Annotated in this window: 50 protein-coding genes (2 of these 50 running past the window's edge); 17 read left to right on the top strand and 33 right to left on the bottom strand. The window is 67.3% G+C overall.

Translation table 11 applies throughout. From position 1 onward, the window contains the following. On the bottom strand, positions 1-806 hold the start of the coding sequence (gene feoB, locus ACZK1G_RS10205) for a ferrous iron transporter B (RefSeq protein WP_201016791.1). 1,060 nt of this gene lie to the left of the window's left edge; the window shows 806 of its 1,866 coding nt (coding positions 1-806); it begins with the start codon at positions 804-806; its stop codon lies beyond the left edge, outside the window. Then, the gene (locus ACZK1G_RS10200; protein ID WP_005409473.1) at positions 803-1,057 is read right to left on the bottom strand and encodes a FeoA family protein; all 255 of its coding nucleotides are present in this window, start codon (positions 1,055-1,057) and stop codon (positions 803-805) included. Before ACZK1G_RS10200 ends, feoB begins: the two co-directional genes overlap by 4 nt. A gap of 119 nt (positions 1,058-1,176) precedes the next feature. Between ACZK1G_RS10200 and ACZK1G_RS10195 the strand changes: the two genes are divergently transcribed. The 6 genes from ACZK1G_RS10195 (at position 1,177) to ACZK1G_RS10170 (ending at position 5,275) form a co-directional block, all read left to right on the top strand. After that, positions 1,177-1,965 (top strand): enoyl-CoA hydratase/isomerase family protein, encoded by a 789-nt coding sequence (locus tag ACZK1G_RS10195; RefSeq protein ID WP_101765379.1) that lies wholly within the window; start codon positions 1,177-1,179, stop codon positions 1,963-1,965. Positions 1,966-1,967: 2 nt separating this feature from the next. Then, positions 1,968-2,369, top strand: a complete 402-nt coding sequence (locus tag ACZK1G_RS10190; protein ID WP_101765378.1) for a VOC family protein — start codon at positions 1,968-1,970, stop codon at positions 2,367-2,369. Beyond that, a complete protein-coding gene (locus ACZK1G_RS10185; protein WP_049444837.1) occupies positions 2,366-3,262 on the top strand; it encodes a hydroxymethylglutaryl-CoA lyase in 897 nt (298 codons plus the stop codon). Before ACZK1G_RS10190 ends, ACZK1G_RS10185 begins: the two co-directional genes overlap by 4 nt. A 100-nt stretch (positions 3,263-3,362) precedes the next feature. After that, positions 3,363-4,133 (top strand): SDR family oxidoreductase, encoded by a 771-nt coding sequence (locus tag ACZK1G_RS10180; protein ID WP_014037045.1) that lies wholly within the window; start codon positions 3,363-3,365, stop codon positions 4,131-4,133. Between the two features lie 49 nt (positions 4,134-4,182). Next, positions 4,183-4,749 carry an elongation factor P-like protein YeiP gene (yeiP, locus tag ACZK1G_RS10175; protein WP_005409468.1) on the top strand — a complete coding sequence of 189 codons (567 nt, stop codon included), beginning with the start codon at positions 4,183-4,185 and terminating at the stop codon, positions 4,747-4,749. Further along, positions 4,739-5,275, top strand: a complete 537-nt coding sequence (locus ACZK1G_RS10170) for a hypothetical protein (RefSeq protein ID WP_101765377.1) — start codon at positions 4,739-4,741, stop codon at positions 5,273-5,275. The genes yeiP and ACZK1G_RS10170 overlap by 11 nt, the downstream gene beginning before the upstream one ends. Positions 5,276-5,322: 47 nt before the next feature. Here ACZK1G_RS10170 and ACZK1G_RS10165 read toward each other — a convergent pair whose 3' ends face one another. The 4 genes from ACZK1G_RS10165 to ACZK1G_RS10150 all read right to left on the bottom strand — a co-directional run bounded on the left by ACZK1G_RS10165 (position 5,323) and on the right by ACZK1G_RS10150 (position 10,809). Beyond that, a complete protein-coding gene (locus tag ACZK1G_RS10165) occupies positions 5,323-6,018 on the bottom strand; it encodes a COG3650 family protein (protein WP_049444833.1) in 696 nt (231 codons plus the stop codon). Positions 6,019-6,101: 83 nt separating this feature from the next. Then, positions 6,102-6,494, bottom strand: coding sequence for a nuclear transport factor 2 family protein (locus ACZK1G_RS10160; protein ID WP_049444831.1), 393 nt, complete (start codon positions 6,492-6,494; stop codon positions 6,102-6,104). Then, positions 6,475-9,624 carry a multidrug efflux RND transporter permease subunit gene (locus ACZK1G_RS10155; RefSeq protein WP_101765376.1) on the bottom strand — a complete coding sequence of 1,050 codons (3,150 nt, stop codon included), beginning with the start codon at positions 9,622-9,624 and terminating at the stop codon, positions 6,475-6,477. The genes ACZK1G_RS10160 and ACZK1G_RS10155 overlap by 20 nt, the downstream gene beginning before the upstream one ends. A gap of 36 nt (positions 9,625-9,660) precedes the next feature. Further along, positions 9,661-10,809: an efflux RND transporter periplasmic adaptor subunit gene (locus tag ACZK1G_RS10150; protein WP_049444827.1), complete on the bottom strand. Its 1,149-nt coding sequence runs from the start codon at positions 10,807-10,809 to the stop codon at positions 9,661-9,663. 129 nt (positions 10,810-10,938) lie between these two features. Between ACZK1G_RS10150 and ACZK1G_RS10145 the strand changes: the two genes are divergently transcribed. Together ACZK1G_RS10145 and ACZK1G_RS10140 are read left to right on the top strand one after the other, a co-directional pair. Then, on the top strand, positions 10,939-11,655 hold the full coding sequence (locus ACZK1G_RS10145) for a response regulator (RefSeq protein WP_197622240.1): 717 nt from the start codon (positions 10,939-10,941) through the stop codon (positions 11,653-11,655). Next, positions 11,655-12,731 carry an ATP-binding protein gene (locus tag ACZK1G_RS10140; RefSeq protein ID WP_049444824.1) on the top strand — a complete coding sequence of 359 codons (1,077 nt, stop codon included), beginning with the start codon at positions 11,655-11,657 and terminating at the stop codon, positions 12,729-12,731. Before ACZK1G_RS10145 ends, ACZK1G_RS10140 begins: the two co-directional genes overlap by 1 nt. On the opposite strand, the gene ACZK1G_RS10135 is transcribed toward ACZK1G_RS10140, so the two are convergent. The 3 genes from ACZK1G_RS10135 to ACZK1G_RS10125 form a co-directional block, all read right to left on the bottom strand. Continuing rightward, on the bottom strand, positions 12,709-14,505 hold the full coding sequence (locus tag ACZK1G_RS10135; RefSeq protein ID WP_101765374.1) for a DUF7844 domain-containing protein: 1,797 nt from the start codon (positions 14,503-14,505) through the stop codon (positions 12,709-12,711). The genes ACZK1G_RS10140 and ACZK1G_RS10135 overlap by 23 nt on opposite strands. Before the next feature lie 40 nt (positions 14,506-14,545). Beyond that, on the bottom strand, positions 14,546-14,845 hold the full coding sequence (locus ACZK1G_RS10130) for a DUF2388 domain-containing protein (RefSeq protein WP_014037036.1): 300 nt from the start codon (positions 14,843-14,845) through the stop codon (positions 14,546-14,548). 62 nt (positions 14,846-14,907) lie between these two features. Next, positions 14,908-16,296, bottom strand: coding sequence for an FAD-binding oxidoreductase (locus ACZK1G_RS10125; RefSeq protein WP_049444820.1), 1,389 nt, complete (start codon positions 16,294-16,296; stop codon positions 14,908-14,910). Between the two features lie 169 nt (positions 16,297-16,465). Here ACZK1G_RS10125 and serA point away from each other — a divergent pair, with 169 nt between their 5' ends. Beyond that, a complete protein-coding gene (gene serA, locus ACZK1G_RS10120; protein ID WP_049444818.1) occupies positions 16,466-17,707 on the top strand; it encodes a phosphoglycerate dehydrogenase in 1,242 nt (413 codons plus the stop codon). A 146-nt stretch (positions 17,708-17,853) separates the two neighbouring features. On the opposite strand, the gene ACZK1G_RS10115 is transcribed toward serA, so the two are convergent. Together ACZK1G_RS10115 and ACZK1G_RS10110 are read right to left on the bottom strand one after the other, a co-directional pair. Beyond that, entirely contained in the window at positions 17,854-18,246 is a 393-nt protein-coding gene (locus ACZK1G_RS10115) for a hypothetical protein (protein ID WP_049444816.1), read from the bottom strand. Continuing rightward, complete coding sequence (locus tag ACZK1G_RS10110; RefSeq protein WP_080347507.1) at positions 18,246-18,860, bottom strand: NUDIX hydrolase; 615 nt, start codon at positions 18,858-18,860, stop codon at positions 18,246-18,248. Before ACZK1G_RS10110 ends, ACZK1G_RS10115 begins: the two co-directional genes overlap by 1 nt. Before the next feature lie 133 nt (positions 18,861-18,993). On the opposite strand from ACZK1G_RS10110, the gene ACZK1G_RS10105 reads away from it, so the two are divergent. After that, on the top strand, positions 18,994-20,469 hold the full coding sequence (locus tag ACZK1G_RS10105; protein ID WP_014037031.1) for an amino acid permease: 1,476 nt from the start codon (positions 18,994-18,996) through the stop codon (positions 20,467-20,469). 82 nt (positions 20,470-20,551) lie between these two features. Further along, entirely contained in the window at positions 20,552-21,979 is a 1,428-nt protein-coding gene (locus tag ACZK1G_RS10100; RefSeq protein ID WP_049444929.1) for an amino acid permease, read from the top strand. Between the two features lie 67 nt (positions 21,980-22,046). Here the strand turns inward: ACZK1G_RS10100 and ACZK1G_RS10095 are convergent, their stop codons facing one another. Beyond that, positions 22,047-22,421: a hypothetical protein gene (locus ACZK1G_RS10095; RefSeq protein WP_049444927.1), complete on the bottom strand. Its 375-nt coding sequence runs from the start codon at positions 22,419-22,421 to the stop codon at positions 22,047-22,049. A 251-nt stretch (positions 22,422-22,672) separates the two neighbouring features. Here ACZK1G_RS10095 and ACZK1G_RS10090 point away from each other — a divergent pair, with 251 nt between their 5' ends. From ACZK1G_RS10090 to mtnC, 3 genes are all read left to right on the top strand, one after another. Further along, complete coding sequence (locus tag ACZK1G_RS10090) at positions 22,673-23,314, top strand: methylthioribulose 1-phosphate dehydratase (protein ID WP_049445498.1); 642 nt, start codon at positions 22,673-22,675, stop codon at positions 23,312-23,314. A 92-nt stretch (positions 23,315-23,406) separates the two neighbouring features. Further along, the gene (locus tag ACZK1G_RS10085) at positions 23,407-23,964 is read left to right on the top strand and encodes a 1,2-dihydroxy-3-keto-5-methylthiopentene dioxygenase (RefSeq protein WP_005409451.1); all 558 of its coding nucleotides are present in this window, start codon (positions 23,407-23,409) and stop codon (positions 23,962-23,964) included. A gap of 3 nt (positions 23,965-23,967) precedes the next feature. Continuing rightward, the gene (gene mtnC, locus ACZK1G_RS10080; protein ID WP_101765372.1) at positions 23,968-24,663 is read left to right on the top strand and encodes an acireductone synthase; all 696 of its coding nucleotides are present in this window, start codon (positions 23,968-23,970) and stop codon (positions 24,661-24,663) included. Between the two features lie 86 nt (positions 24,664-24,749). On the opposite strand, the gene ACZK1G_RS10075 is transcribed toward mtnC, so the two are convergent. The 6 genes from ACZK1G_RS10075 to ACZK1G_RS10050 all read right to left on the bottom strand — a co-directional run bounded on the left by ACZK1G_RS10075 (position 24,750) and on the right by ACZK1G_RS10050 (position 34,671). Continuing rightward, entirely contained in the window at positions 24,750-27,368 is a 2,619-nt protein-coding gene (locus ACZK1G_RS10075; protein ID WP_049444924.1) for a beta-mannosidase, read from the bottom strand. A 91-nt stretch (positions 27,369-27,459) separates the two neighbouring features. Beyond that, a complete protein-coding gene (locus tag ACZK1G_RS10070) occupies positions 27,460-28,686 on the bottom strand; it encodes an AGE family epimerase/isomerase (protein ID WP_049444923.1) in 1,227 nt (408 codons plus the stop codon). Continuing rightward, positions 28,683-29,678, bottom strand: coding sequence for a carbohydrate kinase family protein (locus tag ACZK1G_RS10065; protein ID WP_197659465.1), 996 nt, complete (start codon positions 29,676-29,678; stop codon positions 28,683-28,685). The genes ACZK1G_RS10070 and ACZK1G_RS10065 overlap by 4 nt, the downstream gene beginning before the upstream one ends. Positions 29,679-29,685: 7 nt before the next feature. Next, a complete protein-coding gene (fucP, locus tag ACZK1G_RS10060) occupies positions 29,686-30,999 on the bottom strand; it encodes an L-fucose:H+ symporter permease (RefSeq protein WP_049444919.1) in 1,314 nt (437 codons plus the stop codon). Between the two features lie 60 nt (positions 31,000-31,059). Continuing rightward, a complete protein-coding gene (locus tag ACZK1G_RS10055) occupies positions 31,060-32,109 on the bottom strand; it encodes a LacI family DNA-binding transcriptional regulator (RefSeq protein WP_014037023.1) in 1,050 nt (349 codons plus the stop codon). Positions 32,110-32,205: 96 nt separating this feature from the next. Then, positions 32,206-34,671: a GH92 family glycosyl hydrolase gene (locus tag ACZK1G_RS10050; RefSeq protein ID WP_049444915.1), complete on the bottom strand. Its 2,466-nt coding sequence runs from the start codon at positions 34,669-34,671 to the stop codon at positions 32,206-32,208. A gap of 1,057 nt (positions 34,672-35,728) precedes the next feature. Between ACZK1G_RS10050 and ACZK1G_RS10045 the strand changes: the two genes are divergently transcribed. Both ACZK1G_RS10045 and ACZK1G_RS10040 read left to right on the top strand, forming a co-directional pair. Beyond that, entirely contained in the window at positions 35,729-38,803 is a 3,075-nt protein-coding gene (locus ACZK1G_RS10045) for a TonB-dependent receptor (RefSeq protein ID WP_049444913.1), read from the top strand. A gap of 238 nt (positions 38,804-39,041) precedes the next feature. Then, entirely contained in the window at positions 39,042-39,236 is a 195-nt protein-coding gene (locus ACZK1G_RS10040; protein WP_049444910.1) for a heavy-metal-associated domain-containing protein, read from the top strand. Between the two features lie 78 nt (positions 39,237-39,314). Here the strand turns inward: ACZK1G_RS10040 and cueR are convergent, their stop codons facing one another. The 3 genes from cueR to ACZK1G_RS10025 form a co-directional block, all read right to left on the bottom strand. Further along, the gene (gene cueR / locus ACZK1G_RS10035) at positions 39,315-39,770 is read right to left on the bottom strand and encodes a Cu(I)-responsive transcriptional regulator (protein ID WP_049444908.1); all 456 of its coding nucleotides are present in this window, start codon (positions 39,768-39,770) and stop codon (positions 39,315-39,317) included. 11 nt (positions 39,771-39,781) lie between these two features. Then, entirely contained in the window at positions 39,782-42,283 is a 2,502-nt protein-coding gene (locus ACZK1G_RS10030) for a heavy metal translocating P-type ATPase (RefSeq protein WP_101765370.1), read from the bottom strand. A gap of 174 nt (positions 42,284-42,457) precedes the next feature. Beyond that, positions 42,458-45,415 (bottom strand): TonB-dependent receptor plug domain-containing protein, encoded by a 2,958-nt coding sequence (locus tag ACZK1G_RS10025; RefSeq protein WP_049444905.1) that lies wholly within the window; start codon positions 45,413-45,415, stop codon positions 42,458-42,460. A gap of 613 nt (positions 45,416-46,028) precedes the next feature. Between ACZK1G_RS10025 and ACZK1G_RS10020 the strand changes: the two genes are divergently transcribed. Beyond that, complete coding sequence (locus ACZK1G_RS10020) at positions 46,029-46,238, top strand: hypothetical protein (RefSeq protein WP_197621925.1); 210 nt, start codon at positions 46,029-46,031, stop codon at positions 46,236-46,238. A 127-nt stretch (positions 46,239-46,365) separates the two neighbouring features. Here the strand turns inward: ACZK1G_RS10020 and ACZK1G_RS10015 are convergent, their stop codons facing one another. From ACZK1G_RS10015 to hisD, 12 genes are all read right to left on the bottom strand, one after another. Then, positions 46,366-47,103 carry a copper homeostasis protein CutC gene (locus ACZK1G_RS10015; RefSeq protein ID WP_049444901.1) on the bottom strand — a complete coding sequence of 246 codons (738 nt, stop codon included), beginning with the start codon at positions 47,101-47,103 and terminating at the stop codon, positions 46,366-46,368. Then, a complete protein-coding gene (locus ACZK1G_RS10010) occupies positions 47,100-48,098 on the bottom strand; it encodes a glycosylasparaginase (RefSeq protein ID WP_049444899.1) in 999 nt (332 codons plus the stop codon). Before ACZK1G_RS10010 ends, ACZK1G_RS10015 begins: the two co-directional genes overlap by 4 nt. Before the next feature lie 51 nt (positions 48,099-48,149). After that, a complete protein-coding gene (locus ACZK1G_RS10005; protein WP_049444897.1) occupies positions 48,150-49,172 on the bottom strand; it encodes a glucokinase in 1,023 nt (340 codons plus the stop codon). 84 nt (positions 49,173-49,256) lie between these two features. Further along, on the bottom strand, positions 49,257-49,541 hold the full coding sequence (locus tag ACZK1G_RS10000; protein ID WP_005409434.1) for a hypothetical protein: 285 nt from the start codon (positions 49,539-49,541) through the stop codon (positions 49,257-49,259). Between the two features lie 35 nt (positions 49,542-49,576). Beyond that, positions 49,577-51,166, bottom strand: coding sequence for a calcineurin-like phosphoesterase C-terminal domain-containing protein (locus tag ACZK1G_RS09995; protein ID WP_049444895.1), 1,590 nt, complete (start codon positions 51,164-51,166; stop codon positions 49,577-49,579). A 98-nt stretch (positions 51,167-51,264) separates the two neighbouring features. Then, positions 51,265-51,885 carry a bifunctional phosphoribosyl-AMP cyclohydrolase/phosphoribosyl-ATP diphosphatase HisIE gene (gene hisIE, locus ACZK1G_RS09990; protein ID WP_014037012.1) on the bottom strand — a complete coding sequence of 207 codons (621 nt, stop codon included), beginning with the start codon at positions 51,883-51,885 and terminating at the stop codon, positions 51,265-51,267. Next, positions 51,875-52,651 carry an imidazole glycerol phosphate synthase subunit HisF gene (gene hisF, locus ACZK1G_RS09985; RefSeq protein WP_101765369.1) on the bottom strand — a complete coding sequence of 259 codons (777 nt, stop codon included), beginning with the start codon at positions 52,649-52,651 and terminating at the stop codon, positions 51,875-51,877. The genes hisIE and hisF overlap by 11 nt, the downstream gene beginning before the upstream one ends. Continuing rightward, entirely contained in the window at positions 52,645-53,379 is a 735-nt protein-coding gene (gene hisA / locus ACZK1G_RS09980; protein WP_049444892.1) for a 1-(5-phosphoribosyl)-5-[(5-phosphoribosylamino)methylideneamino]imidazole-4-carboxamide isomerase, read from the bottom strand. The genes hisF and hisA overlap by 7 nt, the downstream gene beginning before the upstream one ends. Next, complete coding sequence (hisH, locus tag ACZK1G_RS09975) at positions 53,376-53,978, bottom strand: imidazole glycerol phosphate synthase subunit HisH (protein ID WP_024956882.1); 603 nt, start codon at positions 53,976-53,978, stop codon at positions 53,376-53,378. Before hisH ends, hisA begins: the two co-directional genes overlap by 4 nt. Continuing rightward, positions 53,975-55,048: a bifunctional histidinol-phosphatase/imidazoleglycerol-phosphate dehydratase HisB gene (hisB, locus tag ACZK1G_RS09970; RefSeq protein WP_049444890.1), complete on the bottom strand. Its 1,074-nt coding sequence runs from the start codon at positions 55,046-55,048 to the stop codon at positions 53,975-53,977. The genes hisH and hisB overlap by 4 nt, the downstream gene beginning before the upstream one ends. Next, positions 55,045-56,139: a histidinol-phosphate transaminase gene (gene hisC, locus ACZK1G_RS09965; protein ID WP_049444888.1), complete on the bottom strand. Its 1,095-nt coding sequence runs from the start codon at positions 56,137-56,139 to the stop codon at positions 55,045-55,047. Before hisC ends, hisB begins: the two co-directional genes overlap by 4 nt. Next, on the bottom strand, positions 56,136-57,207 hold the 3' portion of the coding sequence (gene hisD / locus ACZK1G_RS09960) for a histidinol dehydrogenase (protein ID WP_049444886.1). It continues 224 nt past the right edge of the window; only the last 1,072 of its 1,296 coding nucleotides appear in the window; the start codon falls outside the window, past its right edge; the stop codon is at positions 56,136-56,138. The genes hisC and hisD overlap by 4 nt, the downstream gene beginning before the upstream one ends.

Genomic DNA, 57,207 nt, shown 5'->3' with positions numbered 1-57,207 from the left:
TCCGGCAGCGCGCTGCCGACGAAAGTACCGAGCCAGGCGAAACCGGCCTCGATGCCGTCCATCACCGGCGTCGCCCAGGCGTACACCGCCTGGAAGATCAGGAACATCACCACGGCGAGGCTGACCAGGCCGAACACCGGGTGCAGCAGCCAGCGGTCCAGCGCGTCGTCGATCTTCGCGGTCCGCGCCGGCATGCGCACGGCGACCGACAGGATCTCGCGCACCTTGGCATGGTAGTCGATGCCACCCTCCGGGCCCGGCACCGGCGCATCCAGGTGCGGCACCATGGCATCCAAGCGCTCGACCAGCGCCTTGGCACCCTGCTTGCGCACCGCCACGGTCTCCACCACCGGCACGCCCAGCTCGCGCTCCAGCGCCGCCACGTCCACCTGGATGCCGCGGCGCTGGGCCGCATCGACCATGTTCAGGGCCACCACCATCGGCTTGCCCAGTTCGCGCAGTTCCAGCGCGAAACGCAGGTGCAGGCGCAGGTTGGTGGCATCGATCACGCACAGCAGCACGTCCGGCGCGGCTTCGCCCGGGTAGAAGCCCCGGCACAGGTCGCGGGTGATCGCCTCGTCCAGGCTGGCCGGCTGCAGGCTGTAGGCGCCCGGCAGGTCAAGCACGGCGAATTCACGGCCGGACGGCGCGCGCAGGCGGCCTTCCTTGCGCTCGACGGTGACGCCGGTGTAGTTGGCGACCTTCTGGCGGCTGCCGGTCAGCTGGTTGAACAGCGCGGTCTTGCCACTGTTGGGGTTACCGACCAGCGCGATGCGCAGGGGGGCGGTGGCGGTGGTAGCGGTCATGCACGTCGTTCCTGGCTGGCGGCGTCGACCACGACGCGCTTGGCTTCACTGATCCGCAGCGCGAACCGGGTGAACCCGACCTGCACCAGCAGCGGTTCGCCCCCCACCGGGCCCTTGGCCACCAGGCGCACCTCCTCGCCCTTCACGAAACCCAGCTCGCGCAGGCGACGGGCAATGGCATCGTTGGCATGCAGGTCCTGCACGGACTCGACCACGGCCGAGGTGTGCAGCGGCAGTTCGGACAGCGTCATCTAGCGTGTTCTCTGCTGGATGTAAATGGTTCTCGATTCTAACATTCCCGCGTCGCGTCATGGCCCATGACCAATGGCCCGCTATGATCCATACAGGTATGGAGTGACCCTGGAATCCCATGAACGATGCTTTGCAGATCGAGCGCAGCGGCGCCACCCTCACTCTCTGGCTGAACCGGCCGGAGCTGCACAACGCCTTTGACGCCAGCCTGATCGCCCGGCTGACCGCCGCACTGGAAGCCGCCGGCCGCGACGATTCGGTCCGGGCCGTGGTGGTCGCCGGCCACGGCGCCTCCTTCTCGGCCGGTGCCGACATGCAGTGGATGCGCGGCATGGCCGCCGCCAGCGAGGCCGACAACCGCGAGGACTCGCTGGCCCTGGCGCGGCTGATGCGCACCCTGGACGAGCTGCCCAAGCCGACCCTGGCCCGGGTCCACGGCGCGGCCTTCGGTGGCGGCGTCGGCCTGGTCGCCTGCTGCGACATCGCCATCGCCAGCACCTCGGCCCGCTTCGGCCTGACCGAAAGCCGCCTGGGCCTGCTGCCGGCGGTGATCTCGCCCTACGTGATCGAAGCCATCGGCCCGCGCCAGGCGCGCCGCTGGTTCGCCACCGGCGAGCACTTCGACGCCGAAACGGCGCTGCGCATCGGCCTGGTCCACCAGCTGGTCGAGCCCGAGCGTCTGGACGAAGCGCTGGAGCGCCAGCTGGCCCTGCTCGACAAGGCCGGCCCGATCGCCTCGTCCACCGCCAAGCAGCTGGTCCGGCAGGTCCGCGACAGCCATGACCGCGACGCGCTGGATCGGGATAATGCCGCCCTGATCGCGCGCCTGCGGGTGTCCGCCGAGGGCCAGGAAGGCCTGGGCGCCTTCCTCGACAAGCGCGCGCCCCACTGGGTCACGGAAGCCTGAACATGCTCGATCATCTTGGTTTGACCAGCGCCGACCTGGCGCGCAGCAAGACCTTCTTCCTGCAGGCACTGGCGCCGCTGCAGATCGGCGTGATGATGGAAGTGACCGCCGAACAGACCGGCGCGCACGACCACATCGGCTTCGGCAGCGACGGCAAGCCGTTCTTCTGGCTCGGCAATGGCGGCACCGCCAGCCACGGCGTGCACGTGGCCTTCGCCTGCACCAGCCGCGACCAGGTGGACGCCTTCCATGCCGCCGCCCTCGCCGCCGGCGGCCGCGACAACGGCGCGCCGGGCCTGCGCCCGTGGTACCACCCCGACTACTACGGCGCCTTCGTGCTCGACCCGGACGGCAACAACATCGAGGCGGTCTGCCATCGCCCCGTCAGCGAGGTGGCCGCATGAGCGACTACGTCCGCATCGTCGAGGTCGGCCCGCGTGACGGCCTGCAGAACGAAAAGCAGTCGGTGGCCACCGCCGACAAGATCGAACTGATCAACCGCCTGTCGGCCACCGGCCTGCGCAGCATCGAGGCGACCAGCTTCGTCAGCCCGAAGTGGATCCCGCAGTTGGCCGACGCCGCCGAGGTCTACGCCGGCATCCAGCGCCGGCCCGGCATCCACTACCCGGTGCTGGTACCGAACGAACAGGGCTACGACCGCGCCCGTGCGGTGGGCGTGGAGGAAGTGGCGGTGTTCACCGCCGCCTCCGAGGCATTCAACCGTACCAACACCAATGCCGGCATCGACGAATCGCTGGCCCGGTTCGAGCCGATCCTGCGCCGCGCCGCCGCCGATGGCGTGCGCGTGCGCGGCTACGTCTCCACCGTGCTCGGCTGCCCCTACCAGGGCGAGGTGCCACTGGCCGACGTGGTGCGGGTGGCGCGTGCCCTGCACCAGATGGGCTGTTACGAAATCTCGCTGGGCGACACCATCGGCGTCGGCACCCCGCGCAAGGCACGGGCGATGCTGCAGGCGGTTGCCGCCGAGATTCCGATGGCGGCACTGGCCGTGCACTTCCACGACACCTACGGCCAGGCCATCGCCAACATCGCCACCTGCCTGGAAGAAGGCGTGCGCGTGGTCGACAGCGCGGTGTCCGGCGCCGGTGGCTGCCCGTATGCCAAGGGCGCCAGCGGCAACGTCGCCAGCGAGGATGTGGTCTACCTGCTGCAGGGCCTGGGCCTGGACAGCGGCGTGGACCTGCCGGCACTGGCCGAGACCGGCCGCTGGCTGGCCGGCCTGCTCGGCCGCGCCACCGCCAGCCGCACCGGGCAGGCGCTGGCCGCCGCCGGCTGACCGTTGCGCTGCGCCGCCCCGTAAAGGCGGCGCAGTGCACAACAGCGGCGGTCGCGGCTTCCGTTAGAATCGGCGGTTCTCGAACCTGCAGGACCGTTCAATGCAGCTGTCTTCCGTACGTGCCGTGATCACTGGCGGCGTTTCCGGCCTCGGCCTGGCCGTGGCCCAGCACCTCGTCGCCCAGGGCGGCAAGGTGGCCCTGTTCGACCTCAACGACGACAAGGGCGCCTCCGCCGTTGCCGGGCTGGGTACCGACAAGGCCCGCTATTTCAACGTCAACGTCAGCGATGAAGCGGCCGTCTCGGCAGCCATCGACCAGGCCCACGATTTCCTCGGCGGCCTGAACGTGGCGATGAACTGCGCCGGCATCCTCGGCGCCGGCCGCGTGCTGGGCAAGGAAGGCCCGATGCCGCTGGCCGGCTTCCAGGGCACGGTGATGGTCAACCTGGTCGGCAGCTTCAACGTGGCCAAGGCCGCGGCCAACCGCATGCAGCACAACGAAGCCGGCACCGACGGCGAGCGCGGCGTGATCATCAACACCGCCAGCATCGCCGCCTATGAAGGCCAGATCGGCCAGGCCGCCTATGCAGCCAGCAAGGGCGGCGTGGTGTCGATGACGCTGCCGATGGCGCGCGAACTGTCGCGCTTCGGCATCCGCGTCAACACCATCGCCCCGGGCGTGTTCTGGACGCCGATGGTGGATGGCATGCCCGAGGCGGTGCAGCAGTCGCTGGCCGCGTCGATCCCGTTCCCGTCGCGCCTGGGCAAGCCGGAAGACTTCGCCAGCCTGGTCGGCTTCATCCTCGGCAACACCTACCTCAACGGCGAGACCATCCGCCTGGACGGCGCTACCCGCCTCGCTCCGAAGTGATTCCCCCCGGGCGCCGGGACGGCGCCCTCCCCCAACGACCTAGATCACCATGAAAGCCAACGACATCAAGAAGGGCAACGTCGTCGAGTACAACAACGGCGTGTACCAGATCCGCGACATCGAGCGCAGCTCGCCGCAGGGTCGCGGCGGCAACGTCCGCTTCCGCTTCATCATGTACAGCGTGCCGGGCGGCAACAAGCTCGATGCCAGCTTCGATGCCGACGACAACCTGGTCGAGGTCGAACTGCTGCGCCGCCAGTCCACCTATTCGTACAAGGATGGCGATGCGTTCGTGTTCCTCGATGACGAGGACTACACCCCGTACACCCTGGACGCGGACGTGATCGGCGACGACGCCGGCTACATCACCGACGGCCTGACCGGCATCTACGTGCAGGTGATCGACGAGCAGCCGGTGGCGATCCAGCTGCCGGCCTCGGTGGTGCTGGAAGTGATCGAAACCCCGCCGGAACTGAAGGGCGGCACCGCCACCAAGCGCCCGAAGCCGGCCAAGCTCAACACCGGCATCGAGATCATGGTGCCGGAGTACATCGTCAACGGCGAACGCGTGCTGGTGAACACCGCCACCGGCGAATTCGCTGGCCGTGCCGACTAAGCGCCTTGCGCTGATCGGCTGCCTGTCCCTGCTTGCGGCGTGCTCGCCGCAGGCAGCGGACAACGCTGCCGACGCCACGCCGAAGGCCACTCCGGCCGTGACGGCCGCACCTGCGGTGGAGGCACCGGCCGCCGTCGAGGCCACCGCCAAAGCGGAGCCCGCTACCGACCTGACCTCAGGCGATGAAGAGCTGGACAAGGCACGTGCGGCTGCCGGTTGCCCGGTCCCAGGCGATGTGTACGACGCCGATGACGTGCGCATCTACTGCGCGATGCCGGCCGACGTGCAGGCCTTCCTCGCGCGCGAGAACACCTGCCAGCATTTCGCCGGCGAAGAGCCGTACGACGACGAGCGTCGCCGCGAACTGGAAGAGGCCAGCGTGAAGTACTGCGAGGGCCGCGAGAAGATCTTCACCGATCTGGTCGCGCGTCATCGCGGTGACTGCGCTGTCCGCGCAGCGCTGATCGGAATCAACACACGCTATGACCTGGACTTCGATCTCGACCTGAAGCCCTGCGGGGGCTGACCCCTCGATGATGTAGAGCCGAGCGTGGGCTCGGCTCTACAGATGGCTTACGGCTGCTTCGCGCCGAAATTGCCACAACCGTGGTACTGGCGGGTGCCGATGGTCAGGTTCACCTTGGCATCGAATGCCTCGCCACTCATGTCGTCCTGGCAGGTGGTGCGCTGGAAGCTGAGCTTGACGTCGGTGCCATCAGACGCCTTGCCGCTCCAGCCGTCAGCGCCTTCGGTGGGTTTGGCCACATCGAAGCGACGCTCGCCATAATCGACTTCCACCTGCAGGCCCGGCGCATCGCCATCAACGACTGCAAGCCAGCCGGGTTCATTGCCGGTGGCACGGAACGCGGCATTGCCGGCGCTGCCATCGCCTTCGGTGGCTTCGACCGCATGGCACTCGCGATCGGCTTCGCCCTTCAGGCTCAACAGGCCGTCATCGCTGCCCTTGGTCCAGAAGCTGTTGCCCTTGCCATCGCCGTACTTGGCACCCGACGCCGCACGCTCGGAGGTCATGGCGAAGGTGCGTTCGCCAATCACCACCGTGGCCGCATCCTCGCCGTTGAAGGTCGCGCGCACGCTCAGATCACCACACTGGTAAGTGGTCTCGCTGCCGGTACCGGCGCCGGCGGCCGGTTCGGGCGCGGCCGGCGGCGCGGCATCATTGCCGCTCGCGGCGGGCGGCTGTGCCGGCTGGCACGCGGCCAGCACCAACCCGAGGGAGGCTGCCAACAGACTGGGAACTACACGCATGGCTCGACTCCTTGTCGACACTACAGAGATCTTCGACCCTACCACCTGCCGGTGAGCGGGGCCTGAAAGCGGCCTGACCGCGCTCATGCGGCCAGCACCGCCATCGACAACAGCTGCGCACCGCTGCCGCCGGAACTGCAGGTCCAGACCCGCAGAAGGCGCAGCTTCAGCTCATGCTCCCGGCCCTGCTGCCGCACGGACAATCGCACGTCGCTGGACAGCAACGCCAGACGGCCACACAGCAGCGTTTCCACCGCGTACGACTGCAGGCTGCGCACCTGCAGGCTGCCGGCCAGCCAGTCACCCAGCCACGGCAGCTCGAGCATGCGCCCGCCCTGCCCGTCCATCATGAACAAGGCTGGCGATACCAGTGCAGTCAGCGCATCGTGATCATTCTCCAGCAGCGCCGCGCACAGGCGCTGCTCCAGCGCCAGCAACTGCCGCTCATGCAGGTCTTCAACGATATCCCGTTCCATCCACGGATCCTTCCGGCATCGGCCGGCGCCTGCGCAGGCGTTGCGCGATCCACTGCCGCGCGCCCTGCACCACTACATAGAAGACCGGCACGAAGAACACCGCCAGCACGGTCGCACTGACCATGCCGCCGAACACGCCGGTTCCGATCCCCTGCTGGGTTTCCTTCGACGCGCCCTGCGCCAGCATCAGCGGCACCACGCCCAGCGCGAACGCCAGCGAGGTCATCACGATCGGCCGCAGGCGCAGGCGCGCCGCCTCCAGCGCTGCTTCAACCAGGCCGCGCCCCTGCTGCTGCAGCTGCCGCGCGAACTCGACGATGAGGATCGCGTTCTTCGCCGACAGCCCGATCACGGTGATCATGCCGACCTTGAAGAACACGTCGTTGGGCATGCCGCGCAACAACACGGCGGCGACCGCGCCGAGCAGGCCCAACGGCACCACCAGCATCACCGCCAGCGGAATCGACCAGCTCTCGTACAGCGCCGCCAGCACCAGGAACACCACCAGCATCGACAACAGCAGCAGCCACGGCGCCTGCGCGCCCGACTCACGCTCCTGCAGCGACTGGCTGGTCCACTGCAGGGCGAAGCCGGACGGCAGTTTTTCGGCCAGCCGCTCCATCTCCGCCATGGCCTGGCCGGTCGACACCCCGGAGGCCGGGGCGCCGGACAGGTTCAGCGCCGGGAAGCCGAGGTAGCGCTGCAGCTGCAGCGGCGCCTCGGTCCAGTGCGGGGTCACCAGTTCGGACAGCGCCACCATGCCGCCCTCGCTGTTGCGCACGTACAGCTTCAGCACGTCCTCCAGTTCCATGCGGTGCGGCGCGTCGGCCTGCAGGATCACCTGCTGCAACCGGCCCTTGTTGGGGAAGTCATTGACGTACTGCGAGCCCATCGCAGCCGACAGCGTGCTGCTGATGTGTTCGAAGCCCACGCCCATCGCCTCGGCCTTGGCGCGGTCGATGTCCAGCCGCACGCTGGTGCCTGCAGGCAGGCCATCGGCATGCACCTCGGACAGCAGCGGGCTGGCCTCGGCCAGCTTCAGCAGCTGCTGCAGGGCCGCGCGCAGCTCGGCCTGGCTCTGCCCGGTACGCGCCTGCAGGGCGAGCGAGAACCCGGACGAACGGCCCAGGCTGTCGATCGCCGGCGGCATCACGCTCATCACCTCGCCCTCGGCAATCGTGGACATCGCCTTCTGCGCGGCCTCCACCTCGCCGGCCGCGGTGGCGCCTGCGCGCTCGCCCCAGTCCTTCAGCATGGTGTAGGTCAGCGCCGCGCTCGGGCCGGAGCCAGAGAAGCTGTAGCCAAGGATCGACTGATTGGAGCCGATGCCTGGGCGCGAGGCCACATGCCGTTCGTAGGCTTCGACCACGGCCAGCGTGCGCTCGGCGGTGGCTTCGGCCGGCAGCTGGATCGAGGTCATGAAATAGCCCTGGTCCTCTTCGGGCAGGAATGCGCCCGGCAGCCAGTGCAGGCCCAGCAGCAGCGCCACCACCAGTGCGGCGAACACGCCCATCACCCGCCCGCTTCGCCGCAGCACCGAGGCCACGCCACGCTGGTAGCGCCCGGTCATCTTCTCGAAGCCACGATTGAAGGCACCGAACAGCCCACCACGACCATGGTGGCCATGGGTGTTCGGGCGCAGCAGGGTCGCGCACAGCGCTGGCGTCAGGCTCAACGCCAGCAGCGCCGACAACAGGATCGACACCGCCATCGCCACGGTGAACTGGCGGTAGATCGCGCCCACCGAGCCGCTGGCCAAGGCCATCGGAATGAACACGGCGGTCAGCACCAGGGTGATGCCGATCACCGCACCGGTCAGCTCGCGCATCGCCTTGATGGTGGCCTCGCGCGGCGGCAGGCCTTCCTCGGCCATGATCCGTTCCACGCCCTCGACCACCACGATCGCGTCGTCGACGATGATGCCGATCGCCAGCACCATGCCGAACATGGTCAGCACGTTGATCGAGAAGCCCAGCGCCAGCATCACCGCGAAGGTGCCGAGCAGCGCGATCGGTGCGACCAGCGCCGGAATCAGCGTGTAGCGCCAGTTCTGCAGGAACAGGTACATCACCGCGAACACCAGCAGCATGGCCTCCAGCAGCGTCTGCACCACCTTCTGGATCGAGATCTTGACGAACGGCGCGGTGTCGAACGGAATGCTCGATTCCACGCCGCGTGGCAGCAGCGGCGCCAGTTCGGCCATGCGCTCACGCACCGCCGACGCGGTACGCACCGCGTTCGCGCCGGGACGCAGCTGCACGCCGGCGGCGGTGGCCGGATGGCCGTCCTCGCGGGTGCCCCAGGCATAGCTCTGCGCGCCCAGTTCAACGCGGGCGACATCGCCCAGCACCACCCGTGAACCGTCGGCCCCGGCACGCAGCACGATGGCGGCGAACTGTTCCGGCGTGGACAACTGGCCCTCGGCGCTGAGCGGCACGGTGATGCGCTGGCCTGGAACACCCGGCGAATCACCAATGCGTCCCGGCGAGATCTCCAGGTTCTGCTGCTCGATGGCGGCGGCCACATCGCCCATGGTCAGGCCGTAGCCGGTCAACCGGGTCGGGTCCAGCCACACGCGCATCGCCTGCTCGGCACCGAACAACTGCACGCGGCCGACGCCATCGATGCGGCGCAGCTCTTCGATGATGTTGCGCGCCATGAAATCGCCCAGCGCCGCCTCGCTGACGCTGGCATCCGGCGAACGCAGGCCGACCAGCATCAGGAAGCCGGAATCGGCGGCCTCCACGAACAGGCCGTTCTGGCGCACGCTGCGCGGCAGGCGCGGCTCGATCGCCTTGATCCGGTTCTGCACGTCCACCTGCGCCAGCTCGGGGTTGGTACCGGGCTTGAACGTGGCGGTGATCGAGGCTTCACCGGAGGTGTCCACCGACGATTCGAAGTACAGCAGGTGCTTGACGCTGGACAGCTCGCGCTCGATCAGGCCGACCACCGCATCGTTCAGCGTCTGCGGGCTGGCACCCGGGTAGCTGGCATAGATGCTGACGCTCGGCGGCGCAACCGCCGGATAGCGCTCCACGGCGAGCTGCGGAATCGCCAACACGCCGGCCAGGATGATGAAGATCGCCAGCACCCAGGCGAACACCGGGCGATCGATGAAGAAACGTGCCATGTTGGATTTCCCTGGAGGGACCGGCCCGGGAAAGGCTCAGCCCTTGCTGCCGGCCTGCATCGCACCGGCGCTGGCGACCGGCCTCTGCCAGTCGCGCGCATCGACCACCACGCCTTCCTGCAGGCGCTCCTGGCCCTCGACCACCACCTTCTCGCCCGCCTTCAGGCCGGTACGCACCAGCCACTGGCGATCAACGCTGCCGTCCACCTCCAGCGTGCGGATCACCGCCTTGCCGTCGGCGCCGATCACCCAGGCGTAGGCCTGGCCGCCAGCACTGCGCAGCACGGCCTGCTGCGGCACGGTCAGTGCACTGGCCGGGGCACCGCGTGGCACCTTCGCGCGCACGTACATGCCGGGCAACAGCTGGCGCTGCGGGTTGTCGACCAGGATGCGCAGGATCACATCGCCGGTGCGTGCATCGACATTGATGCCGGAGAACAGCAGCTGGCCGCGCTCGGGGAGCGGCTTGCCGGCGGCACCGATGATCGTCACCGGCAGCTCGCCACCACCGGCGGCACTGCGCTGCAGCGACTCCAGCTGCGCCGCCGGCTGGCGCACGTCCACGTAGACCTGGTCGATCTGCTGCACCACCGCCATCGGCTCGGCATCGGCCACGCCCACCAGCGCACCTTCGGTGACCAATGCCTGATCGATACGGCCGGCAATCGGTGCGCTGACCGTCGCATAGCGCAGGTCGAGCTGGCGACGGGACAGGATCGCGCGCGCTTCATTCACCGCCGCGCGCGCCTGCTCGTACTCGGCACTGGCGTCGTCGCGATGCTGCTGGCTGACCGCCTGCGCGGCAGCCAGGGCGTGCAGGCGCTGCGACTGCACGCGACTGCGGCCCAGCGCCGCTTCACTGCGCTGCAGCGCGGCCAACGCCGAATCGACATCGGCGCGGAATGCTGCCGGATCGATCTGGAAAAGAGGCTGGCCGGCGGCCACTTCGGCGCCCTGTTCGAACAGGCGGCGCTGCACGATGCCCCCCACCTGCGCTCGGATCTGCGCGGTGCGCACGGCGGCCACGCGGCCAGGCAGTTCGTCGTCACGCTGCACCACCTGTGGGCCGACGGCGACTACGCTGACGCGGGGTGCGGCTTCCGGCGTGGCTTCGGGGGTGGAGCAGGCCGTCATGGCCAAGGCGAGGGCCGCGATCAACGCGACCGGAGTCCTGAAGGTTCTCATTGCTGTGCACAATGCCGCGCAGGCGGCTGAAAGGTTCTGAAGAACCCAGTGTGCGTGGCGATGATGGGGTTTCGATGGAGGAACTGTGGAGATACGATGGAGGCAAGCACCTTAAGGCCCCGCCCCTACATGCATGCCTCCCCTGCCCTCGCCGCCCTCGTCCTGATCGTCGAGGATGAGGCCGAGATCGCCGATATTCTCACCGCCTATCTGGAACGCGAAGGACTGCGCACGCTGCGCGCCGCCGACGGCCACAGCGCCCTGGACCTGCACCGCAGCGCCCGCCCCGACCTGGTCCTGCTCGACGTGCAGCTGCCGCGCCTGGATGGCTGGAGCGTGCTGACCCAGCTGCGCCAGCGCGGCGAAACGCCGGTGATCATGCTGACCGCGCTGGACCAGGACCTGGACAAGCTGACCGCACTGCGCATGGGCGCCGACGACTACGTGGTCAAACCGTTCAATCCGGCCGAAGTGGCGGCGCGCGTGCGCGCGGTGCTGCGGCGTACGCTGCGCGCCTCGCGCGTGGATGCACCCAGCGCGCTGCGCGTCGGCCCGCTGCTGATCGACTCGGCCACCCACGCCGTGCACGTGGAGGGTGAAGGCTACAGCCACGAAGTCCTGCTCACCCTCACCGAATTCAAGCTGCTGCACTGCATGGCGCTGGCGCCGACGCGCATCTTCAGCCGCAGCGAACTGATGCACGAATGCCTGCCGGAAAGCGAAGCACTGGAGCGCACCGTCGACAGCCATGTCAGCAAGCTGCGCCGCAAGCTGGATGAGGTGGGCATGGTCAACGTCCCAGCCAGCGTGCGTGGCGTCGGCTACCGGTTGATGGCCGACCGCTGATGCCCCCCCTGCGCCGCTCCGGGCTGAGCCGCCACATCATTGTTTCGATGTCGCTGATGGTGATCGGCGTCATCGTGATGATGATCCTGTCATCGTGGCTGCTGTACGCGGTGCTGGTCGAGTTCTTCCCCGGCAGTGCCGAGGAGCCGGAAAGCTGGCTGCCGACCGGGCCGGAACTGGCATGGATGGTGGGCGTGATCCTGACCGGGCTGGCGCTGGCCATCGCCGCCTCGTTCCGCCTCGCCCACCGCATCCTGTCGCCGTTGAATTCGCTGGTGGACAGCGTGCGTGCGCTCGCGGGCGGCGACCTGGGTGCACGCGCCAGCGTCGAGGAAAATTCGCCGGGCGAAGTGGCGACCCTGGTCGAGGACTTCAATGCGATGGCGCGCCGCCTGCAGCACATGGAGAGCGAGCGCGCGATGTGGCACGCCGCCATCGCCCATGAGCTGCGCACGCCGGTGACGATCCTGCGCGGCCGCCTGCAGGGGCTGGCCGAGGGCGTGTTCCAGCCCGACGAATCCCAGTTCCGCAGCCTGCTGGCCCAGGTCGAAGGGCTGTCACGGCTGATCGAGGATCTGCGCGTGCTGAGCCTGTCCGACAATGCGCGGCTGGACGTGCGCCGCGCGCGCACCGACGTGGTGGCCGAGGTGCATTCGGTGATGACCCTGGTCGACCCGCAGTTCCGTGCCGCCGGCTTCGTGCTGGAGCTGGAAACCAGCCGCGAGGAACACAACGCGCACTGCGACCCGACCCGCCTGCGCCAGGCGCTGCTGGCGCTGCTGGAAAACGCGCGTCGCTACGCCAGCCCGGGCAAGGTACGGATCGCCGTGCACGACACGCCCGGCCACGTGCTGGTCTCGATCGAAGACGAGGGCCCGGGCATCGACCCGGAACTGCACACGGATATCTTCACCCCGTTCATGCGTGCCGATGGCTCGCGTTCGCGCCAGGGCGGCGGCAGCGGGCTCGGCCTGGCGGTGGTCAAGGCCATTGCCGATGCACACGGTGGCCGCGTCTACTGCATCCCGGGCAGCGCCGGCGGCAGCCGCTTCGTCATCGAACTGCCGCGCCAGTAGCCGTACCGGCTGCCTGCATGCGCAGGTGTGCACCGAGTGCGGCCAGATTGGCGTCGATCGCATCCATTTCCTCGCGCTGACGGATCGGCAGCTGCTGGCGCAGCTGCACGCGCAGTGCCTGCCACGCCGGGACCGCCTGCGCGCTGGCAGTGGCCACGGCCTCGGACAGCAGCGCCCGCTCGTCACCCAGCGGCAATCCATAGCCGCCGTCCTGCAGCAGCGTCCCCGGGCGCAGCCACTGCCCGCTCTGCTCCAGCAAGCCCCGCAGGCTGCGCGCTTCAGCGCTGTCCGGTGCGGCCAGCAGCTGCCGCTTGAGCACATCGCGTGCGCGCAGCTCGGCGCGCCGCTGCGCGGCCTGTTCAAGCAGCAACAGGCCGGCACTGGCACGCAGGTCACCCTGCAGCAGCCACGGTGCCCGCCGCTGCGCAGGCAGCTTCAACCAGCCGCGCACATCACGCGCGGGCAAGGCCAGCTGGGCCGCGGCCACTGCGAACAACTGCTGGTAGTGGTCGCGCGCCGAGGCGAAGTAGTAGCCCTGCGCCTGCGCTGCATTGCGGTCCGTCAGCACCCCCTCGTCGAGCACGCCCAGCCGCACCAGTCGCCGCTTCAAACCACGCGGGCTCAACTGGGCCAGCCCGGCCTCGCCCAGCCCCGGCACACCGGCCTGCAGCAGCTTGGCGGTTTCCACCGCGCAGTTGTTGCTGACGAAGTAATAGCGCCCGTCATAGCTCCAGTGCACCTGCGCGGTGCGCTCGAGCAGGCTGGCGATTTCGCTGCGGTCCAGCTGTAGCGGCAGCGACTGCAGCCCGCGCAGCTCGACCTTGGTGTACTCGTCCACCACCTGCTGCAGGGGCAGTACGAACAGCCGCGACGGATAGCCACCGGTCAGCCCGCGCCAGTTGGAAATCTGCACGTCACCCACGAAGGCACGGAACGACAGCACGCGGTGGTACTCCAGGTCCAGGCGGCAGTCAGGCCCAGGTGCGCGGCCCGGCTTGCAGATCACCAGCCGCAGCATGCTGTGTCCCCAGCGACTCATCGGCTGCGCACTGCCTTCGGCGAACAGGTAGTCCACCGCGTAGACGCGCGCCGGGTCGAGCTGCAGCAGCGATGCAGCGCCCTCCTCCGATTCGGCCTGCAGCAAGGGCAGCGTCGTGGAGCACTGCGGCTGTGGCAGCGACGGCGGTGTTCCGAAATGCGCCTGGTACCACTGCGCCAACGCCGGACGCCGGCAGGCGAACTCGCCGTCGAGCACGAAATGCTCGGCGTTCACGGCCAGGTACTCGGCCGGGTTCGCCAGCTCATAGACATCCGGGCTGCGGTCATGGAAATCGTTGCCGCCACGGCCGAGGCGCCAGGGCTTGCGCTGCCAGCCCGCGAGATCACGCCAACGCATGCTCTGCGACCAGTCCGCACCGCCACGGTCTGCAACGTGGGTCAGCTCGTGCACCAGCGCGCTGCGGCGCGCACGGCGGGCGCCGGGCATGCCGTCATCCAGCAGGTCGCGGCGCAACGTGATGCGACCGCCGAACGTGCGGCCGTGCACCTTGGCGGGAAGGTCATCACTCCAGCGCACCTGCACCTGAGCCGGCAAAGCGCGCAGCAGGCCCTCCGGCAGCAGTGACTGCACGTCGGCGAGGGTCTGGCTGGCGAGCTGCTGCTGTGCAGGATCGAGACCAGACGGGTCGAGCTGCAGGCGATCAGCTGCATGCGCGACGTGGGCGATCAGCAGTAGAGCCACGCCGTGCGTGGCTGCGTTCCTTGCAGTTGTCATGGCGTTGCCGGCCAGCGGCCGGCACTACCCGAAGACGGGATCAACGCGCCAGCAGCGCGCGGGCCAGTTCCAGGTCGCTCTGCTGCTGTGCGGCAGTGCTCTGCTCACGCAGGTGGACAAGCGCCGCCTGCAGGCGAGCGCCACGGATCTGGCCGTCGCTGGCGACGAACGCGGCGGCATCGTCGCGCGCAGCCAGTACCACCTTGTCATCGCCCGAGCTGCTGCCCGAGGAACCGGAGGAAGCGCCCGTGGCCGAACCGGCCGACGTGCCGGCGAAGCTGGAAGCGAAGCCGGCCAGCGGCAGGGACAGCAGGGCGAGCAGCAGAAGCGGACGGGTCATCGGTTCGAAGCCGGTTGTTAGGAAGCGTGGAGCGTAACGGGTGCGTGAAGGATTTGCCCGGCTCAAACGTCGAACAGCTTGCCGGGGTTCAGCCGCGCTTGGGGATCGAACGCGCGTTTGACCGCCTTCATCAGGGCGATCTCGGCCGGGCCGCGGGTGCTGTCCAGGTAGCCCTTCTTGACCAGACCGATGCCGTGCTCGGCCGAGATGCTGCCGTCGAAGCGGGCCAGCACCTGTGCCAGCAGCTTGGTTACGTGCTCGCATTGCGCCACGAAATCAGCGTCACTGGTGTCGTCCGGCTTGAGCACGTTGATGTGCAGATTGCCGTCGCCGATGTGGCCGAACCAGACCACGTCGAAATGCGGATAGGCCTGCCCGATCAGCGCCTGGGTCTCGGCCAGGAACGCCGGCATCGACGAGATCCGCACCGAAACATCGTTCTTGTAGGGCTTGTAACGGGCAAGCGACTCAGTGATGCCTTCGCGCAGGCGCCACAGCTGCGCGGCCTGCGCGTCGCTGGCACTGATCACGCCATCGCTGACCCAGCCATTGCCCATGCAGTCCTCGAACGCGGCCATCGCCGCCGCTTCCTGGGCCTCGTCGCCCGCGGCGAACTCGGTGACCACGTAGTACGGATGCACCTCGTCGAACGGTGCCTGTGCGCCATGTGCCAGCACGTGCTCCAGCGCCCGGTCGGTGAAGAATTCGAAGGCCTGCAGCTGCAGGCGCGCGCGGAACGCGGCGAATACCTGCATCAGCACTTCAAAGCTCGGCACTGCCAGCAGCATCACGTTGCTGGCCGGCGGCGGGTCGGTCAATTTCACCGTGGCTTCGACGATCACGCCCAGCGTGCCCTCCGAGCCGATCAGCAGCTGGCGGAAGTCATAGCCGCTGGAGTTCTTGATCAGCCCCTTGTTGAGTTCCAGCAACTCGCCGTCAGCGGTGACCACCTTCAGCCCCGCGATCCACTCACGGGTGTTGCCGTAGCGGATCACGCGGATGCCACCGGCATTGGTAGCGATGTTGCCGCCGATCGAGCAGGACCCGCGCGCGGCGAAATCCACCGGGTAGATCAGGCCGTGATCCAGCGCGGCGTTGTGCACGGCCTCCAGTGGCATGCCGGCCTGCACCACCAGGGTGCGATCGACGGCGTCGTAGGCCAGCGCCTTGTTCATCCGTTCCAGGCTGAGCACCAGCTCGCCCTTGGCGGCCACCGCGCCACCCGAGAGGCCGGTGCGGCCGCCGGACGGCACCACGGCCACGCCCTCGCCTGCGCTCCAGCGCATCACCGCCTGCACCTCCTCGACCGTGGCCGGCAGTGCGATCGCCAGCGGCGCCGGCGTCCAGCGCCGGGTCCAGTCGCGCCCGTAATGCTCCAGGTCGGCCGGGTCGGTCTTCAGCTTCAGGCCGGGACAGGCCTGCTGCAGCGAGGCAATGCGGGAATCGGTCATGACGGTCCAGCGCGGTGCGTGAAGAACGGGCAAGCGTGCCAGCGGCACGCGCCAGCGTCCAGCCCTGCAGCCGTGCAGATGGCTACGGATGCAACCAATTGCGCACTGCACCATGGGCGGCACGATCTGGCATAGTGGTCAGCCCCTGTCCCACTGGCCGTGTTGCCCCATGTCGCCGAAGAAGACCTCGTTCCCGAAGCAGGATATCCGCGTGCTGTTGCTGGAGGGGGTCAGCCAGACCGCCGTGGAGGTGTTCAGCGCCGCCGGCTACAGCCAGATCGAAGCGCACACCAAGGCGCTGCCCGAGGACGAACTGAAGGCACGCATCGCCGAGGCGCACATCGTCGGCATCCGTTCGCGCACCCAGCTCAGCGCCGAGGTGCTGGCCGAGGCCAAGCGCCTGATCGCGGTGGGCTGCTTCTGCATCGGCACCAACCAGGTCGACCTGGATGCAGCCGAACTGGCTGGCATCCCGGTGTTCAACGCGCCCTACTCCAACACGCGCAGCGTGGCCGAGCTGGTGATCGCCGAGGCGATCATGCTGACCCGCGGCATCCCGCAGAAGAACGCCGAATGCCATCGCGGCGGCTGGTCGAAGTCGGCCAGCGGCAGCCATGAAGTGCGTGGTAAGACGCTGGGCATCATCGGTTACGGCCACATCGGCACCCAGGTCGGCGTACTGGCCGAATCGCTGGGCATGCAGGTGATCTTCCACGACGTGGAAACCAAGCTGGCACTGGGCAATGCCCGTGCAGCGGCCAGCCTGGACGACCTGCTGGCACGCGCCGACATCGTCACCCTGCACGTGCCGGAGACCCCGTCCACGCAGTGGATGATCGGCAGCACCGAGCTGGCGAAGATGCGCAAGGGCGCGCACCTGATCAACGCCGCGCGCGGCACCGTGGTGGACATCGCCGCGCTGGATGCCGCGCTGGCCAGCGAACACCTGGGTGGCGCCGCGCTGGACGTGTTCCCGGTCGAGCCGAAGGGCAACGGCGATATCTTCGAATCGCCACTGACCCGCCATGACAACGTGATCCTGACCCCGCACGTTGGCGGCAGCACGCTGGAAGCGCAGGACAACATCGGCGTGGAAGTGGCGGCCAAGCTGGTGCGCTACAGCGACAACGGCAGCACCCTGTCGGCGGTCAACTTCCCGGAAGTGACCCTGCCCGAGCACGCCGACAGCCTGCGCCTGCTGCACATCCACCAGAACGTGCCGGGCGTGCTGTCCAAGGTCAACGAGATCTTCTCGCGCCACAACGTCAACATCGACGGCCAGTTCCTGCGCACCGACCCGAAGGTGGGTTACGTGGTGATCGACATCACCGCCAGCGAGGAACAGGCCGCCGCCGTGCGCGACGAGCTGGCCGCGATCCCGGGCACGCTGCGCACGCGCATCCTGTACTGATCGAAGGTTCGGCGGGCATGGCCCGGCCCGCAAGATGACGGTAGCGCCGGGCCATGCCCGGCGACATGCATCAGCACCACGCGATCCCCTCATGGAGCGGATCTGCTGGGTTGCAGTAGAGCCACGCCATGCGTGGATGGGACACCTCAGAACCTTACGGCGTAAAGGCTCTTGTAGAAGTCCCAATGGATCAGAACCCTGTCTTCCATCGACAGGAACAGCGTATCGACGAAATCCAGCTCCTCGGCATGAACCAGCCAGTCCTGCAGGCGGCTGCCCAGCGAAGGCACCGCCCCATCCACCTGGACAATCGTCAACACAGCTTCGCCTGGCAAGCCAACAGCATCTGCAATCGCACTCAACTCCTGCGCCAGCCGCTCCCGTCCCACCCCAGGCACCTCCAGGCGCGATGGCACGCGCTGCCAGTCGATGGATGTGATGACGGGCAATGCAGCCTTGATCATCGCGAGTGCCGCATCCTGCTTCGCCTCACCACAGGCATGAGCCGCAACAAACGCTGCACAGCCGTCGGAGAGCATCAACGCGCCAACCACCGGCGCGCCATACGCTGCATGGATTCGTCAGATTCCGGATCGGCCGCGACCTCGGTCACCGGTCGCCAGGCCAGCTCCAGCGATTCCTCGCTGAGCACGAAGGCTTCGCCACCCAGCGCCCGGATCACGAAACGCACGTCGTAGTGCCAGTGCCCCGGCACGTCCTTGCGCTCTGGAATCCAGTGCTTGTCCAGATCGAAGATGGCCGGATCTTCCAGCACCAGGTCGCTCAGGCCCGATTCTTCTTCAGCCTCCTTCAGCGCCACCTGGGCCAGGTCGCGGTCGCCGTCGGCGTGGCCGCCCAGCTGCAGCCAGCGCTGCAGCTTGCGGTGGTGGGTCAGCAGCAGGCGCTGGCCATCGGCACTGACCAGCCAGCAGCTGGCGGTGAAGTGGCCAGCCAGGCGCTCGCGGCGGAACGGATCTTCCGGATCGTCCAACAATGTGCCGAATTCGGCAGCCAGTGCGTCGTGGGCGGGCTCGCGGCGGGCATAGTCCCGCAGCAGGCCACGCAGGCGATCGTCAAGCACGGCAAGGGTTTCGGCGGTCTGGCTCATGAATGGGCGGCGTTTGGAAAAATACTGCTCATTATCGCCGTTCATTGTTGCGATTGCGCTTGTGCGTTGGCTTCAGCTTTGGCTAAGGTACAGCGGGCCGTTCGCGCGGCCTTCACCATTCCAGGGTTGCCGGCAACGTATCGGCGGCCCACCCAATCCGATCACTAGGAAGTACTGCATGCTGAAAGCTCTGTTGAGGGTCAAGCCGGTTGAACCGGCCGGGCACGTCGATGCTGGCGAACCCATCGAAGGCAGCCTGGACGGCGAAGCCACGTTGAAACGGACCCTCACGGCTAAACACCTCATCCTGCTTGGCGTGGGTGCGGTGATCGGCGCAGGCATCTTCGTGCTGACCGGCCAGGCCGCGGCCAATCACGCCGGCCCGGCGGTCATGCTGTCGTTCGTGATCGCCGGCTTCGCCTGCGCCCTGGCGGGCCTGTGCTACGCCGAGTTCGCGGCGATGATGCCGGTCTCCGGCAGTGCCTACTCCTACTCCTACGCCACCCTGGGCGAGGGCATGGCCTGGTTCATCGGCTGGTGCCTGGTGCTGGAATACCTGTTCGCCTCGGCCTCGGTCGCGGTGGGCTGGTCGGCGTACCTGATCAGCTTCATCACCACCACGCTGCACATGCCGTTCCCGGATGCCCTCAGCGCGGCCCCGATTGCCTGGACCGGCAGCGAGTTCGTCTCCTCCGGCAAGCTGTTCAACCTGCCGGCGGTGCTGATCGTGGCGGCGGTGTCCGGCCTGCTGTACGTGGGCGTGACCCAGTCGGCCTTCGTCAACGCGATCATCGTGGCGATCAAGGTCACCGTCATCTGCCTGTTCATCGGCATCGGCGCGGCCCACATCGACCCCGCCAACTGGCAGCCGTTCATCCCGGAAAATACCGGCGTGCCGGGTGAGTTCGGCTGGAGCGGCGTGTTCCGCGCGGCCACCATCGTGTTCTTCGCCTACATCGGCTTCGATGCGGTCTCCACCGCCGCCGGTGAAACCAAGGACCCGCAGCGCAACATGCCGATCGGCCTGCTCGGCTCGCTGGCCGTGTGCACCATTGTCTACATCATCGTCTGTGCCGTGCTGACCGGCATGATGCCGTACCACCTGCTGGGCACCGACAAGCCGGTGGCCACCGCGCTGGAACCCTACCCGACCCTGTCGTGGCTGAAGACCCTGGTCGAGATCGGCGCCATCGCCGGCCTGTCCTCGGTGGTGCTGGTGATGATGATGGGCCAGACCCGCATCGCCTACACCATCTCCCGCGACGGCCTGCTGCCGAAATTCTTCGGCAAGGTCCACGCCCGCTTCCGCACCCCGTACGTCGCCACCATCGTGGTCGGCGTGATCGCCGCCGCACTGGCCGGCCTGGTACCGCTGAACGTGCTGGGCGAACTGGTCTCGATGGGCACCCTGCTGGCCTTCGCCACGGTCTGCATCGGCGTTCTGGTGCTGCGCTATACCAAGCCGGACATCCACCGCCCGTTCCGCGTGCCGGCGGTGTGGATCATCTGCCCGCTCGGCGCGGCGACCTGCCTGTTCCTGTTCTGGCAGGCGTTCGTGGTGCACTGGCACCTGTTCGTCGGCTGGACGCTGCTTGGCCTGCTGATCTACCTGGGCTACGGCATCCGCAACAGCAAGCTGGCCAAGTCGCCCTGATCCGCCTACGGGCCGGCCTCGTGCCGGCCCGTCCGTTTTCCCTGCGCGCCCCTGACGGCGCGCTTCGACAAGACCACCACACATGTTCAAGCAACTGTGGGCCACCAAGCACCCGCATGCCGCCCATGAAGACGCCAACGGCCTGAGCCTGCGCCGCCACCTCGGCCCCTGGGGGCTGACTGCCCTGGGTATCGGCGCGGTGATCGGCGGCGGCATCTTCGTCATCACCGGCCAGGCCGCCGCCAACCACGCCGGCCCGGCGATCATGCTGTCCTTCGTGCTGGCCGCCATCTGCTGCGCCTTCTGCGCCCTGGCCTACGCCGAATTCGCCTCGATGGTGCCGGTTTCCGGCAGTGCCTACACCTACACCTACGCCACCTTCGGCGAGCTCTCGGCCTGGTTCATCGGCTGGATGCTGGTGCTCGAATACGGCGTCTCCGCCTCGGCGGTCGCGGTCAGCTGGACCGGCTACTTCCTCAGCCTGCTCAGCCAGTTCGACATCCATCTACCGGCGGCACTGGTCAGCGCACCACTCGACGCGCAGCTGCGTCCGACCGGCGCGATCGCCAACCTGCCGGCCGCCGCCCTCGTGCTGCTGCTGACCTGGTTGTGCTACGTCGGCATCAGCAAGTCCTCGGCGATGAACATGGCGATGGTCGTGCTCAAGACCGGCCTGATCCTGCTGGTCATCGTGGTCGGCTGGAAGTACGTGGATACCAGTAACTGGACCCCGTTCATTCCCGCCAACGAAGGCCCCGGCAAGTACGGCATGGAAGGCGTGCTGCGTGGCGCGGCGATGGTGTTCTTCGCCTACATCGGCTTCGAGGCGGTGTCGGTGGCCGCGCAGGAGTCGAAGAACCCGCAGCGCGACATGCCGTTCGGCATGATGCTGTCGCTGGTGATCTGCACCGTGCTGTACATCGCGATGGCCGCTGTGATGACCGGCCTGGTGCCTTTCCAGCTGCTGGGCACCGATGAGCCGGTGGTGACTGCCGTGGCCGCGCATCCGCAGTTGGGCTGGCTGCGCTGGGTGGTCGAGGTGGGCGCGCTGGTCGGCCTGTCTTCGGTGGTGCTGGTGATGATCATCGGCCAGCCGCGCATCTTCATGATCATGGGGCGCGACGGACTGCTGCCGCCGGTGTTCACCAAGATCCACCCGAAGTACCGTACCCCGCACATCAACACCGTGATCACCGGCATCGGCATCGCGCTGCTGGCGGCGCTGTTCCCGCTGGACATCCTCGGCGAGCTGACCTCGATGGGCACGCTGATCGCGTTTGCGGCGGTGTGCGCGGGCGTGTTGATCCTGCGCCGCACCCAGCCCGACCTGCCGCGCCCGTTCCGCATGCCGATGGCATGGCTGATCTGCAGCCTGGGCGTGCTGAGCTGCCTGGCGCTGCTGTCGGCGATGACGATGCACAACTGGATGCTTATGGGCGTGTGGACGTTCGTCGGCTTCGTGATCTATTTCTGCTACGGCTTCAAGCACAGCCGCCTGCGCGCGAAGTAAAACAAGCGTGGCAGGGCCCTGGTGGCCCTGCCACGCTGCCCGCTGGCGCACGGGGGGGGCGCCTCGCCTAGCGGCGATTGAACCAGATGAGTTCCTGTTGCCAGCCGGCACCGGCCATGCAGGCCCTGAACTCGCTGCTGCGGTCGGACGCATTCACGTCCACGATGTAACTCTCCTCTTTCGGCATCGGCACGAGGTTGTACTTGCCGTCGATCGTGCAGACTTCATCGAGCCTGCAGGGTACCTTGCGGTCCTCGTAGACAGTGCGCGTGGCCACCTCGTTCCGCACCGGCCAGTGATCGCCGGCCCGCGCCATGCAACTGGAGTGGGCGGGACCGAATGGCCGCGCACTGGCATCCATCTTCACCCATTCCATCGCACAGCCGCTGCTGGCCAGCATGGCACCGATCACCCCCATCATCCCCATCGCGCGCGTGATCATCGAAGTACTCCTTTCCTTGGCGCTCGCCGGAACTCCTGCGGCAACCCGATGGTGTTTCGCCGCACATGAGCTGTCCACGACAGGAATCGGTTCCAGCGCGAGCGCGGACGCCCCCATTCAGCCTGCGCTGTGCCTGCCACGATCCAAACGCTGTCCAGCGGCTGCCGATACACCGCATCGCGCTTCCAGCGCAGCAGTCCGGCACCACGCCGCAAGCCCGGCCATGGGCCGGATCACGTAAAATGGCGACCATGGACACCCCCACCTTCCCCTACGACACCGCGCGCCTGAGCGAACTGGCCCAGCTGCTGATCGACAACGTCCGCGAACTGGCCCATGCCGGCTGGACCCCGGCCACCAGCAGCAACTTCTCCCACCGCCTGGACGACCGCCACGCCGCGATCACCGTCTCCGGCAAGGACAAAGGCCGCCTGATCGAGGACGACATCATGGTGGTGGACTTCGACGGCCTGGCCGTCGGCCGCCCGCTGCGCCCGTCCGCCGAGACACTGCTGCACACCCAGCTGTATCGCCGCTTCCCGGAGATCGGCTGCGTGCTCCACACCCACTCGCCGGTGCAGACCGTCGCCTCGCGCCTGTACGCGCCGCAGGGTCACATCCGCCTGGAAGGCTACGAGCTGCTGAAGGCCTTCGCCGGCAACAGCACCCACGAGATGGCCATCGACGTGCCGGTGTTCGCCAACACACAGGACATGAACGTGCTTTCGAAGCAGGTCGATGACCTGCTCGACCGGCAGAACCTGTGGGGCTACCTGATCGACGGCCACGGCCTGTATGCCTGGGGCCGCGACATGGCCGAGGCACGCCGCCACCTGGAAGCGTTCGAGTTCCTGTTCCACTGCGAGCTGGAACTGCGCAAGCTGCGCGGCTGAACCCGCACGCAGGTGCAGATGCCGATCCGGAATCTGCACCTCGTGCCCACCCTGCTACCCTGTCTTCCCCCCGAGACGTTCAAGCTGCCGCCATGAGCCGACTGCGCATCTACGACGACACCCGCCCCGAATCGCCGCTGCTGGACACCCAGGACGGCGCGGTCATCGCTGCCGAGCTGCAGAAGATCGGCGTCACCTTCGAGCGCTGGCAGGCCACCGCACCGGTCGCGCCGGGCGCCAGCCAGGAGGAAGTGTTCGCCGCCTACCGCGCCGACATCGACCGCCTGGTTGCCGAGCGCGGCTTCAAGAGCGTGGACGTGGCCTCGATCGCCCCGGACAACCCGAACCGCGCCGAGCTGCGCAAGAAGTTCCTCGACGAACACTTCCACAAGGAAGACGAGGTGCGCTTCTTCGTCGCAGGTTCCGGCCTGTTCACCCTGCACGTGGGTGACAAGGTCTATGAGATCGAGTGCGTGAAGGACGACCTGATCGCCGTACCCGATGGCACCACCCACTGGTTCGACATGGGCGACGAGCCCAGCTTCGTGGCGATCCGCTTCTTCACCGAGCCGGATGGCTGGGTCGGTCACTTCACCGGCACCGACATCGCGCAGAAGTTCCCCCGTTACGTACCCACCCAGGCGTCCTGATCCATGCAGCCCCGCGTCATCCTGACCGACATCGAAGGCACCACCAGCAGCATCTCGTTCGTCAAGAACGTGCTGTTCCCTTATGCGCGCAAGGCGTTGCCCGCGTTCGTCGCCGAGCATGGCCAGCAGCCGGAGGTCCGCCGCTGGCTGGATGCCGTGGCTACCGAGATCGGTGGCGCCTGCCAGGACAGCTTGGTGGCCGAGACGCTGCAGGGCTGGATCGACCAGGACCGCAAGCACACCGCACTGAAGGCACTGCAGGGGCTGATCTGGGACGAAGGCTACCGCCGTGACGACTACACCGCGCACTTCTACCCGGAAGTAGCGCCGGTACTGAGCGGCTGGCACGCCTCCGGCCTGCCGCTGTACGTGTATTCCTCCGGCTCGGTGCCGGCGCAGAAGCTGTTCTTCGGCTTCAGCGATGCCGGTGACCTCAGCCCGCTGGTGTCGGGCTGGTTCGATACCGAGATCGGTGGCAAGCGTGAGGCCGACAGCTACCGCCGCATCGTGCAGGCCATCGGCGTACCGGCCGGCGAGATCCTGTTCCTGTCGGATGTGGTGGAAGAACTGGATGCTGCCCGCGAAGCCGGCCTGCAGACCCGGCTGATCGATCGCCTGGACGACTACCCGCTGCCGCGCACCGGCCAGGCCGCCAACGGCCACGAGCGGGTCGAGAATTTCCAGCAGATCCAGCTGTAAGCAAGAAAAAGGGGACGGAGGGGATTAAGTCGTTTGTGGCACACATGGGCCACAAACGACTTAATCCCCTCCGTCCCCTTTTTTGCTCAACGGTCGTTGAGGGTCTTCATCTTCAGCGCTTCGCGCAGGGTAACCAGATCCACCGGGCCGCGCACCGCGATATCGCGGGTTTCGCCCGGCAGCAGGTCCAGCAGGTTGTCTTCGACCTGCACGTCCAGCGCACCGAAATCGATCCACGTCGCGCGCACATACGCCGCGCTTTCCAGCCGCAGGCGATAGTGGTCGCCCTCGATGCTCAGGGCAGCCTTCAGCGTCTGTCGCGGCAATACCTGGTCCTTCGCCTCGACGAAACCAACCACCTGGCGCGCACGGACCTTGCCATCCTGCAGCAGCTCGAACACCGCCATGGTGCGCTTCGGGTCGGCACCGGCCAACAATTCGGCATCGCGGAAATCACCGATCGAGGTCACTCCGGCCGCCGCCAGCGTCACCGCTTCCTCACGACGGCGCAGCACCTTCCCTTCCACGTCCATCACCCGCAGCCGCCAGCGTGCATCCAGTGCGGCACCGTCGTTGAGCAGCCTCACCCGCGTGCTGCCCTCGTCGCGCAGCGCGGCCACCGTCACTGGCGCAAAGAAGCGCCGCGCGGCGAAGTGCAGCGCCTTCCAGCGGCCGAAGTAATCCACGCTGGACCACGAGGCGCCCGGCCAGACATCGTTGAGCTGCCAGTACAGCGAGCCCATCGTGTATGGCCGCGAGGCGCGATGATGCAGCGCCGCCAGTGCGATGCCATCGGCCTGCATCACCTGGCTGAGGTAGACGAAGTCCTCGAAGTCCTTCGGCGTGCCATAGCCCAGTTCAATGTAATGCAGCAGGCGGCTGTTGCCCTCGCCGGCCATGAACTTCTGGTGCGCGCGGATCACCGGGCTGTCGATGCGCTGCTCGGCGTGGGTGGCGATCTGGTCCACCGTCGCCACCGACGGCCACGCCTGCAGCCCGTACTCGGACATGAAGCGCGGGGTCTCGCGCAGATAGGCCTGCACCGGCAACGCCGGATTGCCCCAGACCTGCCAGTAGTGCTTGTCGCCACGCATTGAATCGTTGGCCTTCTCGTCAAGGTCGTTGCTGGGCGAGCTGGACCAGTACGGCACGCCCAGCCCTTCCTCGCCCACCACCTGGCGCAGGTCGTTGCCGAACAGGTCGACGTAGCCCTGCCAGACCTTCGCCGCAAATGCCGGGTCGGCCGCCTTCAGGTCGCGGCCGTGCCCCCAGTCCTTCCAGGCGGTTTCTTCCTCGTTGTTGCCACACCACAGCACGATGCTGGGGTGATGGCGCAGCCGGCGCACGTTGTCGCGTGCTTCGGCCACCACGCTTGCCCGGAAGGCCGGATCGTAGCCCGGCTGCATGCCGCCGCCGAACATGAAGTCCTGCCAGACCAGCAGGCCCATCTCATCGGCGATGTCGAAGAACGCATCGTCCTCGTAGTAGCCGCCGCCCCAGTTGCGCAGCATGTTCATGTTGGCGTCGCGCGCGGCGGTCAGCACCTGGCGCAGGCGTGCGGCATCGACGCGTGCGGGGAAGACATCGAACGGAATGACGTTGGCGCCCTTGGCGAAGATCTCCACGCCGTTGATGACGAAGGCAAAGCCCTGCCCGCCCTTGCGGTCTTCCTCGCGGCGCAGTTCGACCGTGCGCAGGCCGATGCGCTGCTCGCGCGCCAGTGCTGCATCGGCGCCATCATCCAGGCGAGCCCGCACGGTATAGCGATCCTGCGCACCCTGGCCCACCGGCCACCAGCGCCGCGGCGTGGCCAGCTCAACCGGCAGCTCAACCGTGTTCTGGCCGGGCTTCAGCAACACCGTGCGTTGCACCTGGGCCACGTTGCGGCCTTCCGGATCACGCACATCCACATTCACCAAGGCCGAACCCGCAGCAGCACCCTGCTCCACCTGCAGCAGCACCGCCAGCTTCGCCTGCTCTGCACTCAATGCATCGGTTCGCACGGCAAGATCGGTCAGACGGTGCGCGTCCCAGGCCTGCAGGTCGACCCCGCGCCAGACCCCGGCGGTGACATAACGCGGGCCCCAGTCCCAGCCGAAGTGGTAGGCCGGCTTGCGCGCGAAGTTGCCGACCATCGCGTCCTTCGGCTCATCGCCATACGGCGACGGATAATTGCCAGCGATCTTGTGCGGCATTGCCTGCACACCCGGCAGCAGGGTGCGGATCGGCGAACGGAACACGATCTGCAGTTCATTGTCCCTGGCACGCAACCGCCCGTCCACGCGTGCACGCCAGGTACGGTGTGCATTGTCCGCACGCAGCAGCGGCTTGCCGTTGAGGCTGACCTCGGCATACGTATCCAGCCCGTCGAAGCGTAGCTCGGCATTCGGCTTGGCCAGCGTCGTGGCGTCCACGTCGAAGCGGGCACGGTACTCCCAGTCGGCGAGGCCGATCCATTGCAGCTCGGCCTCGGGTGCACCGACATACGGATCGCGGATCAGCCCATGCGCCAACAGGTCGGTGTGCACGCTGCCCGGCACCTTGGCGGCACGCCATTGCTGCAGGCCCGGATGGGCTGCGCCTTCGGCGTCGCCGGGCAGCATGCGGAACTGCCACTGTGCCTGCAGCGGCGCTGCGGTTGCCGGGAAGGCGGAGGCTGCGATCAGCAGCAGGAGCAGACGGACAACGAGGGAAAGACGATGCACGCGGAGCTCCTGTTTTTCCGCCGGACGTGATCCGGCGCTACCGATTTCGGATCGCCAGGCATGGCCTGGCACTACTGCATTCGAACGATCTTCAACGCACCACGTTCAACACTTCGTAGCACGCGCCCATGGTGTGGTAATCCACCTTCCCGGCCGGGCTCTTCTCGTCGCTGTACTTGCGGTTGTCGGCATCGAGGATGCGGAACCAGGCGCCGTACTGGTGGTCGACGAAGTGCTCCCACGAATACGCCCAGATGCGCTCGTACCACTGCCAGTAGTGGTCGTCGCCGGTGCGCTTGGCCATCAGCGCGGCGGTCGCCAGCGTTTCGGCCTGCACCCAGAAGTACTTGTCGTCGTCGCAGACGAAGCTGTCGCCGCCGATCGGGGCGCCGTCCATGCCGGGCTGCCGGCGCGATTCCGGTGCGAAGCCGTAGTACAGGCCGCCCCGGGCGTCGTCCCAGCTGCACGCGATGGCCACGTCGAACAGGTGCTGCGCGGTCGGCACCAGCCAGTCGGCCTGCACGTGACGATCGAGGATCAGCAGCAGCTTGGCCCACTCGGTCTGGTGGCCAGGCTGGAAGCCCCACGGGCGGAACAGATGCTTGGGATCGTCCAGGTTGTAGTCCCAGTCGATCTCCCAGTTGGAATCGTAATGTTCCCAGACCAGGCCACCAGCCTTGGCGGCCTGGCGGCGGGTCATGTTGTCGGCCAGCTGCAGCGCACGCTCGACATAGCGCTGCTCGCCACTGGCTTCGAACGCGGCCAGCATCGCCTCGCACATGTGCATGTTGGCGTTCTGGCCGCGGTAGCCGGTGAAGTTCCACTGGCCGTCAGCCTCGTCCTTGTACAGGCCGTGCTGCGGCTCCCAGAAGCGCGCTTCCAGCAGCTGCCAGGTCTCGTCCATCCAGTCGCGCGCCTGCTCGATGCCGGCTTTCAGCGCACAACTGTAGGCCAGCAGCACGAAGGCCACGCCGTAGCAGTGGTTCATGTCATCCTCGACCTTGCCGTCGCGCAGGGTCCAGGCATAGCCGCCGGTGGCCGGGTTGCGGTGCACCTCCCGCAGGTAGCGCACGCCGTGCTCGACCGCCTCGCGGTACTCGGCGTTGCCGAATTCGCGGTAGGCCATCGCATAGTTGAAGACGAAGCGGGTGCTGCTTACCAGGTGGCGATGGCTGGCATCGTAGATGCTGCCGTCATCGCGGAAGTAGTGGAAAAAGCCGCCGTCCGGATCGATGCAGCGCGGGTGGTAGAACGCCATCGTGTCGGCGATATGCGCGCGCAGGAACGCGGGCGAACGGAAATCGGGCGAGGTGCTCATGTGGTAATGTCCTGTGCCTGCAGCAGCTGCTGCACTTCATCGAGCGAGGGCATCGCGGCGAACGCGCCCTTGCGGGTAACAGCCAGCGCACCGACCGCAGCACCGAAGCGCAGCGTGGCGGTGATCGCCTCCGGGTCCTGGCAGAACGCAGCGAAACCAGCACCCGCCCCACCCCGCTCCAGCAGGCCGACCAGCACGCCACCGACGAAGGCATCGCCGGCGGCCGTGGTATCGACCGTGGCCACGCGGAAACTGGTCACCGTGCCGTGGTTGTCGCGGGTGTACCAGTGCAGCGTGGCTGCACCGTCGGTGACGATGACCCAACGTGCCTGCGCGGCCAGCAGGCGCCGCAGCACCGCCGCCTCGCCATCGGCGCCCATCGGCGCGGCCAGGTAATCCAGTTCCTCGCGCGACAGCTTGACCAGATCGGCGCGTTCCAGCGCCTGCCAAAGGCGCGGCGTCGGATCGACGTCGGCGGGCCACAGTGCCGGGCGCAGATTCAGATCGAGGCTGACCACCGCACCGGCCGCGCGCGCACGATCCATGCCGGCGAAGGTCGCCTCGGCGATGGCCGGCTCGGTCAGGCTGTTGGAGCAGACGTGGAAGCACTGCGCGCTGTCGAGGCACTCCGCCTGGAAGTCACTGTCACGGAACAGCAGGTCAGCCGCCGGCGGACGGTAGAAACTGAAGCTGCGCTCGCCACTGGCATCCAGCGCGACGAAGGCCAGCGCGGTCTTGGCGGCGTCGGTGCGCACGATGTAATCCGTGCCCACGCCGTGCTCGACCAGGCTGTCGGCCAGGAAGTCACCGAACATGTCGCGGCCGAGCATGCCGACGAACTGGGTCTTCGCACCCAGCCGCGCAGCCGCCACCGCGACGTTGGCCGGCGCACCGCCGGCGTACTGCAGGAACGCGCGCGGGGTGTCGGCCGAGGCCGGCGGCTGCGCTAGTAGATCGATCAAAATTTCGCCGAAGCAAACGATGGCACCCATTCCGGACTCAGCCTCCCTGCGTTGCGGAGGCCGGCGTACGCGCACCGACCAGTCCGTAGAAAATGATGTAGCCGTAGCACAGCAGCGGCAGGATGAAGCTGGCCTGCACACCGATGTGGTCGGCCAGCACGCCCTGCAGGTACGGCACCACGGCACCGCCGACGATGGCCATGATCAGCAGGCTGGAGCCCTTGTTGGTCAGCGGGCCCAGGCGCTCGATGCTCAGCGCGAAGATGGTCGGGAACATGATCGAGTTGAACAGGCCGATGGCCACCACCGAGTACAGCGCGACGTTGCCGGAGCTCAGCATGGTTGTGACCAGCAGCCCCACGTTGACCAGCGCGAAGATCGCCAGCAGGCGGCTGGGCGAGAAGCGTGCCAGCAGCGCCGAACCGGCGAAGCGGCCGATCATCGCCATCGTCCAGTAGGCCGACACGTAATGCGTGGCCTGCTGTTCGCTGAAGCCGCCGATGTTCGGCATCGACAGGTAGTTGACCAGGAAGCTGCCGATCGACACTTCGGCGCCGACATAGAAGAAGATGCCCATCACGCCCAGCAGCAGGTGGCGCTTGCGCAGCGCATCCAGGTAGCTGTGGTGGTGGCCCTGGTCGGCCTGCTCGGTGGCATCACTCAGCGCCGGCAGGCGGAACAGGAACACGAACAGCGCCAGCAACACCAGCGCCACCGCCAGGCCCACGTACGGGCCCTGCACGGCCTGCGCCTCGGCGGCACGGTAGGCCAGCTGCTCGGCGGCCGGCAGCGCCGCGATGTCATCGGCACTCTTGACCGTGTTGGACAGGATCAGCATGCCGCCGAAGATCGGCGCGATGGCCGTGCCCAGCGAGTTCAGCGCCTGCGCCAGGGTCAGGCGGCTGGAACTGGTCTGCTCCGGACCCAACAGCGCCACGTAGGGGTTGGCAGCGACCTGCAGCACGGTGATGCCGCTGGCCAGCACGAACAGCGCACCGAGGAAGGCGCCATACACACGCAGCTCGGCCGCCGGCCAGAAGCCCAGCGCGCCGATGCCGGCAATCACCAGGCCCGCCACGATGCCCTTCTTGTAGCCCAGCGCCGCCACCAGCCGACCCGCCGGCAGCGACATCAGGAAATAGGTGCCGAAGAAAGTGAACTGCACCAGCATCGCCTTGGCGTAGTTCAGCTCGAACACTGCCTTCAGGTGCGGGATCAGGATGTCATTGAGGCAGGTCAGGAAGCCCCACATGAAGAAGATCGTGGTGACGACAGCCAGCGCCTTGCCGTTGGTGACGGCGGGTGCGTTGCCCGAAGAACCCGATGGACGGGGCGTTGCGGAGATCGGCATGCGGTACGCGCCTCGATGCGCGGAAGGTCGTTGTTGCGTGGAAGGGGTGTATGGAAGGAATCAGTTCGGACGTGCGGCACTGCTTTCGCGGATGCGCAGCTGCACCGGCGCGACCGTGCGCCGTGGCGGCGCGTCCGGTTCATCCAGTCGTTGCAGCAGCAGCGCGGCAGCTTGCCGGCCCCGCTCGCGCGGGTCGGCGGTGAGCGTGGTCAACGGCGGCACCGCGACCGACGCCTCGGAAATGTCATCGAAACCGGTAACGGCGAAGTCGCCACCCGGGCGGATGCCACGCGAGTTCAAGCCCAGCATCAGGCCCAGCGCGACGGTGTCGTTGTAGCAGACCGCCGCACTCGGACGATGGCCATCGGCAAACAGCTCATCGGTGCGCGCCGCGGCTTCCAGGCGGTTCGGTGCCGACTCGATCATCCAGCCCGGCGGCAGCGACAGACCCGCCTCGGCCAGCGCCTGCTGGAACCCGGCACGGCGTTGGTGGCACGAACTGGACGCGGCGTGGCCACCGAAGAAGGCGATCTGGCGATGACCACGCTCGATCAGGTGACGCGTGGCCAGATAGGCGCCGTGCTGGTTGTCCAGGGTCAGGAAGTCCCAGTCGGCCCCTTCCAGTTCACGGTTGAACAGCAGCACGTTGGCATTGGCGCCCAGCGCCTGCCGCAGCAGCGCGGTGTCACTGCCCTCGGCTGGCGACAGGATCAGGCCGGCGGGCGTGTGCTCCATCAACGTGGACAGCACCGCTTGCTGTCGCTCCGGCGATTCGCCGGTACTGCCGAGCAGGGTCACGTAACCGCGTCCGCCCAGCGCCTCGTCCACGCCCGATGCGAATTCGGCGAAGAACGGGTTGGACAGATCGTTGATCACCAGCGCGATGCTCGACGAGGTCCGCCGGCGCAGATTGGCCGCCGCGCGGTTGTAGACATAGCGCTGGCGACGCAGCTCGGCCTCGACCTTGGCGCGGGTATCGACGTTGACCAGCGGGCTGCCGCGCAGCACCAGCGACACGGTTGCCCGTGACACGCCGATGGCACGCGCGATGTCGGTCACCGTCACCGCCTTGCCGGCGCGCTTGCTGGGACTGCTGCCGTTGTCGTTCATCGTCTTCCCGGACTCCGCTGGATGCTCAAGCCTAATGGATCAGGGCCCCGTCGTGCCGTGCCGTTCGCTGGGTCACCGCGAACGGCACAGTTCGGCTCAGCGCAGCTGGCTGCCCGGTGCCGCGCACCAGGACACCGGCAGGTCCTTCACCGCCGTACCCCAGCCCTGCTCCGGCGCCTTCGCGTCGAGCGCGAACTGCAGGCGCGGGCCCTGCTGCAGCTGGTTCCAGTCCAGCCACACCGGCGCATGCGCCTGGCCATCGACCTTCACGCCCTGCACGTACTGCAGGCGACGGCCATCGGCGCCCGGCGCGTCGATGCGCAGCGTGCGGCCATTGCCCAGGTCCACTTCCACCTTGCTGAAGCGTGGCGTATGCAGCAGGAACTGGCCGCTGCCCGGCACCGCCGGGTACACGCCGATGGCGCTGAACAGGTACCAGGCCGACATCGTGCCGAGGTCATCGTTGCCGGTCACGCCGTTCGGCGCATTGGTGAACAACTGCTGCGCGGCACGCACCACCGCTGCGGTCTTCCACGGCTGGCCGATCAGCGTGTACAGCCACGGCGAGTGCAGGTCCGGCTCGTTGTTCGGGTTGTAGCGGAACTGGTTGTAGTAGCTGTACGGCCCGACCACCCACTCCTTGCGGGCGGCATTGAGCGGATCGGCCTGCAGCGCGTCCATCGCGAAGAACGCGTCGAGGCGGCGGCCGGCCTGTTCGCGGCCATCCATCGCTTCGACCAGGCCCGGCACGTCCTGCTGCGCCAGCCACTGGTACTGCCACGCCGTACCTTCATGGAAACCATGGTGCGAGCGCGGGCTGTAGTGGCCATCGGCCGGCGTGTACCACTGGCCGTCCTCGGTACGCGGGCGCGGGAAACCGGTGAAGCCAGTCTCGGCGTCGCGCACCTGCGGGTCCCACACCTTGCGCCAGTTGCGGCCGCGCTCACGCAGCGTCGCCGCGTCCTGCGCGTGGCCCAGGCCATCGGCCATCTGCGAAAGCGCACAGTCGGCCAGCGCATACTCCAGCGTCGCCGAACCGCCGTGGTGCGGATCAACGTCCATGCCCTTGGACGGGAACGCACGGTCGTAGACCACGTAGCCCTTGTCCAGGTAGGTCGGGTTGCCGGAACGGCCGGCCATCCGCGAGTTCAGCGGCGGCGTGCCGAACGCATTGCGGCGCAGCGCATCCCACGCCTGCGATTCACGGCCCTTGAGCGCGCCGAAGCGCCACAGGTCGACCATGAACGGTGTGACCGGGTCGCCGGTCATGATGTTGGTCTCGAAGTTGGCATAGCCCCAGCGCGGCAGCCAGCCACCCTGCTCGTCGATCGCCAGCAGCGTGCGGCCGATGTCACGCGCCACGTCCGGGCGGGTCAGCGCCAGCCACTGGTTCTGCGCGCGGTAGGTATCCCACAGCGAGAAGTACTCGTAATAGGTCCAGCCATCGGCGCGGTGGATGCCATCGTCATAGCCGCGGTAGCGGCCATCGGCATCATTGCCGGTCATCGGCTGCAGCAGCGCGTGGTAGACCGCGCTGTAGAACACGGTGCGGTCGTCGGCGTTGCCACCCTGCACGCGGACACGGCCCAGCTGCTCACGCCAGGACTGCTGCGACAGCGCGCGCATGCGGTCGAAACCGAGCAGCGACCCACCCTGCATGCCCTCCGCACGCAGGTTGGTGCGCGCGCCTTCGGCATCCACGTGCGAGATCGCACTGACCGCCGTCACCGACTGGCCCTTGGCCAGGTCGAAGCTGAGCCAGGCACCGTTCGGCTTCTGCTCGCCTTCCATGCTGTGGCGCGCACCCGGCAGGCCACCGCCCTCGCCCCAGGTGCCATGCGCCTTGAACGGACGGTCGAACTCGATGCGGAACCAGGTGGTGTACTGATGGCCGCCACAGAAGCTCTTGGTAACCAGCTTGCCTTCGACCACGCGGTCGCCGACCACATCAACCACGCTGCCGATCACCGAGTGGCGTTCGTTGGCCTGGCCGACATTGACCAGTACGTGGCCATCGCCGTTGCGCTGGCTGAAGGTGTAGCGCTCGGCCGCGGCACGGGTACGCGCGGTCGCCTCGGCGTCGATGCCGCCGTAACTGGTCAGCCGCACCTTGTAGTAGCCGGCCTGGCCGACTTCGCCGTCGTGGGTGTAGGACGCGGCGTAGGCCTTGTGATCGAACTGCTTGGCGTTGCCGGTATCGAAATCGCCGCCCGGGCCGATCGAGCCCGTGACCGGCAGCACCGACACCTGGCCGCCCTGTTCCCAGCAGCCGGCGCCGGAGATGAAGGAGTGGCCGAAGCCACGGATCTTGTCGTCGTCGTAGCGCCAGCCCGAATAGTGGCTGCCGATCGGGCTGACCTGGATCAGGCCGAACGGCGCCGACGCGCCCGGGAACGTATTGCCGTCGTCCTTGCTGCCGATGAAGGTATTGACCTCGCGCTCCAGCGCGGCCGGTGCCGCCTGCAGCAGCATCGGCACCGCCGACAGCGCGAGCAGGCAGGCCAGGCGCGCCAGCGGGCGCGAAGACAATGGGACGGCGGGAGCGGACGGCACTGGACGCATGTCGGGTTCCTGTAGTCGATGACGCGGAGGCAGGCGGCCGGGGCCATCCGGCACCGTTCCGCTGAGCCCTGCCCTGACCTGCAGAGAGCTCCCCCTGGAATGACGCCCGACCCACCAGACCGTGAATTTAGATCGATTCAAGTAGAGCATGCAGGTTCAGCCGAATGCATTCTGCGGCGCAGCATGAAGGGGGTGTTCGGCAGGGCTGCGCCCTGCACCTGCCGAAGCCGAAGCCGAAGCCGGAGCCGGAGCCGAAACAACAGCAAAAGCCGGCTGTCCGTGGGATGGCGGGGTGGGTCCGGTTGCGGGGGACGCCGTAAATACGTCCATGTAGGCTCGGTCGCCGCATCCATGCGGCTCACGCCCCCGCAACCGGACCCACCCCGCCTTCGACAGATTTCCGCGATCTGCAACGGATGAATCTCTGACGGATAACGAAATCAATCGGGGTCAGATCCGTTTTCCAAAGGAAAACGGTTCTGACCCCATCACCCCACGTGATTCCAGGGCCAATCCAACCGTCACCGGGAAACTGTCGAAGGCGGGGCGGTGTCGGATTGCGGGGTGTCCGCGGCATGGATGCCGCGGCCAAGCCCCCATGGACGGGTTTACGGCGTCCCCGCAATCCGACACCGCCCCGCCCAACACACAGACAACCCAGAGCCGCTTTGGCTTTGGCTTTGGCTTTGGCTTTGGCTTTGGCCGTTGCCCTGGCTTCGGCAGGTGCAGGGCGCAGCCCTGCCGACCCACCCTCCCCTGCGCACGAAAACGATTTCACTGATTTCAGCAAACCGTCATCCCTTCGCCACGCCAGTACCATATTGCGGAGCAGCATGCGCCCACGGGCGACCCATGCTAAAAATCGCCCGCCCATCGCTTAGATCGATCCAACACGACGCTGCGATGGCCGGGAGTTGGGGGAGCAGCAACAGGACGTACCAGGCCACGTGCGCGGTGCTACTGCCACTGCATGGCGACAGCGACAAAGTCACTTCAAATTAGATCGATTCAAGTTGTCCGTGCCACGTCACCGGATCAATCCAGGAGAGAGGGAGAGATGGGAATGAAGCATTCAACACGTACGCACGGCCAGGACGCATTGTCACTGGCCATCGCGCTGGCCCTGGTCGCCGCCGTCATTCCGGCTGGCGCCGCCGCGCAGCAGGCCACCTCCACCGGCTCGCAGGAGGCCACCAACCTGGACAGCGTCCAGGTCACCGGCTACCGCTACGCCATTGAGAAGAGCCTGTCACAGAAGCGCGATGCCAACGCGGTGGTCGAAGTGATCACCGCCGAGGACGTCGGCAAGTTCCCCGACAAGAACGTCGCCGACGCACTGCAGCGCGTGCCCGGCGTCGTCATCACCCGCAGCGGTGGTGAGGGCAAGAGTGTCAGCGTGCGCGGCCTTGCGCCGGACCTGACCCTGACCCAGTTGAACGGCAACTTCGTCGCCTCCTCGGAAACCAACAACGAAGCGACCCGCTCCTTCAACTACACCCTGCTGCCGTCGAACATGCTGTCCAGCGCCGAGCTGTTCAAGTCGCCGGAAGCGCGCATCGACGAAGGCGGCATCGGCGGCACGGTCATCCTGCATACCCGGCGCCCGCTCGACATGGAATCCAACTCCGGCTACGTGAACCTGGAGGGCACCACCTCCGACACCAGCCACGATGTCGATCCGCAGGTGTCGGCGCTGTACTCATGGCACAGCAAGGATGAGCGCTTCGGCGTGCTGGTCGGCGTGACCCAGCAGAACCGCACCACCCGCACCATGGAAGCCAGCACCGAGGACTACCAGTGGTACGGCAACGGCACCACGGCCCGCGATGCCAACGGCAATCTGCTGGAACAGGATGGCATTCACTACTGGTGGGGCCAGTCCGGCTTCAACAACCAGGCCGGCAAGAACTACAGCGAGTTCTTCATGCCGACCTCGGTGAACTTCGCAGTGAAGGAAGAGAAGCGCGAGCGCAAGGGCGGGCAGCTGACCTTCCAGTTCAAGCCGGTCGACAACGTTACGATGACGGCCAACTACTTCCGCTTCGAACTGCAGGGCGACTACACGCAGAACATGCTGAAGGTGCCGGAGTGGAACCTGGCCCGTTACAACCAGGACGGCAACTGGGCCGGCGGCCGCCTGCTCAACGGCCTGGACTTCGACCCGAGTGGCAGCATCGTTACTGGCGCGCAGTACCAGAAGCTGGCGGGAAAGACCTACTACTGCAGCGAGGATGAAGCGGCGGCCGCCGGCCTCAAGCCCGGCGGCTGGGGCCCGGACGACTGCACCATCCCCACCCCGCAGCTCACCGGCGGCTACAGCAAGGAGAAGGCGCTGTCGCAGACCGCTGACCTGACCATCGACTGGGACATCAGCCCGCTGTGGAAGGCCTCGTTCACCGGTGGCCGCACTTGGTCCGAAGGTGGCCCGTCGATGAACTTCCGCATGTCGGCCAAGCCGCGCCGCAAGGTCGGCAACCAGTGGCAGTCCGGCAACCAGTACACCGCGTGGGACCTGACCGGCACGCCGTCGGTGCAGTTCTCGCCGGACCTGCAGCAGCAGTTGATGGCTGGCGTCGCGGAAGTCGATACCGGCTCGACCGACTCGTCGTGGATGCAGACGGAGGTCAAGCAGAACTACTTCCAGGCAGACGTCACCAAACTGTTCGAGGCTGGCTGGCTGGACTCGATCCAGTTCGGCGCCAAGTACCGCGATGGCAAGGTCCACCGCAATACCGGCAACACCTACTGGGTATGCCCGGGGCTGGACCCGTCCGACTATGACAACAATCGCTACCAGGCCGGTTGCGATCCGACCGCAGGCGATGCGCAGCCGGGCTTCTTCCTGTCCAACCCGATCAGCAACATCACCGGCGCCTTCAACGCCAACGTGTTCCCGGGCATCAACTACCCGGCCTACATCGATTACCTGAACAAGACCTACGGCGGCTCGCACAATCGTACCGAGGAAGACTTCGTCTACGACGTCAACGAAAAGATCTACTCCGGATACTTCCAGGCCAACTTCCGCACCGAGCGCGTCCGCGGCAACATCGGCGTGCGCGTGGTGCGCACCAAGCAGTTCGCCCAGTCCAGCGATTCGGTCGAGCGCTTCAACGATTACTTCGTCGACAACGCCAGCGGCGCGCCGATGAGCTGCGATGATCCGGCCGCCGATCCGAACCTGCGCTGCCAGGGTGGCTTCGTCCGCCTCCCTGACCCCCAGGTGCGCGACAAGGTGTACGCCCTGTCGTCGCTGGAAAAGACCTATACCGACGTGCTGCCCAGCTTCAACATCGCCTGGGACATCACCGATAACCTGGTGCTGCGCGGCGCGGCATCGAAGGTGGTCGCGCGCCCGAGCTACACCAGCATCGCCTACCCTGGCGGCCTGCGTTACATCAGCGAGGAGTACGCCAACGATCGCCGTGTCACCGGCGGCACCGACACGCCCGGCTGGTACGGCTCGGGCAGCAACAAGGCGCTGGAGCCCTTCAAGGCGGTCCAGTTCGACCTTGGCCTGGAGTGGTACTTCAAGCCGGGCGCGGTCGCAGGTGTTTCGCTGTTCCGCAAGAACGTGGACAACTTCACCGTGCCGGTGGTGCGCGACCAGCAGATGAATGTCGGTGGGCAGTCGGTGACCGTGCAGAAGTACGAGACCCAGGCCAACGGCCGCGATGGCGTGTCGCAGGGCGTGGAACTGTATGGCCAGTACACGTTCGACTTCGGTCTGGGTGTGCAGGCCAACTACACCTACAACGACACCAACCTGGCCTCGATCGTGCTGGACGGCGAGGAAATCGGCTCATCGCCGCTGGTCGGCAGTGCCAAGAACCAGGCCAACGTGACCGTGTTCTACGAGAACGACAAGTTCCTGGCACGTGCTTCGTACAACCGGCGTGGCGAAGTGGTCGGCGGACTGAACAATGGCATGACCACCTACACCAAGCCGTACAGCCAGCTTGACCTGAACGTGGCCTACAACCTCACCCCGGACTGGACGGTCACGGCTGCCGTGCTGAACGCCACCAAGTCCGAGCTGCGCAGCTACATCGGCAACGACAGCCAGGCCCGCCTGCTGTCCAACCTGTACGCCGGCCGCCAGCTGTATTTCGGCGTGAACTGGAAGTTCTAAGCCCGTACCGGGTTGCCCGGGCCCGCCCCGGCGCAACCCGCGCTCCGCCCCGGCGGGGACGTTCCTCCACGGCAGCCGCGCTGGTACAGGTGGCTGCCGTTTTCATTGGTGCGTGTTCATTGGTGCGTTTTCGTTGGTGCGTTTTCGTTGGTGCGTTGCCATTCAGTCCAGCGCTTGACCCTGCCATCGTTGGAAGGTGCACACTGGTCCCATCCCAAGAGCACCGAAGGAGCTACAGATGGAATTCCATGTCGACGGCATGACCTGCGGCGGCTGCGCGCGCAGCGTGACCCGCGCGATCCAGCAGATCGATCCGAACGCCAGCGTGGTGGCCGACCCACCGACCGGCCTGGTCAAGGTGCAGACCACCGCGTCGCAGGAACAGGTGTTCGCCGCGGTGAACGATGCCGGTTTCCCGCCGCGCAGCGCCTGATCCCCTGCCCGGCATCCACAACGAAGCCCGCCCCGTGCTCTGTCACAGGGCGGGCTTTTCAGTGCATGCGATATCGATTCAATGCTTCTGTACGCGTCGCCGCACCGCGCCGGTCTTCGCGGTATCGACCGGCACCGGCGTCTCATCGTTCTCACCCAGCCGCTGCAGGATCGGGCATTCCGGGCGCTCGTCGCCCGCACAGCAACTGATCAGCGATTTCAGCGTGTCGGCCATCTGCCGCATGTGCTCGATGCGCTGTTCCAGATCGGCAATATGCTGTTCGGCCAGGTGCTTGACGTCGGCACTGTGCCGCGAGGTGTCGTTCCAGAGACCGAGCAGATCGGTGATCTCGGCCACCTGGAAGCCGAGATCGCGTGCGCGGCGGATGAAGCGCAGGCGGTGGATATCCGCCTGCGAATACGCGCGGTAACCCGATTCGGTGCGATCGGCCGCGGGGATCAGGCCGATCTGCTCGTAGTAGCGGATCATCTTCGCCGACACGCTGGAGGCCTTGGCGGCTTCACCGATGTTCATGCGGATCTCCTTCAGTGGGTGGCAACGGCGGCATCCGCCATCGGCGGCTGGAAGCGGCGCAGGCGCAGCGCGTTGCCCAGCACGAACACGCTGGACAGCGCCATCGCACCGGCCGCGAACACCGGCGACAGCAGTACGCCCCAGACCGGGTACAGCACGCCGGCCGCTACCGGGATCAACGCGGTGTTGTAGGCGAACGCCCAGAACAGGTTCTGCCGGATGTTGCCCAGCGTTGCCTTCGACAGCGCGATGGCATTCGGCACGCCCTGCAGGTTGCCCGACATCAGCACCACGTCGGCGGACTCCACCGCGATATCGGTGCCGGTGCCGATCGCCAGGCCGACATCGGCCTCGGCCAGTGCCGGCGCATCGTTGATGCCGTCACCAACGAAGGCGACGTGGCCGTGCGTGGCCTTCAGGCGGCGCACCGCTTCGACCTTGCCTTCCGGCAGCACCTCGGCCACGACTTCATCGATGCCGAGCTGGCGTGCGATCGCCTGCGCGGTGCCGGCATTGTCACCGGTGATCATCGCCACCTTCAGGCCCAACTGATGCAGTGCGGCGATCGCCGCCGGCGTGCTCGGCTTGATCGGATCGGACACCGCGATGATCGCGGCCAGGCGTCCATCGATGGCCGCGTACATCGGCGACTTGCCCTGCGTGCCAAGTTCCGCCGCCAATGCTGCGAATGCAGTGATGTCCACGCCCAGATCGCGCATGAAGCGATCGGCACCGACCTCCACGCGTGCACCCTCGACACCGGCGCGCACGCCCATGCCGGTGACCGATTCGAAGTCGACCATGGCCGGCAACGCGATGCCCTGCCCGGTCGCGGCATCAACAATCGCGCGGGCGATCGGATGCTCCGAGCGCGACTCCACCGCGGCAACTGCCGCCAGCACCGTGTTGCGATCGAAGCCGGCAGCAATCTCCAGATCGGTCAGGCGCGGGCGCCCTTGGGTCAGCGTGCCGGTCTTGTCCACCGCCACCACCTGCGCGTCCTTCAGCAGCTGCAGCGCCTCGCCCTTGCGGAACAGCACGCCCATTTCAGCACCACGACCGGTACCGACCATGATCGAGGTCGGCGTGGCCAGGCCCATCGCGCATGGGCAGGCAATGATCAGCACCGCCACCGCATTGACCAGCGCAAAGCTCAGCGCCGGCGAGGGCCCGAAGATCAACCAGACGGCGAAGGTCGCCAATGCAGCCAGCATCACCGCCGGCACGAACCACAGGGTGACCTTGTCGACCACCGCCTGGATCGGCAGTTTCGAACCCTGCGCCTGTTCGACCATGCGGATGATCTGCGCCAGCATCGTCTGCGCCCCCACCGCCGTCGCGCGTACCGTCAGCGCGCCCTTCTGGTTGACCGTGCCACCCACCACGCTGCTGCCCGGCTGCTTCTCGACCGGGATCGGCTCACCACTGATCATCGACTCATCGATGTAGCTGCGGCCTTCAACCACCTCGCCATCGACCGGCACGCGCTCGCCCGGACGCACTTCCACCACGTCGCCACTCAGCACTTCATTGACCGGGATATCGACCGTGCGGCCGTCACGGATCACATGGGCGACCTTGGCCTGCAGGTTGACCAGGCGTTTGATCGCCTCGGAGGTACGACCCTTGGCCCGCGCCTCAAGGAAGCGGCCGAGCAGGATCAGCGCGACGATCACCGCCGCGGCTTCGTAGTAGACGTTCACCGTGCCCGCCGGCAACAGCTTCGGCAGGAATGTCGCCACCACCGAGTAACCGAAGGCCGCGGCGGTACCCACCGCCACCAGCGAGTTCATGTCCGGCGCACGCCGCAGCAATGCGGGCACGCCCTTCTGGTAGAAACGGCGGCCCGGGATGGCCAGCACCAGCGCGGTCAGCACGAACTGCAGGTACCAGCTGGCCTGCATGCCGATCGTGGACATCACCCATTCGTGCATGCCAGGGATCAGGTGCGAGCCCATTTCCAGCACGAACACCGGCAATGCCAGCGCGATGGCCAGGATCAGATCGCGCTTCAGTTCCGCACGCTCGGCCTCCTTCTTTTCTGCGGCCTCGTCATCGGACTGCACACCCGCCTCGATCACGCGTGCGTCATAGCCGGCCTTGTCGATGGCGGCGACCAGCGACGCAGCATCCGCCACGCCACGCACCGTCGCGCGCTCGGTGGCCAGGTTGACGCTGGCCTGGCTGACGCCGTGCACGGCCAACAGCGCACGTTCAACGCGGCCCACGCAGGACGCGCAGGTCATGCCCTCGACCGACAACTCGATGGTACCGGCCGGCACGTCATAGCCCACCCGCTCCACCGCCTGGATCAGCGCCGCGCGATCGACCGGACCCGATGGACGGATGTCCGCCCGCTCGGTGGCCAGGTTCACCGAGACACTGCCCACGCCTTCGACCCTGGACAGTGCTGCTTCGACCCTGCCCACGCAGCTGGCGCAGGTCATGCCCTCGATGGGCAGGCTGATGGTGGAGGGGCTGGCGGGGATTGCGGCGACGCGGGGCGCGTTCATGATCGGATTCCCGGGGATTCCTTCTGGATGCGGACAGGCTAAACCTTGCCATCGTGGGAAGGTCAAATCCAGCCACCCCGGGGTTCATGAAGGGGTTCATCCACGCATGGCGTGGATCTACCGGGCGGATGGGGGCGCCTTGCGGATCAAGGCCCGACGCCCCCGCTGTCCGCCTCAGAAGGTGAACACGTACTCCAACGCGAACTCGCGGCCGACCGCACCCAGCAACCGGGTCGGGGCGAAGTCGTAATCCAGCTTGTACGGGTCCTTGTGGTTCCAGCTGGCCGAATTGAACACGTTGTTGACGTAGACATTGACCTTGGCGTGCTCGGTCACCTGGTAGCCCACGTTGAAGTTCCAGGTAATGAACGGTCCGACCCGGCCGAAGTAGCGCGAGGTCTGCTGGCCGGCATTGGGGTTCGGGTTCACCGAACCATCCGGCAGCCGCGCCGGCTCCAGGCAGTTCAGCGACGGGCTGTCACTGGGCACGTAGCCATCGGCGAACGGCAGGCAGCCACCGGGGTTGTCCAGGCGATCGGTGCCCCAGTGGTAGCGCACGCCCGGCACCGAACCGATGCGGTCGGCATAGACGTTGGCGTTCCAGTTGCCGCGCTGCCAGGCCAGGCTCGCGCGCAGCTTGCTGCGCAGGTCGCGATCGCGGCGTTCCGGATTCGGGTCGGCGGCGTAGCGCTGTTCCTTGGTCGAGATCTGGTTGGTGTAGTTCACCCCCAGCTGGAAGCTGCCCCACTGGGCGGTCTCCAGCCGGTAGCGTGCGGTCAGGTCGATGCCGCGCACCTCGCGGCTGGCCAGGTTGAACGGGCCGCGCTCGATCGAGACCAGGCGACCGTTGCTGTCACGGTTCACGCGGGCCAGGATGCCGGCGCAGTACTCGCCACCGGCCGGGTTGGCCCACGGCGTACCGTCCATGTTCTTGCCGGTCAGGCAGCCGGCTTCGCTGGCCAGCACCTCATCGGCGCCGACGTCGACGATCATGTCTTCCAGCTTGATCGCCCAGTAGTCCGCGCTGACCGACAGGTTCGGCATCACGTCCCAGACGAAGCCGACCGTCCACGAATCACCGGTCTCCGAGCGCAGCAGCGGCGTGCCACGCCGGTTCACGTCGAACGTGTACCAGACATCGGTGTTGCCCACGCCACAGTTGTTGACCAGGTAGGCACCACTCTGGATGCAGCGCAGACGGTCATAGGTCTGTACTTCCGAACTGCTCGGCTGGCCCAGCAGGTAGTGCATGTCCGGCGCATGGAAGCTGGTGGCATAGGAGCCGCGCACCAGCAGCGCTTCGATCGGACGCCATTCCAGACCGACATTCCAGGTGGTTTCCTTCTGGCTGCCGATGTCCAGCGCTTCGCCGCTGTTGTCAGCCTTGTAGTTGCCATAGCGGTCGTAGCGCGCGGCCGCAGTGGCGGTCACGCTGTCCAGCAGCGGGATCTTGAACTCGACACCAGCCGAATAGCGGGTGCGCTCGCCGCCACCGCGATCGACGTTCTGCAGGTCGAAATCGATGCCAGCGCGCGGGTCGGGGCTGAGGTGATAGCCCTGCTGCGCGACTTCGGCCACGGCGGCGAACGAGATCGGACCGGCCCAACCCTGGAACAGTTCGCCGGTGATATCCGCCGAGGCCTGGTTGACCCAGGACGTTGCGCGATTCTTCGCGACGGTGCCCATCTGCCAGTACTGGTCCGGCGTCAGCGGGTTCCACCAGCGCGATTCGTTCAACGCGTAGATCGCCTCGCCGTCAGCGGTCGTACCCAGGCGCGGACCGAGGAAGTAGTCGTACGACTTCTGCTTGTCGACCACGTTCTGCCGCTCTTCCACGCGGTAGTAGGAGCGCCCCACCGTGGCGCTCCAGTCGAAGCGGTCGGCCAGGCGCCCGCGCAGACCCGCGCTCCAGTCCCAGGACAGTTCACGGTTGGTATTGCGCAGCGTACCCAGGCCGCCGACTTCGTTCGGGGTGAACTGGCGCACGCCGAGGATCGGGCGGTTGCGGTTGGCATCCCAGTAGTAGCCGTTGTCATCGTCGATCAGCGACACGCTGGGCGGATTGGTGCCCCAGATCGCTTCAGAGCGGTACACCGCCAGGTTGGTCCAGGCCTGCAGGTCATTGCTGAAATCGAAGGTGGCATACAGGTTGCCGGACACGTTCTCGGCACCGCCGGTGAGCAGCCAGTTGGTGTAGTCGGCGCTCATGCCGCACAGGCGGCCGGTGTTGCTGATGGTGTTGGCGGCGTAGTTGTAGACCAGCCGATCGGCGGTGTAGTACTCGCCGTTGAACTTCTCGCAGGTGCCCGCAGGTGGCGCCAGGCGCTGGCCGGTGGTCGGATCGATCAGTGCCAGGCCGGCGGTGGGACGGAACCCGACCTTGCGTTGTTCCATGTTCCAGGACGCGTACGGTGCATCGTCGGCATCGTCCATCTGCGGGCGATCACGCCCGAACAGCGGATCGCGCTTGGTGTACTGCAGCGCGTAGGTCACGCTCCAGTTGTCGCCGGTCTTGCCGCCGGCCCAGGACAGGTCCCAGGTATCGCGCCCTCCCTCGGTGGAGGTACCACCACGCACGCGCACTTCGTCGCCGTCGTAGTTGGTTTTCAGGATGACGTTGACCACGCCGGCGATCGCATCGGAGCCATAGATGGCCGAGGCACCACCGGTCAGCACTTCGATGCGTTCCACCGCCGCGGCCGGAATGTTGCCGTAGTTGGAGAAGTTGGTTTCGCCGCCATAGGGCAGCGGGTAGTCGGCCACGCGACGGCCGTTGACCAGCAGCAGCGAGCGGTTCGGGCCCATCCCGCGCAGGTTCAGGCCGCTGGCATTGGGGGTGTGCGAGCCCCATTGCGAAGCAGCTTCGACGGTGCCGGTCGCTTCGGTGAGGGTCTTCAGCGCGTCGTACACGCTGACGAAGCCCTCCTTCTGGATCTGCGCGGCGGTGATCACGTTGACCGGTGCCGGGCCTTCGACGCCGGCGCGCTTGATGCGCGAGCCGGTGACGGTGACCGCGTCGAGATCCTTGGTGGACGAACGGGTGGCTTCCTGCGCGCTGGCCGCCAGGGGCAACAGGGCCAGGAGCAGGGCCTGGGACAGCAGGTGACGACGCTTGCGGACGATCTGAGCCATGGGTGGTTGCTCTTCGAAAGTGTGGACGCACGGGATGGATGGTGGCGCGGCACTACGACGGATCCCGGCGCCTGGATCGGTTCAGGACCGATGCGGCACCTCCCCTGTGGATCGATCCAAACTAAAGCACAGCTGAACCACGCCCGGCATGCGGCAACGCAGCAACGTCCGGCGGAACGCCGCTATCGGCTGCCGGCATCCAGAACAATCAAAGGGTTGCGAAACATCGCTGAGAGAACAGCGCACGAAGTGATGACACGATTGCGACAGACGCGCGCGGAACGGTTTTGTCCGTTGCGGGCCTGCGTCCTGGTCGGATCCAAACCGCGCAGCACCGGTTTCCGGAACTGCATGCAAAGGCTTTCCAACGTCCACCCGAAAAGCAGCCCATCGCGCCACTGCATGCACATCGCATCGAGATGTCATGCACTCTATCAAGGCAGGTCATTTGTTTACCGCACCAAGCACGATCACCGGTGATCGATGGAAGACGCCTCAGCGCCGACAACTGCAGCAATCAACGAGGTGAAGAATGCCAGCATTATCAGAGTTCTCAAATGTAACGAGCACTGCAATCAATGTAGTGATTAAAAAGGGGTATCGGGTATGGTTCATGAAAGAGACCGAGACCTATTGCGCCGAGAAGGATGGCTGGGATTTCATGGCCGACTCACCCTGTTCTTTGCTCGGCATCATCAGCATCTACGAGTTCAAGAACCCAAGCAGATACGAGGAGTACTGGTGGCTCGAGGAAGGCATTTCAGAATCCCAGCTAAGCTCTGCACCGCCTCGGTACACCTCGGTTGTGGATCGGCAACCATAGCTGGGCACTCGTCCGGCTCGCCGTAAGCGATGTGACACGACCACGTCACACGTGCGCTGAATGATATTCAGCGGTCAACAATGCGTCGTTGCAGAGCCGAGCACGGGCTCGGCTCTACATAAGCGGGTTACTCCACGCCGTCCAGCGCTTGCCGCAGGGCGGCCACGGTCGCGGTGGCGGTCTGGTTCCAGTCCGGGTCCAGGCCGCGCAGCGCCGGGTTCTGGAACTGCATCGCCGAGCGGCGCAGGCCCTTGGCAGAGGCGTGCAGTTCGGTGCAGCCGGTATGCCGTGCGACGGTTGCGATGTTGCCCGGGGCCAATCCGGCGCCGGCCATCACCGCGATACGCCCCGCCGCCTGGCTGACCAGGCGTGCCAGCACATCGGCACCGGCCTCGGCGCTGACCTGGCCGCCCGAGGTCAGCACGCGCTGGCAACCCAGCCCGATCACCTGCTCGAGCGCCGCCGGCAGATCGCGGGCGGCATCGAAGGCACGGTGGAAGGTCACCTGCAACGGCCCGGCAGCCTGCACCAGCTCGCGGCACAGCGCCAGATCGATCCCGCCCTGCACATCCAGCGCGCCGATCACCACGCCATCGCAGCCCAGCGCGCGGCACTGCGCGATGTCACGCAGCATCAGTTCGGTTTCCAGCGCGTCGTAGTGGAAGTCGCCCGGGCGCGGCCGCACCAGCACGAACAGCGGAATCGACAGGCGTTCGCGGGCCATCGCGATGCTGGCGAAGGACGGCGTGGTGCCGCCCTCGGCCAGGTTGTCGAACAGCTCGATGCGGTCGGCGCCGCCGGCCTGCGCGGCCAGCGCCGAGGCCAGCGAGTTGCTGGCGACCTCCAGGGTCAGCCGCGTGCTCACGCCTGGGTGCTCGTGTAGATCGACGGCGAGTCGCGCAGGTCATCCTGGCGCTGCCCATCGCACACGGCGTAGACGAAGCCGCGATGCAGCGCGTAGGCGCCCACCTCGCCCTGCTTGTTCATGGCCAGGAAGCACACCTGCAGTGTCTTGCTCGCTTCGGGGCGCTTGCGCACCACGCGATCGATCGCTTCGCGGCAGGCCTGCGCCGGCGAGCGGCCCTGGCGCATCAGCTCGACCACCAGGAACGAGGCGGCGTTGCGGATCATCTCCTCGCCCACGCCCGAAGCAGTGGCCGCGCCGACGTCGTTGTCGACGTACAGGCCGGCACCGATGATCGGACTGTCGCCAACGCGACCGTGCAGTTTCCACGCCATGCCGCTGGTGGTGCAGGCACCGGCCAGATGGCCCTTGGCATCCAGTGCCAGCATGCCGATGGTGTCGTGGTTGTCGCTGTTGCCGGGAATACCACGGCGCTCGGCGTTGATCTGCGGCTGGTACTTCTCGGTCTTCAGCCACTCGCGCCAGGCGGCTTCAGCCTGCGGCGTCAGCAGGTGCCTGCGCTCGAAACCCTGCTGCACCGCGAACTGCTGCGCGCCCTCGCCCACCAGCAGCACGTGCAGACTGTTCTCCATCACTTTGCGGGCCACCGACACCGGATGCAGGATGTCGACCAGCGCGGCCACTGCACCACAACGGCCATCGCCGTCCATGATGCTCGCGTCCAGGCTCAGCACGCCGTCGCGATCCGGGTTGCCGCAATGGCCGACGGTGGGGTTGCACAGCTCGCTCTCGGCCCAGCGTGCACCCGCCTCCACCGCATCCAGCGCGCTGCCACCCTGTGCCAGCACCTTCCATGCGGCCTGGTTGGCCGGCACGCCGAAGTCCCAGGTGGAGACCACCCTGGCCCCACCCTGCGTGCGCGCCTGCACGCTCGGCAATGCCGCCATGCCTGCGGCCAGTGCACCGGCCTGCAGGAACTGCCTGCGATCCACCATCTTCCCCTCCCAGTCTGCAATGCACGACCGGCCCGATGCCGGCCCTGCCGATCAGTCGTGCGTGGGCTGCCGTGCGGCGTGCCAGACCGCTGCGCCGAGCACGCCCAGCTGGCCATGCTCCACGCGCCACACCGGCACCTGGCGCAGCACCTCGGTCAGCACGCCCTTGTTGAGGAAGCGCTCACGGAAGCGGCCATCGGCCAGGAAATCCTGCACATGCGCGGAAATGCCACCGGCCAGGTACACCGAGCGCGCGCCGACGGCGATCGCCGCGTCGCCGGCCAGGCTGCCCAGCCAGGCACAGAAGACCTGCAGCGTTTCCACGGCCAGCGCGTCTTCTCCGCTGCGCGCGGCGCCGATCAGCGCCTCCGTACTGGTCCACACCGGGGTGACGCCGCGCAGTTCGCACAGGCACGGATACAGGTTCATCAGGCCACTACCGGACAGCACGCGCTCGTTGTCCACGTGCGCCCAGCGCTGCAGCAACTTGCCCAGCACCTGCAGTTCCAGCGCGTTGCCGGCGCCGAGCGCGGCATGGCCGATCTCGCTGGCCAACACCGGACGCTCGCCATCGGCGAAGCGCAACGCTGCGCCCAGGCCGGTACCGGCGCCCAGCACCAGTGCCGGGAACGCCTGCGCCGGATCGGCGTCGCCGTTCAGTGGCACCAGGGTTTCCGGCTGCAGGTACGGGATGGCCAGCGCCACCGCTTCGAAATCATTGATCAGCTGCAGCTCGTGCAGCCCGGACTGCGTGCGGGTGGCCGACAGCGTCACCGTCCACGGCAGGTTGGAATTGATCAGCACATCGCCATCGAGCAGGCCGGCGATGGCGACCACCGCGGTCTGCACCGGCTGGCCAAGGCCAGCGGTGAAATCGGCCAGGATCGCCGCCAGGCTGGGATGCTCTGCGCAGGCATAGGTGCGATGGCTGCCCAGCAGCGGCGCATGGCCAGGTCGGGTTTCTGCCAGCGCGAGGCGGGCAAAGGTGCCGCCGACGTCGGCGACGACCAGACGGCGCGGAAGACCGCCGCGGGCGGAGTCGGAGGAAACCGGGGACGCTGCTGCGATGGTCACGCTGGCCTGCTTGGATCGATTGAATCGCCCCGATTCTCAGGCATCGGGGCGGCTTTGCCTAGCGCGCCGATGGTTCAGGTTGGCCTACATGCCTTCCTGTTCGGCCACCTGCACGCCGTCCACCAGCACGCGCAGGCGCTGCGGACGGAAGCCGGCGAACAACAGCGGCCGGGTGCGCTCGACCAGCACTTCGTGGCCGGCGATGTGGCGCAGCCACGACTGTACCAGCGAGAACGAGAAGTGGGTGCCCGGATGCAGCGGATGCTGCACCCAGACCTTCTCGGTGGCGCTCTGCAGCAGCATCGCGCCGGTGAACCAGTGGCGGCTGAGGGTCACCGGCGTGGTGCCGGCCATGAAGCGGATATCCATGCGGGGTCCTTTCGCTGGAGCGCTGGTGCGCGGGGTCAGGGCTGGGCAGTCTGCAGGCTGTAGCTGGTGGTGGCGGTGAACACTGCACCATCAGGCTGGGTGGAGCGTACTTCGACCTTGTGGCTGCCTGTTGCCAGGTCGGTCGGCAGCGCGCCACGCCACAGGTGCGGCGACGCGGTGGCCTCCGGCGAACGGTCGTAGCCGCGCAGGCTGTCAGCCAGATCGTCGGCCACGTTCTCCACCATCAGGCGCGGGTCCGGCTGGCTGACCTGCTTCATCGGCTGCCAGGCGCCGCCATCAACGCGGTACTCGACCACGCTGGCATCCTCACCCATGTAGACGTTGGCGTAGACACCCCACGCCGGATAGGCCCCCTGGCGCAGTACCTTCGGCGCATGCAGGCCGATCTGCTCGCTGGCCGGCTTGCCGGCCACGCGGTACTGCAGGCGATAGCTGCCGTTGCCGGCCACGTCGAGCAATGCGTAGCCCTTCGGCGTGCCGTCGCTCATGGTGCTGTCCGGCACGCCAGCGGCATTCTTCACGCCCGACCAGAACGCACCGCAGTTGGCACCGACGTTGTATTCGTGCAGCGGCTTGTCGCCGTTCCAGCCCTCGGCCTTGCCGTGGTAGACGTGCTGCTGGGTGTGGCTGTGGCCGCTGAGCACCAGCACGTTGCGGAAGTCCTTCAGCAGGTCGAACAGGCGCTGGCGGTCGGCATGGCGGAAGGTCTCGCGCCCCGGCGCGGCGTCGAACAGCGGGATGTGCATGCCCAGCACCAGCAGGCGGTCCTTGTGCAGGCCCTTCAGGTAGCTGGCGAGAAAAGCGAACTGGTCTTCGCGCAGGCCACCGACGTACTTCGGCTTGGCCTTGGGGTCGTACACCACGTCGTCCAGGAACACGAAACTGGCGCCGCCCTCCTCCACCGCGTAGGTGTCCGGGCCGTAGATGTTGCGCCAGCTGTCGAGCGAATGCTCATCGCTGGCCGCATCGAAGTCGAGGTCGTGGTTGCCCGGCACGTGGAACCACGGCACGCCAAGCTGGGTAGTGACCTTGTTGATCGCCGGGTACAGGGCCAGGTCGTCGTTGACGATGTCGCCCAGGGTGGTGCCCATGCGCGCCTTGGTCTGGCCGACCAGCGGCGCCACGATCGACTGCTGGTAGTAGCCGATGTCCTTCAGGCTGGCGGTCTGCGAATCGGTGAACACCAGCATCTGGAAACCACGGCGGCTGTCATGGCGGTCCGCCTGCAGCGCGAAATCCCAGTTGCGGGTGATATCGCTGGTGGCGGCGATGCCACCGTACTTCAGCGCCGGCGAGCCGTTCGGGCGGTAGTGGCGCCAGAACGACGGCAGACCGTCGGTCGCCTTCGGGAAGGCGTAGGCATCGGGCTTGATCACGAACACGGTCTGGCCGTCGCGCACCGGCAGGCTGTAGCTGCCGTCGGCGGCAGTCTTGACGATGGTCTCGCCGTTGGAAACCTGCACCCCGGCCAGGCCCGGATCGGTCGCACCGCGCCCGGGCCGGCCGTCGCGCTCCAGATAGACCTTGCCGCTGACCACGGTGTCCGCGGCCCAGGCCGGCGAGGTCAGCAACAGGCAGCACAGCCAGGCGGCAGGCAGTTTCATGGGCGGTCCGGGAAAGAAGAAGACCCCCTATTGTAGAGCCGAGCCAAGCTCGGCTGCATTGCAGAGGTGGGTGCGGACCGTTGGTCCGCACGCCTTCCTCAACGATGACGCTTTTCCAGCACCGCCCGCGCATCATCCAGCGACAGCCCGCGCGCGCGCAGCAGCACCAGCAGGTGGTACAGCAGGTCCGAAGCCTCGCCGAGCAGCGCCTCATCATCCTGCGCCACGGCGGCCAATGCGGTCTCCACGCCCTCCTCGCCCACCTTCTGCGCGATGCGGCGGATGCCGCCCTCGAACAGGCTGGTGGTGTAGCTGCCCGGCGGGCGCTGCGCTTCGCGCATCGCCACCAGCTGGCCCAGCCCGCCCAGGAAGTCCTTCGGTGCCTGGTCGAAACAGCTCTCGGCACCGGTGTGGCAGGTTGGCCCCGCCGGGCGTGCCATCACCAGCAGCGTATCGGCATCGCAGTCGACGCTGATCGACTGCACCACCAGCACGTTGCCGGACTGCTCGCCCTTGGTCCACAACCGCTGCTTGCTGCGGCTGAAGAAGGTCATGTGGCCGATGGCCAGCGTGGCGGCCAGCGATTCGGCGCTGACATAGCCCAGCATCAGCACCTGCAGGGTATCGGCGTCCTGCACCACGGCCGGCAGCAGGCCGTCGCCCTTGCCCCAGTCCAGCGCCTGCAGCGCATCCAGCGACGGCCTGACTTCAATAGACATCCCGCACCTCGATCTTCTGTTCGCGCAGGTAGCGCTTCAATTCCGGAATGGCGATGGCGCCGCTGTGGAACACGCTGGCCGCCAACGCGCCGTCGACGTCGGCCTGGTCGAAGGCCTCGGCGAAGTGTTCCATTGCACCGGCACCGCCCGAGGCGATCAGCGGCACCTGGCACAGGGCCCGCGCCTGCTGCAGCTGCACGACATCGTAGCCACGGCGCACCCCGTCGCTGTCCATGCAGTTCAGCACGATCTCGCCAGCGCCACGCCGTTGCGCTTCGACGATCCAGTCCAGGGTCCGCAGCGGTACCGCCTGGGTCTTGTCAGGGTCGCCACTGAAACGGCGTACCCGCCACTGGCCGTCCGCTTCACGTACCGAGTCCACACCCACCACCACGCACTGCACGCCGAACTCATCTGCCAGCTCAGTGATCAGCTCCGGGCGGCCCAGCGCCGGCGAGTTGATCGACACCTTGTCGGCACCGGCGAACAGCACGCGGCGCGCGGTTTGCACGCTGTCGATGCCACCGGCCACGCAGAACGGAATATCGATCAGGCGTGCGATGCGCTCGATCCAGGCCACGTCCACCGAACGTGCCTCAGGGCTGGCGCCGATGTCATAGAACACCAGCTCGTCGGCGCCCTGGTCACGGTAGCGCTGCGCCAACTCGGCGATGTCGCCCATGTCGACGTGATCGCGGAAGCGCACGCCCTTGACCACGCGGCCCTCGCGCACGTCCAGGCACGGAATGATGCGGCGGCTCAACATGCCAGCGCCTCGCCCAGGTCCATGCGCTGCTCCAGCAGGGCCTTGCCGAGGATGGCACCGCCGCAGCCGGCAGCACGCGCCTCGGCCACATCGGCCACGTCACGGATGCCACCGGAGGCCTGCACTGCCACGCCCGGCAGCAGCGCCGACAGGTGCTGATAGAGGCTGATGTTGGGCCCGGCCAGCATGCCGTCGCGGGCGATGTCGGTGCACAACAGGTGGCGCATGCCGGCACGCGCATAACGCTGGGCCAGGTCATCCAGGGTCACGCCGGCATTCTCGGTCCAGCCGTGCACCGGCAGCTGCCATTGGCCCCGGGCATCCTGGCGGGCATCCAGCGCGATGGTGATGCGCTCGGCGCCGAACTCTTCCAGCCAGCCGACCACTTCGTCAGGGCGGCGTACTGCCAGCGAACCCACCACCACGCGGCCGGCGCCGGCGTCGAGGATGCGCGCCACGTCGTCGCGGCCGCGCACGCCACCACCGGTCTGCACCTGCAGCGGGGTCTGCGCGCGAATGGATGCCAACAGCGGCGCCAGCGTGTAGCCACCTGCGCGTGCAGCATCCAGGTCAACCAGATGCATCCACTGCGCGCCCTGCGCGGCAAAGGCCTGTGCGCGCGGCAGCGGATCGTCGCCATACGAGGTTTCCTGCGCGTAGTCGCCCTGGCGCAGCCGCACCACGCGGCCGTCGCGGATATCCAGCGCGGGATAGACGATGAAACTCATGCAGCAGTGCCCTCGAGGAAGTTGCGCAGCATCAGCGAGCCGGTCTCGCCGGAGCGCTCGGGATGGAACTGTGCGCCGTAGTAGCGCCCCTGCTCCACCACCGCGGTGAACAGGCCACCGTGGTCGCAGGCAGCGACGGTGTGGGTATTGAGTGGCGCCGCATAGCTGTGCACGAAGTAGGCGCTGGCGCGCTCCGGCACACCGCGCAGCAGCAGCGATTCACGCAGCGGGAGCAGGCGGTTCCAGCCCATGTGTGGCACGCGGATGCCGCATGCCGGCACCAGCTTGCGCACGACGCCGGGAATCAAGCCCAGTGTCTCGACGCCGGCCTCCTCGGAGCGCTCGAACAGCAGCTGCATGCCCAGGCAGATGCCCATCAGCGGCACTTCCAGTCGTTGCAACGGCTCCACCAGGCCCTGTGCGTGCAGGCGCTGCATGCCGGGACCGGCGGCGCCGACGCCGGGCAGGATCACCCGCTGCGCACCGACCAGACCATCCGCATCGCGCACCAGCCGCACCGTCGCGCCCAGGCGCTCCAATGCGTAGCGCACCGAGCCCAGGTTGGCACCGCCGGCATCGATCAGCGCAACGTCGCTCACAACGCCCCCTTGGTACTCGGCAGTGCCGTGCCCTGGCGGGCCAATGCCGGGCGCAGCGCGCGCGCCAGTGCCTTGAAGCAGGCCTCGACCTTGTGGTGGTCGTTGTCGCCCCGTACCTGCAGGTTGAGGTTCAAACCGCTGGCATCGCACAGCGAACGGAAGAAGTGCGGCACCAGCTCGGTCGGCATGTCACCCACCCGCTCGCGCTTGAACTCGCCCTCGAACACGAAATAGGGGCGGCCGCTGAAGTCCAGCGCAGCGCTGGCCAGGGTCTCGTCCATCGGCAGGGTGAAGCCGTAGCGGCCGATGCCGCGCTTGTCGCCCAGCGCCTCGCGCAGGGCCTGACCCAGCGCCAGCCCGGTGTCCTCGATGGTGTGGTGCTCGTCGATGTGCAGGTCGCCCTCGGCCTGGATGTCCAGCGCGAACCCGCCGTGCTTGCCGATCTGTTCCAGCATGTGGTCGAAGAACGGCAGTCCGGTGGCGATGCACGCATCGCCGGCACGGTCCAGATCGAGTTCAACGCGGATCTTCGTCTCCTTGGTGTTGCGCTGGACCACGGCGGTACGCGGCGCATCGGCCAGCGCGTGGGCGATGCCCGGCCAGTCCCACTCGCCACCGAACTGTTCGGTGCGCAGCTGGAAGCCACGGATGTTGAGGTTGTCGGCGAACTGCAGGTCGGTGATGCGGTCGCCGACCATGCCCGAGCGCGCCCAGTCGATGCTGCGGTCCTGCAGGTAGGCGGTCATCAGGCCAATGCCCGGTTTGCGGGTCGGCGCATTGTCCTGCGGCCAGCTGCAGTCGATCAGCACGTCACGGAAGGTGATGCCCTGGCTCTCGAAGATCTGCAGCATCAGGTCGTTGGGGCCATCGAAGCTGGCGCGCGGGTAGCGGTCGCTGCCGAGGCCATCCTGGTTGGTGACGATCACGAACTGGTAGCCGGCATCACGCAGCTTCAGCAGCGCCGGGATCACCTGCGGCACGAAGCGCAGCTTCTCGTAGGCGTCGATCTGGAAATCGGACGGCTCCTCGATGAGGGTGCCGTCGCGGTCGATGAACAGGATCGGGGTCATGCTGCGGCCCTCCGCGCCGACAGGGCCGCAAGCACGCGGTCATTCTCTTCGGGGCTGCCGATACTGATGCGCAGTGCATCACCCAGCTGCGGCGCGGCGCGCTGGTCGCGTACCACCACACCGGCATCCAGCAAGGTGTCGAACGCTGCCTGCGCATCAGCGAAGCGGACCAGCAGGTAGTTGCCGGACGAGCGGTACACGCGGCGAACGCCGGGCAGGCCCGGCAGCGCCGCGAACAGGCGTTCGCGCTCGGCGATGACCGTGGCCACGCGCTCGGTGGTGCGTGCCAGCGCGGCCGGCTGCAGTGCCTGCACGGCCAGTTCCGCGCACGGCGTCGGCACCGGGTACGGCGCCTGGCAGCGACGCAGCACGGCAATCAGCTCCGGGGCAGCGATCAGGGTGCCAACGCGGGCGGCCGCGAGCGCGTGCGCCTTCGACAGCGTGCGCAGCACCGCCAGGTTGGCGTGTGCGGCCAGCAACGTGGTCGCCGACGGGCGCTGCGCGTACTCGACATAGGCCTCGTCCACCACCACCAGCGCTTGCCCGCGCAACGCAACCGCTACGCGTTCGACCTCGTCCAGGGCGATGTCACTGCCAGCCGGGTTCGACGGTGCACACAGGAACACCAGCGTGGCATTGCGCGCCCTGGCGGCGTCGATCACCGCATCCAGATCGGCGCGCAGGCCATCTTCGCTGTCCACCAGGGGCACCTCAATCAGTGCGGCACCCTGCAGGCGTGCGCAGACCGCGTACATGCCGAACACCGGCGGCGTGACCAGCACACCATCGCGGCCCGGCACGCACAGGGCGCGCACCAGCAGATCGATGGCTTCGTCGCTGCCGCGGCCGATCAGCAGCTGCTGCGGCGTCACGCCGTACAGCGCCGCCAGGCCCTCACGCAACGCCAACGGCTGCGGTTCCGGATAGCGCCGGCTGTTGCCCGCCACGTCAGCCGGATTGGCCCAGGCCGACTCGTTGGCGTTCAGCCAGACCTCGCCCTGCACCGCCGCGCTGCGCGCCGAACTGTAGCCGGCGAAGGCCTGCAGGTCCGGGCGCACCAGTGCGAGCACCTCATTGATAGACGCGTTCATGCCGCCGCCTCCATGCGCAGGGCCACTGCACGCTCGTGCGCATCCAGGCCTTCGGCGCGGGCGATGATGCGTGCGCAGCCGCCGATTGCCGCCAATCCTGCAGCACTGGCACTCTGCACGCTGATCAGGTTCTGGAAGCTCGCCACGCTCACGCCACTGTAGGCACGCGCGGCACCGGCGGTGGGCAGTACGTGGTTGGTGCCGCTGCAATAGTCACCCAGTGCCTCGGGCGTGTAGTCGCCGAGGAACACCGAGCCGGCTGCCTGCACCTCTCCCAGCCACGCGCGCGGATCGCGCAGGGCCAGGATCAGGTGCTCGGGCGCGTAGCGGTTGCTGATCGCGAAGGCCTCGGCCAGCGAATCGACCTGGATCAGGCGCGACGCCGACAGCGCCTGGCGCGCGATCTGCTGGCGCGGCAGCAGGGCCACCTGGCGCTCCACCTCGGCTTCAACCGCCGCCAGCATCGCGGCATCATCGGTCAGCAGCAGCACCTGCGAATCCGGACCGTGCTCGGCCTGCGACAGCAGGTCGGCGGCGACGAAGGCCGGATTGGCGCCGGCATCGGCGATCACCAGTACTTCGGAGGGACCAGCCGGCATGTCGATGGCGGCGGCGCCGTCCTGTGCGACCTGCTGCTTGGCTTCGGTGACGAAGCTGTTGCCGGGCCCGAACAGCTTGTCGCAGGCCGGAATGCTGGCCGTGCCATAGGCCATCGCGGCGATCGCCTGCGCGCCGCCCAGCTTGAACACGCGCTGCACGCCGGTCAGCCGCGCGGCTACCAGCACTGCCGGATCGGCGCTGCCGTCGGCGCGCGGCGGCGTGCACAGCACTACCTGCGGGCAACCGGCCAACTGCGCCGGAACGCCCAGCATCAATGCGGTGGACGGCAGTGGCGCGCTGCCAGCCGGAACGTACAGGCCCACCCGGCCGATCGGACGCAGCATGCGTTCGCAGACCACGCCCGGGGCGGTTTCAACCGCATAGCCTCTGCCCATGCCGGCGGCGTGGAAGCGCGCGATGCGTTCGGCGGCGTCCACCATCGCCTGGCGCAGCTCGGCGGGCACGGCC

The sequence above is a fragment of the Stenotrophomonas sp. 109824_Sma genome, assembly GCF_056480025.1.
The sequence above is the reverse complement of the archived record's forward strand: the minus strand, read 5'-3'. Positions and strand labels throughout refer to the sequence as shown.

Bases quoted from the DNA above. Each gene is read 5' to 3' on its own strand.
- ACZK1G_RS10200 (WP_005409473.1), bottom strand. From the start codon at position 1,057: ATGACGCTGTCCGAACTGCCGCTGCACACCTCGGCCGTGGTCGAGTCC.
- ACZK1G_RS10195 (WP_101765379.1), top strand. From the start codon at position 1,177: ATGAACGATGCTTTGCAGATCGAGCGCAGCGGCGCCACCCTCACTCTC.
- ACZK1G_RS10190 (WP_101765378.1), top strand. From the start codon at position 1,968: ATGCTCGATCATCTTGGTTTGACCAGCGCCGACCTGGCGCGCAGCAAG.
- ACZK1G_RS10185 (WP_049444837.1), top strand. From the start codon at position 2,366: ATGAGCGACTACGTCCGCATCGTCGAGGTCGGCCCGCGTGACGGCCTG.
- ACZK1G_RS10180 (WP_014037045.1), top strand. From the start codon at position 3,363: ATGCAGCTGTCTTCCGTACGTGCCGTGATCACTGGCGGCGTTTCCGGC.
- yeiP (WP_005409468.1), top strand. From the start codon at position 4,183: ATGAAAGCCAACGACATCAAGAAGGGCAACGTCGTCGAGTACAACAAC.
- ACZK1G_RS10165 (WP_049444833.1), bottom strand. From the start codon at position 6,018: ATGCGTGTAGTTCCCAGTCTGTTGGCAGCCTCCCTCGGGTTGGTGCTG.
- ACZK1G_RS10160 (WP_049444831.1), bottom strand. From the start codon at position 6,494: ATGGAACGGGATATCGTTGAAGACCTGCATGAGCGGCAGTTGCTGGCG.
- ACZK1G_RS10155 (WP_101765376.1), bottom strand. From the start codon at position 9,624: ATGGCACGTTTCTTCATCGATCGCCCGGTGTTCGCCTGGGTGCTGGCG.
- ACZK1G_RS10150 (WP_049444827.1), bottom strand. From the start codon at position 10,809: ATGAGAACCTTCAGGACTCCGGTCGCGTTGATCGCGGCCCTCGCCTTG.
- ACZK1G_RS10145 (WP_197622240.1), top strand. From the start codon at position 10,939: ATGCATGCCTCCCCTGCCCTCGCCGCCCTCGTCCTGATCGTCGAGGAT.
- ACZK1G_RS10140 (WP_049444824.1), top strand. From the start codon at position 11,655: ATGCCCCCCCTGCGCCGCTCCGGGCTGAGCCGCCACATCATTGTTTCG.
- ACZK1G_RS10135 (WP_101765374.1), bottom strand. From the start codon at position 14,505: ATGACAACTGCAAGGAACGCAGCCACGCACGGCGTGGCTCTACTGCTG.
- ACZK1G_RS10130 (WP_014037036.1), bottom strand. From the start codon at position 14,845: ATGACCCGTCCGCTTCTGCTGCTCGCCCTGCTGTCCCTGCCGCTGGCC.
- ACZK1G_RS10125 (WP_049444820.1), bottom strand. From the start codon at position 16,296: ATGACCGATTCCCGCATTGCCTCGCTGCAGCAGGCCTGTCCCGGCCTG.
- serA (WP_049444818.1), top strand. From the start codon at position 16,466: ATGTCGCCGAAGAAGACCTCGTTCCCGAAGCAGGATATCCGCGTGCTG.
- ACZK1G_RS10115 (WP_049444816.1), bottom strand. From the start codon at position 18,246: ATGCTCTCCGACGGCTGTGCAGCGTTTGTTGCGGCTCATGCCTGTGGT.
- ACZK1G_RS10110 (WP_080347507.1), bottom strand. From the start codon at position 18,860: ATGAACGGCGATAATGAGCAGTATTTTTCCAAACGCCGCCCATTCATG.
- ACZK1G_RS10105 (WP_014037031.1), top strand. From the start codon at position 18,994: ATGCTGAAAGCTCTGTTGAGGGTCAAGCCGGTTGAACCGGCCGGGCAC.
- ACZK1G_RS10100 (WP_049444929.1), top strand. From the start codon at position 20,552: ATGTTCAAGCAACTGTGGGCCACCAAGCACCCGCATGCCGCCCATGAA.
- ACZK1G_RS10095 (WP_049444927.1), bottom strand. From the start codon at position 22,421: ATGATCACGCGCGCGATGGGGATGATGGGGGTGATCGGTGCCATGCTG.
- ACZK1G_RS10090 (WP_049445498.1), top strand. From the start codon at position 22,673: ATGGACACCCCCACCTTCCCCTACGACACCGCGCGCCTGAGCGAACTG.
- ACZK1G_RS10085 (WP_005409451.1), top strand. From the start codon at position 23,407: ATGAGCCGACTGCGCATCTACGACGACACCCGCCCCGAATCGCCGCTG.
- mtnC (WP_101765372.1), top strand. From the start codon at position 23,968: ATGCAGCCCCGCGTCATCCTGACCGACATCGAAGGCACCACCAGCAGC.
- ACZK1G_RS10070 (WP_049444923.1), bottom strand. From the start codon at position 28,686: ATGAGCACCTCGCCCGATTTCCGTTCGCCCGCGTTCCTGCGCGCGCAT.
- ACZK1G_RS10065 (WP_197659465.1), bottom strand. From the start codon at position 29,678: ATGGGTGCCATCGTTTGCTTCGGCGAAATTTTGATCGATCTACTAGCG.
- fucP (WP_049444919.1), bottom strand. From the start codon at position 30,999: ATGCCGATCTCCGCAACGCCCCGTCCATCGGGTTCTTCGGGCAACGCA.
- ACZK1G_RS10055 (WP_014037023.1), bottom strand. From the start codon at position 32,109: ATGAACGACAACGGCAGCAGTCCCAGCAAGCGCGCCGGCAAGGCGGTG.
- ACZK1G_RS10050 (WP_049444915.1), bottom strand. From the start codon at position 34,671: ATGCGTCCAGTGCCGTCCGCTCCCGCCGTCCCATTGTCTTCGCGCCCG.
- ACZK1G_RS10045 (WP_049444913.1), top strand. From the start codon at position 35,729: ATGGGAATGAAGCATTCAACACGTACGCACGGCCAGGACGCATTGTCA.
- ACZK1G_RS10040 (WP_049444910.1), top strand. From the start codon at position 39,042: ATGGAATTCCATGTCGACGGCATGACCTGCGGCGGCTGCGCGCGCAGC.
- cueR (WP_049444908.1), bottom strand. From the start codon at position 39,770: ATGAACATCGGTGAAGCCGCCAAGGCCTCCAGCGTGTCGGCGAAGATG.
- ACZK1G_RS10030 (WP_101765370.1), bottom strand. From the start codon at position 42,283: ATGAACGCGCCCCGCGTCGCCGCAATCCCCGCCAGCCCCTCCACCATC.
- ACZK1G_RS10025 (WP_049444905.1), bottom strand. From the start codon at position 45,415: ATGGCTCAGATCGTCCGCAAGCGTCGTCACCTGCTGTCCCAGGCCCTG.
- ACZK1G_RS10020 (WP_197621925.1), top strand. From the start codon at position 46,029: ATGAAAGAGACCGAGACCTATTGCGCCGAGAAGGATGGCTGGGATTTC.
- ACZK1G_RS10010 (WP_049444899.1), bottom strand. From the start codon at position 48,098: ATGGTGGATCGCAGGCAGTTCCTGCAGGCCGGTGCACTGGCCGCAGGC.
- ACZK1G_RS10000 (WP_005409434.1), bottom strand. From the start codon at position 49,541: ATGGATATCCGCTTCATGGCCGGCACCACGCCGGTGACCCTCAGCCGC.
- ACZK1G_RS09995 (WP_049444895.1), bottom strand. From the start codon at position 51,166: ATGAAACTGCCTGCCGCCTGGCTGTGCTGCCTGTTGCTGACCTCGCCG.
- hisIE (WP_014037012.1), bottom strand. From the start codon at position 51,885: ATGTCTATTGAAGTCAGGCCGTCGCTGGATGCGCTGCAGGCGCTGGAC.
- hisF (WP_101765369.1), bottom strand. From the start codon at position 52,651: ATGTTGAGCCGCCGCATCATTCCGTGCCTGGACGTGCGCGAGGGCCGC.
- hisA (WP_049444892.1), bottom strand. From the start codon at position 53,379: ATGAGTTTCATCGTCTATCCCGCGCTGGATATCCGCGACGGCCGCGTG.
- hisB (WP_049444890.1), bottom strand. From the start codon at position 55,048: ATGACCCCGATCCTGTTCATCGACCGCGACGGCACCCTCATCGAGGAG.
- hisC (WP_049444888.1), bottom strand. From the start codon at position 56,139: ATGAACGCGTCTATCAATGAGGTGCTCGCACTGGTGCGCCCGGACCTG.